At 38.5% G+C, this 57671-nt stretch carries 50 protein-coding genes, 3 tRNA genes and 2 pseudogenes (1 of these 55 cut by a window edge); 15 read left to right on the top strand and 40 right to left on the bottom strand.

The features are described from left to right. Positions 1-125 precede the first annotated feature (125 nt). From prfC to ABN080_RS13355, 5 genes and pseudogenes are all read right to left on the bottom strand, one after another. A complete protein-coding gene (prfC, locus tag ABN080_RS13335; protein WP_072069007.1) occupies positions 126-1715 on the bottom strand; it encodes a peptide chain release factor 3 in 1590 nt (529 codons plus the stop codon). A gap of 275 nt (positions 1716-1990) precedes the next feature. Then, positions 1991-2467, bottom strand: coding sequence for a nucleotidyl transferase AbiEii/AbiGii toxin family protein (locus tag ABN080_RS13340; RefSeq protein WP_349441347.1), 477 nt, complete (start codon positions 2465-2467; stop codon positions 1991-1993). A gap of 103 nt (positions 2468-2570) precedes the next feature. After that, positions 2571-2798: pseudogene (locus ABN080_RS18265) on the bottom strand (type IV toxin-antitoxin system AbiEi family antitoxin domain-containing protein); the annotation flags it as partial. Between the two features lie 654 nt (positions 2799-3452). Further along, positions 3453-3899 (bottom strand): ribosomal protein S18-alanine N-acetyltransferase, encoded by a 447-nt coding sequence (gene rimI, locus ABN080_RS13350; RefSeq protein ID WP_151436106.1) that lies wholly within the window; start codon positions 3897-3899, stop codon positions 3453-3455. After that, entirely contained in the window at positions 3868-4278 is a 411-nt protein-coding gene (locus ABN080_RS13355) for a DNA polymerase III subunit psi (RefSeq protein ID WP_072069009.1), read from the bottom strand. Before ABN080_RS13355 ends, rimI begins: the two co-directional genes overlap by 32 nt. Before the next feature lie 129 nt (positions 4279-4407). Here ABN080_RS13355 and rsmC point away from each other — a divergent pair, with 129 nt between their 5' ends. The 3 genes from rsmC to ABN080_RS13370 all read left to right on the top strand — a co-directional run bounded on the left by rsmC (position 4408) and on the right by ABN080_RS13370 (position 5807). Continuing rightward, the gene (rsmC, locus tag ABN080_RS13360; RefSeq protein WP_349441238.1) at positions 4408-5424 is read left to right on the top strand and encodes a 16S rRNA (guanine(1207)-N(2))-methyltransferase RsmC; all 1017 of its coding nucleotides are present in this window, start codon (positions 4408-4410) and stop codon (positions 5422-5424) included. A gap of 171 nt (positions 5425-5595) precedes the next feature. Continuing rightward, a tRNA-Leu gene (locus tag ABN080_RS13365) sits at positions 5596-5682 on the top strand. A 38-nt stretch (positions 5683-5720) separates the two neighbouring features. Then, positions 5721-5807, top strand: a tRNA-Leu gene (locus ABN080_RS13370). 64 nt (positions 5808-5871) lie between these two features. On the opposite strand, the gene ABN080_RS13375 is transcribed toward ABN080_RS13370, so the two are convergent. From ABN080_RS13375 to ABN080_RS13395, 5 genes are all read right to left on the bottom strand, one after another. Further along, complete coding sequence (locus ABN080_RS13375; protein ID WP_072069011.1) at positions 5872-6135, bottom strand: DUF1435 family protein; 264 nt, start codon at positions 6133-6135, stop codon at positions 5872-5874. A 193-nt stretch (positions 6136-6328) separates the two neighbouring features. Further along, entirely contained in the window at positions 6329-6877 is a 549-nt protein-coding gene (locus ABN080_RS13380) for a GNAT family N-acetyltransferase (protein WP_349441239.1), read from the bottom strand. Between the two features lie 2 nt (positions 6878-6879). Further along, complete coding sequence (locus tag ABN080_RS13385) at positions 6880-8511, bottom strand: Na/Pi cotransporter family protein (protein WP_349441240.1); 1632 nt, start codon at positions 8509-8511, stop codon at positions 6880-6882. A 411-nt stretch (positions 8512-8922) separates the two neighbouring features. After that, on the bottom strand, positions 8923-10362 hold the full coding sequence (gene phoA / locus ABN080_RS13390) for an alkaline phosphatase (protein ID WP_349441241.1): 1440 nt from the start codon (positions 10360-10362) through the stop codon (positions 8923-8925). A gap of 202 nt (positions 10363-10564) precedes the next feature. Continuing rightward, complete coding sequence (locus ABN080_RS13395; protein WP_349441242.1) at positions 10565-12094, bottom strand: alpha/beta hydrolase-fold protein; 1530 nt, start codon at positions 12092-12094, stop codon at positions 10565-10567. 261 nt (positions 12095-12355) lie between these two features. On the opposite strand from ABN080_RS13395, the gene ABN080_RS13400 reads away from it, so the two are divergent. Further along, complete coding sequence (locus ABN080_RS13400) at positions 12356-12625, top strand: hypothetical protein (RefSeq protein ID WP_072069015.1); 270 nt, start codon at positions 12356-12358, stop codon at positions 12623-12625. A gap of 14 nt (positions 12626-12639) precedes the next feature. Then, a complete protein-coding gene (locus ABN080_RS13405; protein WP_349441243.1) occupies positions 12640-12990 on the top strand; it encodes a type II toxin-antitoxin system RelE/ParE family toxin in 351 nt (116 codons plus the stop codon). 80 nt (positions 12991-13070) lie between these two features. Here ABN080_RS13405 and ABN080_RS13410 read toward each other — a convergent pair whose 3' ends face one another. The 4 genes from ABN080_RS13410 to serB all read right to left on the bottom strand — a co-directional run bounded on the left by ABN080_RS13410 (position 13071) and on the right by serB (position 18252). Next, the gene (locus ABN080_RS13410) at positions 13071-14210 is read right to left on the bottom strand and encodes an ElyC/SanA/YdcF family protein (RefSeq protein WP_349441244.1); all 1140 of its coding nucleotides are present in this window, start codon (positions 14208-14210) and stop codon (positions 13071-13073) included. Between the two features lie 379 nt (positions 14211-14589). Next, positions 14590-15834: a multifunctional transcriptional regulator/nicotinamide-nucleotide adenylyltransferase/ribosylnicotinamide kinase NadR gene (gene nadR / locus ABN080_RS13415; RefSeq protein ID WP_349441245.1), complete on the bottom strand. Its 1245-nt coding sequence runs from the start codon at positions 15832-15834 to the stop codon at positions 14590-14592. Positions 15835-15845: 11 nt separating this feature from the next. After that, a complete protein-coding gene (gene radA / locus ABN080_RS13420; protein WP_072069019.1) occupies positions 15846-17237 on the bottom strand; it encodes a DNA repair protein RadA in 1392 nt (463 codons plus the stop codon). A 37-nt stretch (positions 17238-17274) separates the two neighbouring features. Next, complete coding sequence (gene serB / locus ABN080_RS13425; RefSeq protein ID WP_196554861.1) at positions 17275-18252, bottom strand: phosphoserine phosphatase; 978 nt, start codon at positions 18250-18252, stop codon at positions 17275-17277. Between the two features lie 109 nt (positions 18253-18361). On the opposite strand from serB, the gene ABN080_RS13430 reads away from it, so the two are divergent. The 4 genes from ABN080_RS13430 (at position 18362) to ABN080_RS13445 (ending at position 24596) form a co-directional block, all read left to right on the top strand. Then, a complete protein-coding gene (locus ABN080_RS13430; RefSeq protein ID WP_349439475.1) occupies positions 18362-19096 on the top strand; it encodes a YtjB family periplasmic protein in 735 nt (244 codons plus the stop codon). Positions 19097-19334: 238 nt separating this feature from the next. Beyond that, positions 19335-20876 carry a YjjI family glycine radical enzyme gene (locus tag ABN080_RS13435; protein ID WP_349441246.1) on the top strand — a complete coding sequence of 514 codons (1542 nt, stop codon included), beginning with the start codon at positions 19335-19337 and terminating at the stop codon, positions 20874-20876. Further along, complete coding sequence (locus tag ABN080_RS13440) at positions 20848-21714, top strand: YjjW family glycine radical enzyme activase (protein ID WP_349441247.1); 867 nt, start codon at positions 20848-20850, stop codon at positions 21712-21714. Before ABN080_RS13435 ends, ABN080_RS13440 begins: the two co-directional genes overlap by 29 nt. A 515-nt stretch (positions 21715-22229) precedes the next feature. Further along, positions 22230-24596 (top strand): autotransporter domain-containing protein, encoded by a 2367-nt coding sequence (locus ABN080_RS13445; protein ID WP_349441248.1) that lies wholly within the window; start codon positions 22230-22232, stop codon positions 24594-24596. 89 nt (positions 24597-24685) lie between these two features. Here the strand turns inward: ABN080_RS13445 and ABN080_RS13450 are convergent, their stop codons facing one another. The 20 genes from ABN080_RS13450 to efp form a co-directional block, all read right to left on the bottom strand. Next, positions 24686-25321: an ATP-binding cassette domain-containing protein gene (locus tag ABN080_RS13450; protein ID WP_349441249.1), complete on the bottom strand. Its 636-nt coding sequence runs from the start codon at positions 25319-25321 to the stop codon at positions 24686-24688. A 60-nt stretch (positions 25322-25381) separates the two neighbouring features. Continuing rightward, positions 25382-26179, bottom strand: coding sequence for a nickel ABC transporter ATP-binding protein YntD (gene yntD / locus ABN080_RS13455; protein WP_349441250.1), 798 nt, complete (start codon positions 26177-26179; stop codon positions 25382-25384). Then, entirely contained in the window at positions 26173-26985 is an 813-nt protein-coding gene (gene yntC, locus ABN080_RS13460) for a nickel ABC transporter permease YntC (RefSeq protein ID WP_115350233.1), read from the bottom strand. The genes yntD and yntC overlap by 7 nt, the downstream gene beginning before the upstream one ends. Then, positions 26982-27965, bottom strand: coding sequence for a nickel ABC transporter permease YntB (yntB, locus tag ABN080_RS13465; RefSeq protein WP_371032919.1), 984 nt, complete (start codon positions 27963-27965; stop codon positions 26982-26984). The genes yntC and yntB overlap by 4 nt, the downstream gene beginning before the upstream one ends. Next, a complete protein-coding gene (locus tag ABN080_RS13470; protein WP_349441251.1) occupies positions 27950-29533 on the bottom strand; it encodes an ABC transporter substrate-binding protein in 1584 nt (527 codons plus the stop codon). Before ABN080_RS13470 ends, yntB begins: the two co-directional genes overlap by 16 nt. 402 nt (positions 29534-29935) lie before the next feature. Beyond that, entirely contained in the window at positions 29936-30925 is a 990-nt protein-coding gene (locus tag ABN080_RS13475; RefSeq protein ID WP_197269862.1) for a glycosyltransferase, read from the bottom strand. A gap of 440 nt (positions 30926-31365) precedes the next feature. Beyond that, entirely contained in the window at positions 31366-31866 is a 501-nt protein-coding gene (gene hycI / locus ABN080_RS13480) for a hydrogenase maturation peptidase HycI (RefSeq protein ID WP_072069030.1), read from the bottom strand. Next, on the bottom strand, positions 31863-32273 hold the full coding sequence (locus ABN080_RS13485) for a formate hydrogenlyase maturation HycH family protein (RefSeq protein WP_072069031.1): 411 nt from the start codon (positions 32271-32273) through the stop codon (positions 31863-31865). Before ABN080_RS13485 ends, hycI begins: the two co-directional genes overlap by 4 nt. Beyond that, entirely contained in the window at positions 32266-33048 is a 783-nt protein-coding gene (locus ABN080_RS13490) for an NADH-quinone oxidoreductase subunit B family protein (protein ID WP_072069032.1), read from the bottom strand. Before ABN080_RS13490 ends, ABN080_RS13485 begins: the two co-directional genes overlap by 8 nt. Then, on the bottom strand, positions 33045-33599 hold the full coding sequence (gene hyfH, locus ABN080_RS13495) for a hydrogenase 4 subunit H (protein WP_349441252.1): 555 nt from the start codon (positions 33597-33599) through the stop codon (positions 33045-33047). The genes ABN080_RS13490 and hyfH overlap by 4 nt, the downstream gene beginning before the upstream one ends. Positions 33600-33610: 11 nt before the next feature. Beyond that, complete coding sequence (locus ABN080_RS13500; protein WP_196554483.1) at positions 33611-35344, bottom strand: hydrogenase large subunit; 1734 nt, start codon at positions 35342-35344, stop codon at positions 33611-33613. Position 35345: 1 nt separating this feature from the next. Then, entirely contained in the window at positions 35346-36914 is a 1569-nt protein-coding gene (locus ABN080_RS13505; RefSeq protein WP_349439471.1) for a hydrogenase 4 subunit F, read from the bottom strand. 4 nt (positions 36915-36918) lie between these two features. Further along, positions 36919-37569: a hydrogenase 4 membrane subunit gene (hyfE, locus tag ABN080_RS13510; RefSeq protein ID WP_036934333.1), complete on the bottom strand. Its 651-nt coding sequence runs from the start codon at positions 37567-37569 to the stop codon at positions 36919-36921. A 12-nt stretch (positions 37570-37581) separates the two neighbouring features. After that, positions 37582-39033 (bottom strand): hydrogenase 4 subunit D, encoded by a 1452-nt coding sequence (locus ABN080_RS13515; protein ID WP_340893901.1) that lies wholly within the window; start codon positions 39031-39033, stop codon positions 37582-37584. A 6-nt stretch (positions 39034-39039) separates the two neighbouring features. After that, positions 39040-39990: a respiratory chain complex I subunit 1 family protein gene (locus tag ABN080_RS13520; RefSeq protein ID WP_036934336.1), complete on the bottom strand. Its 951-nt coding sequence runs from the start codon at positions 39988-39990 to the stop codon at positions 39040-39042. 12 nt (positions 39991-40002) lie between these two features. Beyond that, the gene (hyfB, locus tag ABN080_RS13525) at positions 40003-42018 is read right to left on the bottom strand and encodes a hydrogenase 4 subunit B (protein WP_349441253.1); all 2016 of its coding nucleotides are present in this window, start codon (positions 42016-42018) and stop codon (positions 40003-40005) included. 1 nt (position 42019) lies between these two features. After that, positions 42020-42640, bottom strand: a complete 621-nt coding sequence (locus ABN080_RS13530) for a 4Fe-4S dicluster domain-containing protein (RefSeq protein ID WP_072069038.1) — start codon at positions 42638-42640, stop codon at positions 42020-42022. Between the two features lie 321 nt (positions 42641-42961). Beyond that, positions 42962-43858: a pirin family protein gene (locus ABN080_RS13535; RefSeq protein ID WP_072069040.1), complete on the bottom strand. Its 897-nt coding sequence runs from the start codon at positions 43856-43858 to the stop codon at positions 42962-42964. A 159-nt stretch (positions 43859-44017) separates the two neighbouring features. After that, entirely contained in the window at positions 44018-44494 is a 477-nt protein-coding gene (locus ABN080_RS13540; RefSeq protein WP_072069044.1) for an RpiB/LacA/LacB family sugar-phosphate isomerase, read from the bottom strand. Between the two features lie 730 nt (positions 44495-45224). Further along, positions 45225-45791: an elongation factor P gene (efp, locus tag ABN080_RS13545; protein WP_006536168.1), complete on the bottom strand. Its 567-nt coding sequence runs from the start codon at positions 45789-45791 to the stop codon at positions 45225-45227. Between the two features lie 44 nt (positions 45792-45835). Between efp and epmB the strand changes: the two genes are divergently transcribed. After that, positions 45836-46864: an EF-P beta-lysylation protein EpmB gene (gene epmB, locus ABN080_RS13550; protein WP_164526762.1), complete on the top strand. Its 1029-nt coding sequence runs from the start codon at positions 45836-45838 to the stop codon at positions 46862-46864. 107 nt (positions 46865-46971) lie between these two features. On the opposite strand, the gene ABN080_RS13555 is transcribed toward epmB, so the two are convergent. From ABN080_RS13555 to ABN080_RS13575, 5 genes are all read right to left on the bottom strand, one after another. Continuing rightward, entirely contained in the window at positions 46972-47316 is a 345-nt protein-coding gene (locus ABN080_RS13555; protein WP_023582946.1) for a DUF4156 domain-containing protein, read from the bottom strand. A gap of 325 nt (positions 47317-47641) precedes the next feature. Continuing rightward, the gene (locus tag ABN080_RS13560; protein ID WP_196554487.1) at positions 47642-49273 is read right to left on the bottom strand and encodes a Na+/H+ antiporter; all 1632 of its coding nucleotides are present in this window, start codon (positions 49271-49273) and stop codon (positions 47642-47644) included. A 242-nt stretch (positions 49274-49515) separates the two neighbouring features. Next, entirely contained in the window at positions 49516-51162 is a 1647-nt protein-coding gene (gene groL / locus ABN080_RS13565) for a chaperonin GroEL (protein WP_196554488.1), read from the bottom strand. Between the two features lie 52 nt (positions 51163-51214). Next, positions 51215-51508 (bottom strand): co-chaperone GroES, encoded by a 294-nt coding sequence (locus ABN080_RS13570; RefSeq protein ID WP_036914050.1) that lies wholly within the window; start codon positions 51506-51508, stop codon positions 51215-51217. A 169-nt stretch (positions 51509-51677) separates the two neighbouring features. Then, positions 51678-52184, bottom strand: coding sequence for an FxsA family protein (locus tag ABN080_RS13575; protein ID WP_196554489.1), 507 nt, complete (start codon positions 52182-52184; stop codon positions 51678-51680). Positions 52185-52559: 375 nt separating this feature from the next. Here ABN080_RS13575 and aspA point away from each other — a divergent pair, with 375 nt between their 5' ends. The 4 genes from aspA to ABN080_RS13595 all read left to right on the top strand — a co-directional run bounded on the left by aspA (position 52560) and on the right by ABN080_RS13595 (position 56597). Further along, positions 52560-53984, top strand: a complete 1425-nt coding sequence (gene aspA / locus ABN080_RS13580) for an aspartate ammonia-lyase (RefSeq protein ID WP_196554490.1) — start codon at positions 52560-52562, stop codon at positions 53982-53984. Positions 53985-54142: 158 nt separating this feature from the next. Then, complete coding sequence (locus ABN080_RS13585) at positions 54143-55468, top strand: anaerobic C4-dicarboxylate transporter (RefSeq protein ID WP_072069058.1); 1326 nt, start codon at positions 54143-54145, stop codon at positions 55466-55468. Between the two features lie 184 nt (positions 55469-55652). Then, positions 55653-56225: a division control transcriptional repressor DicD gene (gene dicD, locus ABN080_RS13590; protein WP_196554491.1), complete on the top strand. Its 573-nt coding sequence runs from the start codon at positions 55653-55655 to the stop codon at positions 56223-56225. 296 nt (positions 56226-56521) lie between these two features. Then, a tRNA-Phe gene (locus ABN080_RS13595) sits at positions 56522-56597 on the top strand. Positions 56598-56857: 260 nt separating this feature from the next. Here the strand turns inward: ABN080_RS13595 and tssD are convergent. Next, positions 56858-57096, bottom strand: a pseudogene (gene tssD / locus ABN080_RS13600) (type VI secretion system tube protein TssD); the annotation flags it as partial. Between the two features lie 191 nt (positions 57097-57287). Here tssD and ABN080_RS13605 point away from each other — a divergent pair. Then, positions 57288-57671 carry the 5' portion of a CPBP family intramembrane glutamic endopeptidase gene (locus tag ABN080_RS13605; RefSeq protein WP_349441254.1) on the top strand. It continues 264 nt past the right edge of the window, so the window shows 384 of its 648 coding nt (coding positions 1-384); its start codon is at positions 57288-57290; its stop codon lies beyond the right edge, outside the window.

Genomic DNA, 57671 nt, shown 5'->3' on the forward strand with positions numbered 1-57671 from the left:
TACTCTAAATAATTCAAGCTACAACTAGGCGACAAGTGAATGAGTCGCTAGGAGCATACATAAGTATGTGACTAGCGCGAATGAACGTAGTCAACAACGTTGTAGCTTGAAGTATGACGAGTAAATTAGTGTTCGCGTGTTTGATGGAACTCCACATCAGGATAACGCTCACGCGTTAAGTTCAAGTTCACCATCGTTGGTGCGATATACGTTAAGTTATCGCCACCATCTAGCGCCAAGTTTTGTTCATTTTTACGTTTAAATTCTTCGAGTTTCTTCTCGTTATCACACTCAACCCAGCGTGCCGTTGAAACGTTAACGGATTCATAAATCGCTTCAACGTTATATTCACTCTTAAGTCTTGCAACAACCACATCAAACTGAAGCACACCGACTGCACCGACGATTAAATCGTTATTTGCCAATGGTCTAAAGACTTGTACAGCACCTTCTTCTGATAACTGTACCAATCCTTTAAGTAACTGCTTCTGTTTTAATGGATCACGTAAACGAATACGACGGAATAACTCTGGCGCAAAGTTTGGAATACCCGTGAATTTAAGAATTTCACCTTGAGTAAAAGTATCACCAATCTGAATAGTACCATGGTTATGAAGACCAATAATATCGCCAGGGTAAGCATGTTCAACGTGGGAACGATCGCCTGCCATAAAGGTTAATGCATCTGAAATCACCACATCTTTTTTGATCCGGACTTGATGTAATTTCATACCTTTATCATACATACCAGATACAACACGTAAAAATGCTACACGATCGCGGTGCTTAGGATCCATATTTGCTTGGATTTTAAAAACAAAGCCGGTGAACGTTTCTTCATTTGCTGTAACTTGGCGCATATCTGTTTGGCGAGGCATTGGTGCTGGTGCCCATTTTACAAGGCCATCAAGCATGTGGTTAACACCAAAGTTACCTAATGCTGTACCAAAGAACACGGGTGTTAATTCACCCGCTAAAAAGGCTTCATGATCAAATTCATGAGATGCACCTAGTACTAACTCTAATTCGTCACGTAATTGACTTGCTAAATCATCACCTATCGCTTCATCAAGCTCTGGGTTATCTAACCCTTTAATGACACGAGAATCTTGGATGGTGTGGCCTTGACCTGTTTGATAAAGATAAGTTTCATCTTTCAGAATGTGGTAAACCCCTTTAAAAAGTTTTCCACAACCGATAGGCCAAGTAACCGGACTGCAAGCAATTTTTAGCTCAGTTTCAACTTCGTCCATGACTTCCATTGGGTCACGAATATCACGGTCGAGTTTATTCATAAAAGTTAAAATTGGAGTGTCACGTAAACGTGTTACTTCCATTAACTTACGTGTACGATCTTCGACCCCTTTAGAAGAGTCAATCACCATTAAACAGCAGTCAACAGCCGTTAAAGTACGATAGGTATCTTCAGAGAAGTCTTCATGCCCTGGGGTATCAAGTAAGTTAACTAGACAATCAGCATAAGGGAATTGCATAACTGAGGTTGTAATAGAAATACCACGTTGTTTTTCCATTTCCATCCAGTCAGATTTTGCATGCTGATTTGAACCACGTCCTTTTACGGTTCCTGCACGTTGAATCGCTTGTCCGAATAACAACACTTTTTCAGTGATGGTTGTTTTACCCGCATCGGGGTGAGAAATAATGGCAAAAGTTCTACGACGAGCAACTTCTTGCTGAAAAATAGGATTAGACATCAATGGTGATCTTCTGGTTGATAGACGAGTGAATGTAAGGCACTGATATACTTATATAACTAATAATTAAAGTGACTATAAAGACATTCAACTCGCAAGTTAATCTTAATTGGCGCTTATTTTCGCCTATCTTGTCTGTATAAACAATCAATGGTTGTGTAATCGGTTACCATTTCTACAATTTAAACTACAACACTCGATCTTGTAACAGTTAATATTGTAACAGGAGACGGCATGGAAGTGTTCAGCACGGCATAAATGTCTATTTTTAGAAATCATATACCGAGAACATCTTTCAGCTTTTCTAGGGCTTGTGTATGTTTTTCATTCGGCATTTTTGCCAAATTGATTTGTTTCCATTTGATGGCAGGAAGCCCACTGACTCCATCCAAGCCGAGTAGAGACCAATCAGGCTCTCTATTTTTAAAGGATAGCAAAAAAGACTTTTCAATATCGGTCAGTTCTTGGTGAATGAGGTCTACTAGGCGCCCCCTTACGGCTTCCAGTTCCGCCAACGGGACATCCGTCTCTGCCATGTTGGTAAATTCACCTTTATAGGTGTCAGTAATATCCTTAAATTGCGGACTGAGCAATTCAGCTATTGGCCGATTATGGCTTGATAAATAGACGAGTAATGCTTTACGAATCTCATCCGTTAGCCCTTCATTCTCCAAAAGCCACTTAACATCAAATAAGTCTCTTGGATGCTGTCTATCCATACTAAACTGATCCTTTACTTGCCAATGCCATATGCTGAGGTACTGTTATTAGGTACTCTGTATCCAACTTCCCACCTTTAGCAACAACACGTTTACCTGAGCCTAAATCGTAATTTTCTACATTTAACTTATCAAACTAAGGATAAGCTTGGCGTTTTGCAAGCCAGAAGAACAAGCGTTTGGCCTTTACGCTTTTGCACGCATTTAAGAGTGTATCAAGCTTTCTTGAAGATAAATTCACTAATCCCTGCATTAGCTCATCGGCATGTTCAAATGACACACTATCAGGCAAATCTACCAACACCTCCAATATGGCTTTTTCTGGGCATGAAAAATACACAGGTGGCAATTGCTCTTCCCATTTATACTCTTTAACGAACGCTCTCTCTTTGAATAAGAAGTGATTTACCATTCTTTCCATTCACGGCGAAAATCGCCGTATAATAGCCAATTTTTAAACCCACACAACTAAAACCTAGAAGACTTACTTAGTTCAGTCCGCGAGTAACATCTGCAATACTTTGGTTGGTTTGTTTGTTTGTTTTGTAAGGAACAATCTAACTATCGCCTTATAGAGCAACATTGTTTCATTGATACTCACAATAAAACTATTTTACTAAAAATTTTATAAACTGACTTTATGAGCTACTAATAAAGTCAAGAATTAGCCTATTTATTTTCAGCTAAAAGCGGGATTGAATATAACATTTAAAACAAATGCACATTTATTTTAAATTTAATTCTGTATATTTAGAGATAAATCACTTTATTTAAAACAAAACCAAATACTCGATTTACTTATTTTATATATCATTCACTATTTTAACATCGTTATAATCACATTAATCTCACAATGAAAGCATGACAAAAGTGAAATTAACTTGATAAATTTCCATTAAGTGAAAATTAAGATAATTTTTAAATAAAATTAATAAAAAATAAATTTCAACCATTCTATATAAAATAAAAAAAACGCCCAATACAAGGCGCTTTAAATTTAACTTAAATAAATATTTACTTAGAAAGAAATAGGGTAAGCCATGATAATCGCATCTTCATTTCCCGTCTTTGTTGGGTAATAGTTTTTACGTTTTGAAACGAAATTAAATCCTATAGATTCATAGAGATTGAACGCTTTTTCATTAGATTCTCGCACTTCTAGCCATAAGGTAGTGATATTTTTTTTCTCAAGTGTTTCAATCAGTTCCAATAATAGTGCTTTACCGTAACCTTTCCCCTGATAATCAGGATGGATTGCGATATTAAAAAGTGTTGCCTCATCTAATATTAATTGCGTAATTGCAAAACCTACAATAATATTATCAATGCAAATTTTCAGATTAAAATAATGACTTCCTTGGTTACTATAAAATGTTTCTTCACTCCAAGGGAATGAATGACTTAATTTTTCTATTTGCCATGCTAAAGGTAAATCAGCAGGGTTTAAGGGTGAAATGGTCTTCATATTGATAGATTTGTTTCCAAAGATCGCGTTTTGCATCGGCATCAAAATATAATTGATGCAATGAAGGGCTTCTCAAAGAAGTATATTCAGAGGGAAGAATGAGATCAGTGCCTAATAACCAACAGGGAAGATCAAATGATTCTGTGAGCATGCTCACATCGTCTGTTGTAATACAATAGATTTCGTTTTTATCTATCCCCATGGCGCTAAAAATATCAGAGAAAAGCCCGTTATTTAGATCAACGGTATCATCAGTAATGATAAGTAAACGTGTTGTATCCGGAAATTGCACAGAATGCTCGCCTTTTAACACAGCAGGCTTACGAAGTACCCACTGACGAATTCCTAGTTGGGATAACATTCTGTCTTTACGGCTCATTATGCTTACCTATCAAGTGTAGAACAACGGTACATAGTATCAGAGGGCATAAACTACGCCAATAAATAGCGTCGGTTTCTTTATATCTGATATCATGCGTCTCATGTTTTTTAAGGAGTAATAATCATAATGTCCTCACTGTCCCCTGCTAGCGAAGTTATTCTTCGTCACCTAGATCATTTCGCAGACAGGCATGTACTTATTGCAGGTGATCTTCAAGATACTTTTGCGGCACAGATCCAGGCGAAAAGTGTCAGAGCATATACAAACCAATATCACCAATGGTTACCATTACTAAAATCAATGGGTGATAATGCACTCTTCGGTTTAGTTGCAGATCAATCCTTTGTGAAATATTGCAATACCTTGATCTATTTTTGGCCTAAAAATAAAAACGAAGCCACTTTCCAACTGCGTAGCCTTTGCTCTAACTTACAAGTGGGTACTGAAATCTTTATCGTTGGTGAAAACCGTAGCGGCGTTAAAAGTGCAACCGAATTAATGAACGGTATCGCTAAACTGAAAAAAATAGATTCAGCGCGCCGTTGTAGCTTATTTTTTGGTACACAAACATATCAAACACTGTTTGACCGTAATAACTGGTGGCAAACCTATCGTCATGACGATTTAACCGTAATGGCATTACCAGGTGTCTTTAGCCAAAATGCATTAGATGAAGGTAGCCGTTTATTACTTTCAACTTTTGATGATGCAATGGTGGGTGATTTACTAGATATGGCGTGCGGTTGTGGTGTTCTCGCTACAGTATTAGGCAAGAAAAATCCAATGCTGAAACTCACCTTGTGTGACGTAAATGCCGCTGCAATTTCTTCCAGTATTGCGACATTAAATGTGAATGAATTAGAAGGCCGAGTGATTGCGAGTAATGTCTATTCTGCCGTTGAAGAAACTTATGATTGGATAATCTCAAATCCGCCTTTCCATGATGGTTTAGGTACAAGCTATACCGCGGCTGAAGATATTATTCGTCTTGCACCAAATTACCTGAGAAAAGGCGGTAAATTACGCATTGTAGCGAATTCATTTATCCCTTATCCAGACATACTGGATCATGTATTTGGCTCTCATGAAGTGCTTGCATCAACAGGTAAATTTAAAGTTTACCAAGCCACTAAGAAAGATTAATCACAAGCCCTGTTATCTAAAACAGGGCTTTATTTTTTGGGGCCGATTTTGAATGATAATTCAAGGTGTTTTATTTTTCATCACCAAGATAATTTAATGATAAAAAATAATTGACGCTAAAAATAAAAGGCCTAAAATTCGCCTCCTATCTGCAAAGATAATGTTTAGATTGCGAGGATGGCGGAATTGGTAGACGCGCTAGCTTCAGGTGTTAGTGTCCTTACGGACGTGGGGGTTCAAGTCCCCCTTTTCGCACCAAACACATTTTTTGTAGAGCTAAATAATTGAGTAAGACTGCGAGGGTGGCGGAATTGGTAGACGCGCTAGCTTCAGGTGTTAGTGTTCTTACGGACGTGGGGGTTCAAGTCCCCCTCTTCGCACCACTCAATTAACCTTTCTTTTCCTTTGATAACAAACAGTCAACAATCCTTTATTGCTCCCTATTTATTATCCATAATATGTGGTTAACAATGTCATTAAGCTATAAGTCAACACAACACCAGCAGGGATCATCACCCACATCTGCAATTTCTTATGGAATAGCATCAATGTTGATAGCAGCATTGAAACAACTAAAACTAACGTAAACGCAGATGTTCCAGCAATAGAATGCATAATGACTGTGAATAAAGAAGAAACAGCTAACATTTCCCATAAACTGATACGAGATGTCCAAGAAGCGACTGGAGATAAGCGTGTTGATTTAGCCATAATAACTCACCATTAATGATAATGATTTTCATTATTATATATAACACCTGTACTAAATCAACTTATATAAAGAAAAAAACCTCTCTATATCCTTAATTTTTAAAGGGTTAAAGCGTTTTCTAAAACATGAAAAAACGCCTTTTTATTTCTCAATAAAAGGCGTTTTATTTTATTATGTTATCAATAAACGAAATTATGCATTATTTGGCTTTATAAAATAAAAGACCAAATGAATATCTTCTGGCTCTCTTTCATAAAGTTCAGGATCAGGAATATCAATTAAGTGACACCCTAAATGCTGATAAAAGTTCACACTATTTTCAGAAGGTGTTGATGAGATATATAATCCATCTGCACCATTTTCCTTCGCATATTTCACACAATAGTCAAAGAGTATTCGTGCTAAACCTTGCCCACGTTGCTGGTGGCTAACATGTAAAAAAGAGAGTTGAAGTAGACTATCATTTTTACCGCGCTTTTTCGGATCAACACTTACAGCAGCAACTAATCGATCATGTTCAAAAACGCCCCAAAAGGGTGCTCCACGATCAAAACTTTCAAGTAAAACAGGAGTGTAATGTTCTGCTTCACCTTCTGGCCAACCTTTCATATCAAAGCGCTGCTCTGATAAAATCAACTTTCCTTCTTTTAATACATATAGCTTTTCAATTAGCTCTGTTCTATCGATTTCCCAGACTTGTGGAATTTCATTTCGTGTTAATTGCCGAATAACATTTTTCATTATTAAAGATTAACCTGTTCTGATGTTGATTCACTTCGTTCTAGTGCGTGGTAAGCCACCGCACAGAATAAGGAATTCAACCGTTTCATATCACCAAGCAAACTGGTATGCAGAGAACTGGTTTCAATGCTTTGCATATTATGCAAATGAAGACGTTCTACATGTGCAAACGAGTAACGTTGGTTAAGTAAACGGAAACGATGTTTTGCTCGACGTAACTTACGAGCATGTTCCATGTTGCCGGAAACAAATACCGACATCGCCAGATTCAGATTACTTTGCAGACGCTCAAGGAGTGTCTGTAATTCACGACGCCCTTCCTCCGATAAAAATAAGTGATGATTTAAACCTTTACTCACCACTTCAACTGACATGCGCGCAATAATAGCGGATGATTGTTGTAAATTCATCGCTGTATCAATAATTTCCGCCCAGCGTCGAGAATCTTCAGTTCCCAGATCATGCTGCTGAATTTGCGCCATGTACAATTTAATGCTGCTATGGAGCAATTCAACCTCTTCTTCTAATTGACTGATTTCCCTTTTTTGCTGACGATCACCTTCCATTAATGCAGTAAAACGTTGCAACATTTGTTCCACAACATCACCTAATCGTAGTGATTCTCTAACCGCATTAGCGATAGCTAAAGATGGAGTATCAATAGCAGATTGATCCAAATAACGAGGTGCAACTTCAGATCCTGTGGCTGGTAATTCAGGAATAAGTCGCTGACATAATTTTGCCATTATGCCGACAAAAGGGATCATTAATACACAGCGTGCAAGATTATAAATAACATGAAAATAGATAACGACTTCTGCTGGAGAAAAACCGTATTGCTGAATTTTATTAGCAATCAAGATTATCCAAGGTAAAACCAGAAATGCACCAATCAATTTAAAAAATAGGCTTCCTAATACGACTTGTCGAGAAACAACATTTTGTCCTCGGCTACTCATTAATGCCAGCAAACCACTACCAATATTAGAACCAATCACAATGCATAAGCTGATATACAAAGGCATTAACCCTGTCGCACTTAATGTCGCCGTTAATAAAACAGCAGCAAGGCTTGAATAACTCACCATGGCAAACAAAGCGCCCACTAAGAGAGCTAAAACAGTGTCTCCACTTAATGATGTAAAGATAGCTTGTACAGCGCTCGCATGGGTAATTGGCTCTGCGGATGTCACGATCAGTTGCAAAGCGAGAATAATTAAACCAAGACCAATCCCTACACGCCCAAGTTGCCCTACACGCTCTTTTTTACGACTTAAAAAAGTAATTACCCCGATAAGAATAAGAAGTGGGGATAACCAAGAGAGATCAAACGTCAGCACTCGTGCCATAAGTGCCGTACCTACATCCGCACCTAACATAATAACAAGTGCAGGTGTAATCGAAATAAGTCCTTGTGTCACAAAAGAGATAACCAAAAGTGCCGTTGCATTACTGCTCTGAACTAATGCCGTTACCCCAACCCCCGCAAGGAAAGCGTTGGATTTTTTATTAATACTTTTACCTAAAATTCGGCGTAAATCAGAGCCAAAGACGCGCATGATACCTGTACGAACAATATGTGTTCCCCAAACAAGAAGTGCGACTGATGAGAGCAAATGAAGCAGTGTCAGCATAGAAATAATAACCTTATTTTTATCGTTGTTTGTTTGACTCTGTTTCTCCTTCAATCTCATAAAAAGAGAAAGACCATGAGCAGATAATACATCTGAGAAAAGATTTTTATGGATAATGCCTTAATAACACGTTGGGTTATTAGACAAAAAGATATTGCAATTTAAGTGCAATAATCAATGGAGAAGTTGAGAATATTACAGAAATTAATTTGTAAGTTCTGTTAATTATAACAGAAAATATGTCACTTTCAAAATCAAGCTGTAAATAACCTATTGATTTATTATCCTTTATTTTAATTAATACATAAAAAAACGCGACGAGAGGGTATCTCTCTGCGTCGCGTGAAAATACAACAAGTTAGTAAGGCAATTCGACTACAAATTCAGACAGGCTATGGTATTAACTTAAATTTATTTCAGCCCCATTGCATCACGCATTGTGAAGAACAAGTCTGTTTGATCTGTCAATCCAACCACATTAGCCGCATGAGGACCATAAGCCGCAATACGTAATTGCGAACCGGTATGCTCTTGTGAATCAGTCTCTGAGTTACCGTAGTTCACGACCATTACGGCACCATCTTTCGTGATCAATGCTTGTGTTAAGCCAGGAGATTTCACATCAGCTTCAATGATTTGGCTAGAGTGAGAGTGATCAGCGGTAACAATAATCAGCGTATCGCCATTTTGTTTCGCAAAATCTAAACCGATTTGCACAGCTTCATCTAACGCAACCGTTTCACCAATTTGTCCACAAGGGTTAGCATTATGATCTTGCTTATCAATAGAGGCACTTTCGACTTGTAAGAAGAAACCATTTTCATTAGTTTTCAGTAAATCGATCGCTTTTTTAGTCATTTGTGCCAATGTTGGCGCATTAGGATCGAGTTTAGAGTTAGGTTTGCACTCTAATGGTGGATTATTGATATTGCCATGATAAACCGCTTTAGGGCCTTCCCACGCAACAGCCATATTCCCTTCATGGAATAAGCCTAATACCGGTTTATCTTGATTTGCCAAGGTAATTGCGTCTAACGATTTTGCATCTTTGACGATTTGATAACCACGCTCAATGGCTTGTTGCTCTAACGTTTTACCTTTGTATTCTCCTGCTGTAGCAGTTTGAGCAAAACTTTTTGCACCGCCCCCTAATGTAACGTCTGCACGAGTCACTAATAATTGCTCAGAAATAGAACCTTTACCGCCATTCTCTAATGCATTAGTTGAGCATTTTTCTAAGGTTTCAACTGGACCATAGCATTTACGTCCAGAGACATGGGAAAATAGTGCAGCTGGTGTCGCATCTTGAATTTCAGATGTAGTCACGTTCCCCGTTGCCTTTCCATTGATTTTTGCTAATTCTAAAATGGTTTGGTGATCCTTACCAAAGACATCAATCCCTAATGCACCATTATACGTTTTCACACCAGAAGCCCATGCCGTTGCTGAGGCTGCCGAATCTGTTACATAGTTAGGTTTTTGTGTTTTTCTATCTAATGAATAGTGTGTGTATTGACCCGTCATTGGTAACGCATCAATGCCTTTAAAAAAACCGCCCGCACCTTCAGCGTAGTTACGTGCAACAGTGATTTCAGAATCCCCCATACCATCACCAATAAAGAGGATCACATTTTTTGCTTGGTTGTTATTTAAAGCTGCTTTTAATGCCTCAGTTTGATCTTGAGTCATACGGCGAGCACCGCCAAATTCCGTGATATTACCTTTTGCTGCGCGATCTTGTGCCAAAATTGCATCAGCAGCAACGGGAGCTGCAAAAGAAGAGAAACTCGCACCAGCCAATAGCGTTGTTACAATAACGGATAAAATAGAACGTTGGTAACGATGAGACATAGCTTTTTCCTTGCACTCTAAAGTAAAAAAACAGGGTTAATGTTTTAAGTCAGAAAAAGCTTACGGCAGTTAAATGACAAAGAAATGAAGAGTAAAAGCAATTTTGATGACAGCTTTATGACAAGTTGGTGACAAAAATAAAGCTTATACAACGTATTCTCGTGTATAAGCTTCTCTTGTATTGAGATAGGATCTTAAAATATTAATTTTCTTGTGTTAATGCTTTAGCCCCCAAATACAGGGTTTCACACCAAGAAATATAATCATGCCCACTGGCCATTTCGAGAGATTGAACAGGATAGCCTTTTTGTTCTAAAACCTGTTTGAGATGGCGATTATTATTTAAAATACCACCTTTATCACCACGACTTTCAAATAGCCCAGCCTCTAAGAAAAACTGTAATGGCTTTTTATCTGCTTGCTCAAATTGTCTAATAAGCCATTCAGGCTCTTCATTTTCAGGCGCCCACCAATAAGAGCCAGACATACTAAGCACTTTGCCAAAGCGATCAGGGCGGTTAAAAGCAACCCATGAAGAGGCTAATCCGCCATAGCTTGATCCTGAGACTATTGTCTCTTCGCCTGAAACTTGAATACCCTTCTCTTTTTCTAGCCAAACAAATAATTCATCTGCTAAAAAGCGGTAAAAATCAGGATTTGGTGGTAATTCAACACTACGGCGATCACTATCAATACTATCAACAAATAGGATCATCATAGGTGTTAATTTTCCTTCCTCGATCTGCTTATCAAAAAACTTATCAATACCATATTGGCGACGATACGTTTGACCATCGAATAACACGAGGACTCGTGGTTTTTCCATTTTTTGTGCTGGCAGATAAAGCGCTATTTCACGATCATTATTTAAGATTTCACTGTGAAAACGAACAATTTCTGTTTTGCCTTTCATTGTTCTATCAAGAATACCGGGTAATTGGCATTCACGTTTCTTGTCTAACGATAATAAAGAAAAGTGATTATAGATATCCTCAGATTGACTTGGAGAATTTTGGGAATTAAACGGATCGGCTTGAGCGGTGGTTAAAATCGCGCGACGTTGCTCAAAGGGTTCTGAATTTTCAATAACAGGCACATCGGGCGCTAATTTATATTGCATTAATGTGTCGTTAGGCACGATATAACTACGATACCAAATATCGCTATTGGCTAAATGTGTTAACGGATCATGATTACCCTCTGGCGATCCCAATAAATAGACATTCGACTTCGCTCCTCGCCATAAAAAGGTGACTAACTTTTTGTCATTATCATAAGGCTCAATCAGAGGAGCCCCTTCTTGGCGTATTTGTTGCCAAAACACCTGAATACTTTGTTGATTTAGTTGTTGAGCGAGTGTTTGTAAACGAGGGCTAACAGGTGCAATCCCCGCATCTTTATCTAAAGGCTGATAAGGTTGTGTTGTTAGCGTGAATTGCCACTGTTTTTTAGTTTCGCCCTGTGCAACTAATTGATAATTAGTAGTTTCAGGTAATAAAAAGCGCACTTTTTGCTGTCCATCAGCGGGAATATCTTTTAATAAACTACGAATATGAGTGCCATCTTGTTTCTCTAACCGCAGGTTTTGTATCCCTTTTACGTTTAATTCAACATAGCGTTGGCTTTCTAAATGAGCGGTAAAACACAACGTATTGTTGTTATCAAACTGACCTGTTATTTCTTTATTTTCAGTTACGTCTAAGCAATTAGCAAAACTGGAAAAAGAGGCCATCAATGCGCATATCATCAGAGGAATTCTCACTTTATTATTCTCGTTATAAACTATTGTGAGAAACAATAGTAATGATAATTGTTATCAATTCAATAAAAATTAAGCGTGTACAAATTTATAATAAATTTGACACCGCAGCGAAAAATAATAAAATAATCATTATCACTCCCTATGTGATAGCAAGATAAAGTCAATAATTATAGGAGTTCGCTATTTATGTCTATCTTGCATATGAATAGCAATTAAATGAAGGTAATTATTATGTCTATAACGATGTCGCAAAAACTAGCTCGAGAAGGACTTGGTAATCCAGAATTATTTCAAGGTGGTGTTTATATTACAAAAAATGGTCAAGCGGAGCTTTTTGTACAAACAGCTGAAGAAAGACAACTGGAGTTACAAGAAAGAGAAAAAGAGCGTCAATCAAATGCTCTATTGAAATTGGTAATGATAGCGAAAGAAGATATAGCAAATGAGCAAGTTATGTCTCCTGAAGATGTCAAAAGAAAACTACGTGGATCTCGAACTTAATATTAGAGGTGCTTTTGAAAAAAACTGTAAACATTAGAGTATCAGAGACAGCTCTATGGTCATTAAAAGATGCGGAATCATTTAAACTCAGTTGCATCAATAACAGTGAAACCGCTGCTGTATTTATAGATCAACTTTTTGACTCAGCTATTGATGCTATTTCTCAAGATCCTACCCGTTATCGTTATAATGCAATGTTGGCAGATAAAGGGATCGCTATTCGTGAACGTATTGATGTGAACAGTCAGTTTCGTTGTTTATATGAATTCAATGAAGAAAATAATACGGTCGATATATTACTTTTTATAAGTACAAAACAAGATATTGAAGGAATGCTTTATCGTTGTTTAATATTGAAAAAATGATGAAAATGATAAAAGTCTCCTCAATCATTTTTGTTATTGAGGAGATTTTTTCTAAGTTAATTAGCGTTAAAACGCGCCCATCAACGCTCTTCTAGCGGATAACTGCGGAAACTCCATAATCCCAACGCTTTTAAACCATCACGATAAATACCTTGTATATCTGATTTACTGGCTTTTTGTAATTCTGCCAATGGTTTATCAGGTGCAACAACCGTTAAGTAAGTAATATCACTGGGGCCACTTTGCCAGCTTGCAAGCGTGAAAATCGCATCGGCACGGCGGACATGGCTGCCAGAACTAATAATAACGGCCGTTTTAATACGATGTTTAGTTAATGCATAACGGCTAAATAATGCATTCTCGACTGTTGTACGGGCATAGTTTTCTTGGAAAATACGCTCTGGTGCAATACCGTTTTTCACCAACCAATCTGCCATTAATTTACCTTCCGTTTGATGCGCTTTTGGCACGCCACCCGTAACGACAATCATGGCTTCAGGTAATTGTTTAGCCACTTCCAAGGTTTTATTTAAGCGTTCAATTAAAATCTTATTCATTGTGCCATCGGGATTTAATGCATAACCCAATGTCACAATCGCGTTGTTTTCTTTGGTTTTATTTAATTTTGCCAAATCTGCTGGTGTTAATTTATCACTTAAAGACATTTTACTTACGCGATCAATCTCTGCAAAAAAGCGACTAATCTCTTCAGCTTTAGCTGGGTTTAATGATTTCAATTTATTGAAATACGCTTCACTTTCTTTGTCTTTACCTTCAAAACGTGTCCATGAAGTGACATAGATTAATGCATCAATATCATCAGGAGCTGCTTCTAAAATCTGTTTATAAATAGTAATCGCGCGAGGAACATCATTGTTATAGATATAAGCACTTGCGGTGCTAAATAATAAATCGAGACGGTAAGGTTCTAATTTATAAGCTTGTTGCAGTTTTTGCGCCACTATTTCCATATTTGATGGCAATTTTCCCGTAAACCCTGCATCTGACACTCGTGCCGGAGATTTAAAGGCATCTAACGCATCTTGGATCAAGCTATCAACTGTTTGACGCTGAGAAACATATTGCTGATAACTATTATCTGGCTGATGAACTTTTTGGTAAGCCAATGCAGTTGATGAGACGGTAAAACCTAAAGTAGCAATCGCTAACGAAATGACCGTTTTCTTAATACGATATGAAACACGGGAAGGTTGCGCCATTATCTTGTCCTTTTACGAAAAATAGTCTGCTTCTTCACCTGAGCGAATGAAGATAGAGAGTGTGACTCCTCACACCTAATGGCAAAAGAAATACACACCGATAAATCTATACCTGATATCTATCATAAAGATCCCTGAATTAATTTTCAGTAACCTTTTTCACCTTATTGAAAAAAATAGCATTATTACGTAGATAGCTTATTTGGTAGTTTTTTTTATGTATTTTTATCTTTTGGCAAGTGATTTTGTTCTGATAGATCATCAGTGGCAAAGAATAAAAGGAATTTATTCAGGAAGAAAAGTGTTGGGTTTTAAGGCAAGTGATTATTCTTATCCTTCCAATATAAAAACGCCATTAATGGCGTTTTTAATCATAATATTACTTAATATGTTTTGATTGCATCATCAATAATTCTCTGACTAATTCAACGCAGCTTAAGAAGCGTTCGTCATAATCAGGGGAATTCACTTTGATATATTCAATATTGTTTTTATCTAGCATTTCCATCAGTAAAGTTTGGAAGAGGCGACGATCTTTTTCACTGCCTAAGCTCCGTAAACCATCCGCTACCCATGGCGTATTATTTTCCAAAACAATAACTAAATCAAAACGATACTCATCAATAAGTGCTTGTACGAAAGGGTGCTCTTTACCTTCATAACGTAAACAAAATGCTTGAGTAGTGACAAAATCCGTATCAATAAAAGCCACTTTATTGGCATATTTAACAGCAAAATCAATATATTGAGCATGTCCCAATGCAATTTTATCATAGTCAGAATATTGCAATGCCATCTCATCACCGCCTAAATGTGAAAAGACATAATCACGACCATATTCCCATGCACTCGTGGTATTGAAAATATTGGCAAGCTTATTGACTAATGTTGATTTACCACTAGATTCACCGCCTAAAATAGCCACTGTGCGCACGAAAAAGGGTTTAACTTCTGTTGGAATATATTCCCAATATTTAAAAGGCGCTTGGCGAATTTGACTGCCACTGATATTCATAAATGAGCGTTCAGGATCAATCAGAACCGTTTCAATCCCCAAGAAAGCATTATATTGATCCGCATCTTCTCGCTCACTGGTATAGATAAAATCAGGTGTAATTTGTTTTTCACGTAAAAACGTTTTTATGCCTTCACTCCACATTTCCCAACCATGGGGCTGTGGCTCAATACCGTGTTCGTCAAACTCATGAATACGAATATTTTTTTGATATTTAAAAGTTTGTAATAACCAGCGTAATCTGTCACTGACAGTCGGTTGCTGTGACATCGCACTATTGATAAATAGATCCTTATCGCGAGGTTCGTCATGGCAGAGGATCACATGTAATTCATCAACTTGACTACAAGCACGTTGAATTAAATAAATATGCCCAGTATGAAGAGGATAAAACTTACCAAAAATGACACCAATTGTTTTCTTTTTGATGGGATATTCTAACCCCAAAAATTGGTGTAATGCCGACATTTTTTGCGCACTGGGGCTCTTGATTTTATTATTAATCAATTGGCTAAGATAGCCTTTTGTCATATCACTTTCATCAGCAACGTGTTGTAAGGTATACCCATTTTTTCTGATAGCCTGTTTGATATAATCAAAAGGTCCCATAATTAACTCCTTTAGAAGTCTTCTAAATCATCAAGAACAGATAAGGCGTCTGACAGTTTTTTCACACCATACACTTTCATATCCGGTGGATTTTTCTTTGGCATATTTGCACTCGGTACAATGGCTCGTTTAAAACCATGTTTTGCTGCTTCTGCTATTCGCTCTTGCCCACTAGGTACAGGTCGAATTTCTCCCGCAAGGCCAACTTCACCAAATATCACTAAATCGCGTGGTAAAGGACGATTACGAAAACTCGATACTAATGATAGTAACAAGGCTAAATCAGCACTGGTTTCTGTGACTTTAACCCCTCCCACCACATTGACAAAAACGTCTTGGTCAGACATTTGTAATCCGCCATGGCGGTGTAAAACGGCAAGTAGAATAGCAAGGCGATTTTGCTCTAACCCCACAGCCACACGGCGTGGATTTGATAGCATTGAGTGATCAACTAAGGCTTGGATCTCCACTAATAATGGTCGAGTACCTTCCCATACCACCATCACAGAACTTCCTGATGTAATTTCATCCCCTCGACTTAAAAAGATAGCCGAGGGATTACTCACTTCACGTAATCCCTGTTCTGTCATCGCAAAGACACCCAATTCATTAACGGCACCAAAACGGTTTTTATGACTGCGCAGAGTACGAAAACGAGAGTCTGTTTCACCATCTAGCATAACAGAGCAGTCAATACAGTGTTCTAGCACTTTAGGCCCCGCTAATGTGCCATCTTTTGTTACATGGCCCACCATAATAATGGCAACATCATTGGTTTTAGCAAAGCGAGTCAGATAAGCGGCCGTTTCACGCACTTGGGCAACACTGCCCGGTGAAGATTGAATGTCTGCCATATGCATTACTTGAATAGAGTCAATCACCATTAATTTAGGTTGTTCTTGTGAGGCAATTAAACAAATTTGTTCGATACTGGTTTCTGACAACATATTAAGTTCTGCTGTCGGTAAACCTAATCGATGTGCACGCATAGCAACCTGTTGAAGTGACTCTTCACCCGTCACATAAAGTGTTTTCATTTGTGTCGCTAAAAGACACATGGTTTGCAGTAATAAGGTACTTTTACCCGCACCTGGGTTACCCCCAATTAAGATGGCACTTCCAGGTACAACACCGCCCCCTAAAACACGGTCAAATTCTTTAAATCCTGTTGAAAATCGAGGTAATGCTTCAAGGCTAATTTCAGATAATTTTTGTACTCGGCTAACGCCTTTAGCATCACCAGCAAAGCCACTAAAGCGCTCATTACGGGAGGAAGGGGTGGCCGCAAGACGAATTTCTGTAATTGTATTCCATGCATGACAAGCCGAGCATTGCCCTTGCCAACGAGGATAATCTGCACCACATTCATTACATACAAAGGCTCTTTTTGCTGCTTTTGCCACACTTCTCTCCCTACGATAACAATTCTAAAAAACGCATTTAGCGCTCTTCGTGTTTTAAACCACCACTTAAAATACACATCACGCCCATTAAATCAGCATGACGGATAGCGACTTTTGCCTGAGCATACACTTTGGGTTTTGCATGATAGGCAATACCCAATCCTGCTTTTCTCAACATTTTAAGATCGTTTGCGCCATCACCGATGGCAATGGTTTGCTCCATTGGGATCTCTAAATCTTTAGCTAAACGCGCAAGCACTTGAGCTTTATATTTCGCATCAACAATGGTGCCTTTTACTTTGCCTGTCAGCTTGCCATCTTTAATTTCAAGGTGATTAGCAATCGCCGCCACTAAGCGTAATTTTTGTTTTAAATTATCTGCAAAATAAGTGAAACCGCCAGATGCGATAGCAATATGCCAATCCATTGCTTGAAGTTTACGTACCAGACTCGTTAATCCTGGCATAAGCGGTAAATCATCCATCACTTTTTGCAAAATAGAAGCATCGGCTCCTTTAAGTTCAGCAACACGGAGTTTTAAACTTTCACTAAAATCCATTTCACCTTGCATAGCGCGTTCTGTTATTGCCGCAACTTTATCACCCACTCCCGCAAGTTTGGCGATTTCATCAATGCACTCAATTTGAATAGCCGTTGAGTCCATATCCATCACTAAAAGCCCAGGAGAACGCAAGCGAGGAATTTCACCTAGTGGAACGACATCTAGGCCACATTCATCAGATAAACGGCGAATTCTACGGGTTAGGCTTCCTGCAATACGCACAACTTGGTAATCATCAATACGCCATGAAGAAACCACCACAATTGCCACGCCTAATTTATGCTGGAACTCACTTATTCTTTTCTTATCAAGTTCACGACCATAAAGTAACCATCCGCTATCGCCAGCACGATAATCCAGTGGCATCACCTCTTCACCACTAAGTGATAACGGCAGACCTGGCCATTTACGGATTTCATCCGGTAAATAGCAATAGGTCAGACTATTTGACATACTTATTCTCCTGTTTTCCCCTGTCTGAACAAAATAATCGTTATTCAGCCTATTCTATCTCTGGCTCATCTGGCAACATGCATATACTTGCTTACGCAAAAGGATGAACATGCTTAAAGACAAACTAAAATTCAAACTACAAAAAACGGCGATTATACTGATTTGTATCGCACTATTGGCATTTCTTATGCAAGGCGCGTCTTATTTTAGCCGTGCTAATCAGCATGCCCGTATTACCCAGTTTGAAGAGCTTGCAAAAACGCTGGCAGAACAAGTTGCGTTCTCTTTATCCACTTATCTGGATGACAGTAGCAAAGATAACGTAAATCCCCTCATTATGGCTAATTTAAATCATCTAACTCACAATAGTCGGGTGCTTGATGCCAGTCTTTATTTAGAAGATGGTACACAAATAGCGCATAGTGGTGAAAATGTCACTGTTAAAGAGCGATTAGCACTAGAAGGGCAAAAAAGTGGTGGTTCTTTTAATCACCAACTTGTTGTTCCCGTACCGGGCAAAGATAAACCGAAGGGTTTTTTAAGGCTAACATTAGATACTCACCAGTTGGTCACTGAATCAAGCCAAGTCGATAACACAACAAATTTATTACGTGTGATGCTGTTAGTTGCGCTCGCCATTGGCTTTTTACTTTCACATAACCTACTTCAGTTAACACCAGTGCATTGGCAACAATCGCCTTATTTATTAACGGCAAATTTACCGCCTCGTACTGAAAAAGAAGAAGATCAAGAAAGCGAAGATCAAAATAATGAAGGAAATGAATCAAAAGAGAGTGTCAGAGAAGAGAATAATGACACTGATAATAAAATAGATAAAACATAAATTCTTACTCTTTTAACAAACTACTCAGTGAGTTTAGTGGATCATTAACTGAACTCACTTTTTTTATATCTAATAAGCCATAACTCAAATTAGATATATCTAATTTATACGTATTTTCGTGCTATTTCCTTAATCTTTAAAGGGGTTTTGTTTAAAGTCACGGTAAATTCTGACTAAGTCATTAACCTGAAAAATAAGTTTTAAATCTTTTTCTGGCTCTTTGAGTGCTGAGGTGGTTATGACTGAACAATCCGTTATCGAACGCTGTCAACAAATCGTAGAAAATTCAACTCTTTCTCCTGAACAAAAACGTCATTTTCTCGCGTTAGAAGCTGAGAATATGCTGCCTTATCCATCACTTTCTATGGATGCCGCAAAAGCGCTTGATGAACGGGTTATTTGCGATATGTATGAAGGTCATGCCCCTTACAAACCGCGCTATGTCTTACCGGATTATGCGAAGTTTTTAGCACAAGGTTCCCATTATTTAGAATTAGAGCCGGCTCAAGATTTTGATGATGCGCTGAATATGCTCAGTATTCTTTATCATCATGTTCCGTCGGTTACCTCTATGCCAGTATATTTAGGTCGTATCGATAAAATTTTACTGCCTTATGTGGGTGAACTTACCGAAGAGCAGCTTTACCCTAAATTAAAACGCTTCTGGCGTTATCTTGATAGAACCCTGCCAGATGCGTTTATGCATGCCAATATTGGGCCTGAAGACTCAATTCTTACCCGATTAATTCTTAAAGTGGATGTTGAACTTCAACAAGTCGCCCCTAATCTCACATTTATTTATGATGCGAATTCAACACCAACAGATCTACTTCACCAAGCCATCACTAATATTTGCCACAGCAGTAAACCCCATATAGCTAATGGTACGTTGCAAGATGCAGTATTCGGTAAAGATGAATATGGAATTGTTAGTTGTTATAACTCTCTGCCTCAAAGTGGCGGTGGTAGCACCTTAGTGCGTATAAACCTCAAAGAGGTTGCACAGCGTAGCCAAAATAGCCTCGATTTTCTTAATAAGATATTGCCTTTTTATATGCAAAAACAAATTGAGATCATTGATGCTCGTTGTGAGTTTCTCTATGAAAAATCTCACTTTTTTAACCAAAGTTTTTTAGTGGAAGAAGGCTTGATTTCACCCGATCGTTTTGCCCCCATGTTTGGTATTTATGGCATGGCTGAAGCAGTTGCTCTGTTACTTGAAAAAGAAGGTCAACAAGCTGCTTATGGTGATAATGAGTCTGCTAATAAACTCAGTTACATCATCAGTGAAAAGTTAGCGCAATTTGTTGCAGATACACCGGTTAAATATGGTTGGAAACATCGGGCAATGCTACATGCACAATCCGGTATTAGTTCAGATATTGGTACTACGCCAGCAACTCGTATTCCTTATGGTAAAGAGCCTGATCCCGTGACACATTTAATGACTGTCGCACCTCACCATCAATTTTATACTTCAGGTATCAGTGATATTTTAACAGTGGATGAAACCATTAAACAAAATCCAGATGCCTTAATGCAGCTCTGCTTAGGTGCATTTGCTTCTGGGCTAAGGGAGTTTACCGCTAACGTAGGTGGTAATGATTTAGTGCGTGTCACGGGTTATATGGTGCGCCTATCCGACTTGAAAAAATACAAAGAAGAAGGCTCTCGCTTAAATACCACTTGGCTGGGTGATGAAGCGACGGCAAACTGTCATATTGCTGAACGTAAACCTCGAGTTATTAGCCATGAACAGCAGATGCGCTTCAATAAATAAGATCCTTCCTTTCTCTTGTGTAGATGGCCCAGGCAATCGCCTAGCCATCTTCTTACAAGGGTGTAATTTGCGTTGCAAGAGTTGTCACAATCCTTATACGATGGGGATCTGTGACAATTGTGGTGATTGCATTCCAACCTGTCCTCAACAAGCACTTTCATTACAAAAGGGTGTTATAAGTTGGAACAGTGCCAGTTGTGAACAATGCGACACCTGTATTCAGCAATGTCCACGGCAATCAAGCCCAATGACATTAACCTACACTGTTGATGAGCTTATTACGATCACACGTAAATATGCAGCATTTATTAATGGTGTTACAGTGAGTGGTGGTGAATCTACGTTACAACTCCCTTTTTTAATTGATTATTTTAAAGCAATAAAAGAAGCGCCTGATCTGAAGCATCTTACTTGTTTAATCGACAGTAATGGCACTCTTTCACTTAATGGCTGGCAAAAAATCGCCCCATATATGGATGGTGCTATGATTGATTTAAAAAGTTGGAGTGAAGAAACGCATCTTTATTTAACAGGAAGAGGTAATCAACGAATTAAAGAGTCAATCAAATGGTTAGCTAATAATAATTTACTTACAGAATTACGCCTTTTATATATTCCAGAAAAAACTGATTACTTAGAGAATATTGAATTACTTTCTCTGTTTATTAATTCACTGAAAGAATCTATTCCAGTGAGAATTAATGCTTTTCATAATCATGGTGTTTATGGTGAAGCAAGTAAATGGAGACCCGCTTATAGAGAAGAAATCATAACATTACAAAATGAATTAACACTTAGAAAAATAAATTTAATTAATAAACCCAATATTAACTTATAATAATAGTAAGTTTAAAACCATTATATATTATATTCATTTTATTTTATCCAATTGACTTTAATTAATACAGAAGTTAACCTCCTGTAAAAACTCGTCTATGGATACCCACAATGAAAATAAAATATAATTCAATATTATTGATACTATGCTCAACATATGCATTCCCTATTAATTCTTATGGTAACTATAATATAGAAAATATAGGATATTCAGTTTATAAACCTTTTAGCATTAATAATAGCGTACCTGAATATCATTACTTTAGTAATAAGAAAAAAGAATATATTAAATATCTCCACGGTGGTATTTTAGAAAAAAATAACAAGAACCAACAATTAATTATGCCATTTGGAAGTATATACATATATACAAAAATAAATGATCAGGTCCTTTCTACATATAATGATATAGCTGATAAATTTGAAGGTGCAGTAAGAAAAAACGTTCCTGATTATAACGTTAGAAACACACCTTATTTCAATACAAGTTTCCTACCAAATGAATTATTTATTAGTATGGATGGTGGCAAAACCCAAAAAAAAATAAATAAAGATAATAACCCAAAATTAGACACCCTTTATCTATCTCATATTTCAAAAAATGGTAAAACAGTTGTTGGGTATGCTACAGAATCTAAATCTATATTAGATGAGATGATTAAAAAAAATGCCATTACAGCAAAAACAAACAATTGTGATGAGAGTGGTGAGAGTGGTGAATGCTATATTTTTTCCTATAATATAAAAGATGATATCTTTTCTATTTTAAAAAGAAACATAACCATTAAATATTTAACTAAAGATGGTGATTTCATTTTATATAAATCCAATACTGAAAATATAAATAAAAAAAATACTAATTTATTTATTTATAATATAAATAAAAAAGAAGAATTCGAATTAACATTTGATAATGTTAATAAACATTTAGCTAATCATCCAGAAAAAGATATCTTACTTACATCAATCACTAAATACCCTTTTTTAAATGGAATAAAAGAAATAAGAGATATTGATATTCAGAAGGTTAGTGATAATGGAAAAGTTTTTATTGGTCAATTAAACCGAGACCTAACTAAGAAACAATTAAATGATAGTAATTATCCTAAAATTGCGTTTGTCACGACAAAAACAGGCCCTATACAAGAAATTAGTTTCTCTAAATTCGGTTCTTCAAAACTTACGGATATCTCAGCAGATGGAAACTATAGTGTTGGCTGGGGAGAAATTTGGCATGATGATTATACAATTACACTACCTCATAATAAAATAAAAACTTCTTCAGCACTTTTTAGCCAAGCACTGCGCTATGACTTATCCAATAAAACACTTATCAATATTGGTAACCTTTCTAAAGTAAATGGATCCGCATTTAGAAATGCCAGAGCGACTGATATTTCCGCTGATGGTCAATATATTATAGGGTGGTCTGAAACTGATGATTATAACCTAGAAACTATTCCAAAAACATTGGCAGGTACCGGTCATAAAGCCTTTATGATGTTTCATCGTCATGGCTTTATTCATTACAATGATTATATGTATGATTTAGGGACACTTAACAACGGTAAAGATTCAGAAGCACATGCCATTACGGATGACGGAAGAATTATTTATGGGCTGTCTACTGATAAACATAATAATTGGCGCCAAGTTATCTGGAGAAATGATCAACTCAGTGATAAATATCTCAATGACGAAAAACAAAAAATTGCAGATGAAAATAACAAACAAGCAGAACAAGATCGCTTAGATAAAGCACAAGCCGAGAAAGCCAAAGCCGAGCAAGATCGCTTAGACAAAGCGCAAGCAGAGAAAGCCAAAGCCGAGCAAGATCGCTTAGAAAAAGAGCAAGCCGAGAAAGCCAAAGCCGAGCAAGATCGCTTAGATAAAGAAAAAGCAAACACAAAGCCCGTTATCGCTATCAGCAATCCCATTGATATAGAAAATACATATCGCTCTATGCAAATGGCGGCTGAAAATGGTTACAAAGCGATAAACATGCAACAAGGACAACTACGTTACCTAGCCTCGGCAACTTGTAACGTTGGATTAGATAAAGCATGTATCAGTGGATTTACACACCACCAGCGTTTAAGTAATGCTAATGCTACACAAACAGGCTTAAGTGGTGCTTACCGTGTAGATATTCGCAATATGCCTGTCGTGTTAGGTCTAGCATTTGATACCGATATTTATTCTTCATTACCTAAAGGCTATCAATATCAAGGTTATCCACTACCTTTAATCGGATTTAGCATCGATTTAATTCCGTCTCTGAGTCTTAAACCAAATAATAATGCGCTACACCTTTCTTTAAAAGGTGCCTATTTAAACCGTAAAGTCTCAATAAAACGCCCGTTACTTGCTGATACTGAAGAAGGTAAAGGTGATGCGAAACTTAAAGGATATCACATTGATCTTCAAGGCTATTATCCTTACAGCCTAAAATCCACACTCACATTAACGCCTTTTGCAGGGATCACCTTTACTGAAATGTCGCGTTCAGCTTACAGCGAAACACAAGGCGCTCATTTTGCTGCACACTATGACAAACTCAATACAGACGCTATCTTTGCCAAGTTTGGATTAGGTTTAGAGTATTTATTAGGTTCATCAATGATACTTACTACCAAAGCGGGTATGTATTGGCATATCACACAACATCAGAGTAATTTTAATAGTCATATTGAATATTTAGGTACGCAATCTATTGATTATACTGAGAATAAAAAACCGTTAAAACAACGTCCATTTGCACACACAGGATTAACTTATCAATTTGATAATCGCTCGTCGCTTAATACTTCTGTAAATTGGGAAATGACAACTTATCGCTATCATGATGTACAATTAGGCATGAGCTATACCTATCGTTTTTAAGATTAATTAATCTACTCCCTATCTAATTTTTAGGTAGGGAGTGAAATCTATCGATGAAAAAACAATAAATAAGGAAGATAAATTGAATATTACTTTTGAAGATACGATGTTGTCGTAAATTGTTTATTGTCATCAACCCACCACACTTTTGTCGAAACCTTCTCAAGTAACGCTTTGTTGTGACTAAAGATTATCAAGCTTAAAGGACGTCTTTGGCTTTCTTCTATTAATACTCGCCAAATATCGGCTTGAATTTGTGCATCTAATTGTGCCGTTACTTCATCGGCAATCAAGATTTGAGTACGAGGATCAAGCGCCCTTAATAAGGCAATACGAGCCAATTCTCCACCTGATAATTCGTTAGGTCGGCGCGCTAACCACTCTTGTTTTATCCGTAATTTATCAAACCAACTTTCATCAGGCGTCCAAGCATCTTGGAGGCTATTTCCAATTGTTCGAAAAGGATTAAAGCATTTATCAGGATGTTGAGGAACTAATTGGATAGGGCAATAACCTTTAGTCGATAAAGGCTTTTGATTAAGTAGGATCTTACCGCTGGATGGTGCTTGCCACTGCGCTAGAACTCGACCTAATGTCGTTTTCCCTGTACCGCTTGGTGCTGAAATACCCAGCCTTTCTCCTGCTTCTAACGAAAAGGAGAGATCTTGCCATAACATCTTACCTGCTTGCTGAACAGATAATTGTTTTAACTCTAAAAGTGGCATAAAGATAACTCCAGAAATAACAGATAAAATGTATGAAAAATAAGGCTTAAAAATACAATATTATAATGGATTAAGTGATGTTTCTTTTGTATTAATAAATTGTTGTTCAGGTAATGCATTCCACAGTGTTTTTAACCATTCGCTACCTTCATGACGATTAAGCACCGTAGCAGGGATAACTTCATTGACCTCACCTTGATTAAGCACCGCTATCGTATCTGCGAAACGTGCAGCAAGAGCTAAATCATGTGTTACCCAAAGCACAGATTTACCCTGATTACATAACTCTCTTAAATGCCCAAGCAACAGACATGCGTGCTCATCATCAAGCCATGAGGTAATTTCATCAGCCAATATATATTGAGCATTAGATAATGTTGCATTACAGGCCAATACACGTTTTGCCATACCACCTGAAAGTTTGGCCGGATAGGTTTTAACTAACGAGCCGGATAGATGATAAAGCCCTAATTGCCGCACAATATCATCTGATGTAACTTCAGCACCACTCAAATGCGCTGAGCGGCTTAATTGTTCACCGATACAAATTAAAGGATTAAGTGCTGTCACGCCCTGAGGAATATAACAAAAAGTATTACCACGGTATGCAATCAACTCTCGCTCACTCAATGTATGCCCATTCAGTTTAATCGCACCACGTACTCGCATATTTGCAGGCAATAACCCCAGTGCGCTTTGTAGTAGTAAGCTTTTACCTTCACCGCTACCGCCAACTAGAGCAAGCATCTTTCCCGGTTTAATATCCAGAGAGATTGATTTTAGCAACGGTTGCCAATTTCGTTTTCCTAGCCAACGAAATTGTGCAATATCAATGGATAGTTGCTCAAAACTTAACATCCTGCTCCTCTTAACCACAATTGTTGCATTGCTTTAGCAAATTGATCGAAAATCAATACTAGACACATTAAAATCAATCCCGGAAACACCACCATCCACCAAGAACCTGTACTTAAATAGCGTAATGCATCAGCCAATAATAAACCAAGAGAAGGCTCATGAGCTGCTTGTCCAAATCCTAAAAAGCTTAATGCTGCGCTATGTAATACTGCATGAGGAAACATCAGTAACGTTCCCACAATCCACTGCGGTAATAACATGGGGATATAATGTTTTTTTACACATTCAAAAGGTGAATTGCCAATACGACGCGATAACATCACATAATCCGCTTCACGGATACGCTGAATTTCACCTCGTAAAATCAACGCAAGTTTAGGCCAATGAGTTAATGCCACTGCCCAAATCACCCCTTGCTGCCCTCCCCCTAATGTAAAACAGATCAAAATCAACAATAACAAATGTGGTAATGCCAAAAGTGCATCCACAACCCCTCGAACAAAAAAATCACAATAGCGATTGATCGAAGAGATACCGGCAAAAATCAGTGCAATTGCGCCACTGACAACGGCACTTGTCACACCGATATTGAGGCTACTTAACATCCCTTGAAAGCAACGTAACCACAAAGAACGGCCTAGATTATCTGTACCAAACCAATATTGCTCAGATGGCGCTTGGTTTCTTGCCAAAAAGTCCATTGCAATATCAGTATGAGAAACTGAAAAACCGTAAGCCACTAACCCTATCAGAGCGAGTGTAACTAATAACAATCTCAATAAAGGCTTGTTGGGATCGTAAATCATAAGTCTCGCAAAATTCCTTTATTAATACGTCTTAATAATGTGTTAGAAATACTATTACCAAAGAAAATCAAAATAGTGCTGAAAACAACAATCCCCATTAAGAGAGGAATATCTCCTCTTAATCCCGCATCAACCGTCGCTTGCCCTAAGCCTGGATAAGCAAATACTTTTTCAGCCAAAAGAGAGCCACCAAGTAATTCACCAATTGATGCAAACTGTAAGCAAAGTGCGGGCGTAATGGCATGACGTAGAACATGAAATAGCATCATAGCCCAACCTTTATCACCTTGAGCCTTAGCAAAATGGATAAATTCACTGCCCATCACTTCGGCAACTTTCGCACGAGTATGCAGCGCAATATTCCCTGTGCCTAATAATCCAAGCGCAATCATAGGTAAAATAAGATGAGAAAAACGTTGGCTTAACGTTGCTGTTTCGGCACTACTTCCCATTGGCCACGCACAACAAATTGGCGCCCAATGCAAGGTGACAGAAAACAGAGATAACAGCAGTAATCCTACCCAGAACGTTGGTAACGCGGCTAATAAATAAGATAAAGTAGAAATAATTCTATCTGGCCAACGATTAAGGTATCGACCCGCCACTAATCCCATCACAACACCAATAACACCTGAAAATACCCACGCTGAAAAAAGTAAAATAAAGGAAGGTCCCGCACGCTCACGAATAACATCAATAACAGGCATGTTATATAGCATGGAATAGCCAAAATCCCCTTGAATGATTTGGCTAAACCAGAGCCAAAATCGCATCCATAAAGGCTGATCAATTCCCCAACGTGCTGCGATTAAAGGGTATTGTTCAGGAGGAACATTCAGGAGATCACTGCCGATATAAGCCTTGATAGGATCAATCGGTGAAAAACTTAATAAAATAAAAACACCCGCTGTTGTCACCAACAGCAGGCAGAGTAATCGCAGGAAAAAACCTGCACTTTGACGTATTACTGACAAGTCCACTTCCAAGTATCTACACTATTTAATAATGACCATGAACCATGGATTTCAGGTGTTCCTGTACCCAGATCAACACAAGGATTAGTTAGGTAAGTGTGTTGCACATTCATCAGCCAAGCCCAAGCAGCATCACCTTTTACACCAACGCCATTTTTACCATCCCACTCAACGGCTTTCCAATGAGGAACGGCTTCTTGCCATGTATGAGCATCGAGTGCTGCTTGCAGATGTTTTTCCACTTCAGGATTTTTATAATAACCGGGGTTATAGTAACCAACACCAGCCGCATTTTCGCTGTAGTGATGATATAACTCCATAGGATCAAGACTTCCCCAACCGAATAAAGTTGGATTTGAGTGCATATAACGCTCTACAGTATCCCAGCTCCCTGATTTAAGATCCATTTGGATACCAAGAGGCTGTACTAATGCACGAACTGACTCTGCTAAATCGCGACGTGTCGCATCACCACTGGTATACCACAAGGTTAATTTAGCCTCTAAACCGTCTTTTTCACGAATACCATTTTTATTGAGTTTCCAACCTGCATCTTCAAGAATTTGTTTTGCCTTTTCAACATCACCATCTTTAAATGCTGCTTCAGTTTGATCCCAAGGTAGTCCTTTTACACCGGTATAAGCGGGAACCGCATAACCATCAAGAACTTGTTCTGACAGTAATTTACGGTCAAGAGCATAATTTATAGCTTTACGGATAGCGATATCAGCCGTGATATCATTACCTATATCATAGCCTTGTGCATTCTTTTCACCTGATTTTACCATTGGGAAAACAATACCGCGATTTTCAACACTTGGTCTTTCCCATAATTTTGTATTAGGTAAATTTTTAGCAATAGCCGCGGTTGCTGGTGGAATGCGAACGATGCCTAATTGCCCACTTTGAGCAGCGGCAAAGGCCGCATCTTCATCAAGAAAAACAAAAATGAGCTTTTCAAAATCGTTTTTCTGCCCTGCATAATAAGGGTTAGCCTCAACAATTAATTGTTGGCCCGGTTGGAAACTGACCATGCGATAAGGACCTGCACCAATTGGCTTTTGTGCATAAGTTTTTTCATCATACTTATCAGCAGAGACAATGCCTAACGAACCTAATACATTAACAAACGTACTCTGTGGTGCTTTTAAGGTAATAGTGACATGTAAATCATCATCTGCTTTTGCAGAAAGAAAATTCCCCATATCTACTTTACCGCCACTTGCAGCCGCATTGTTATAAGTAAACACAATATCTTTTGCCGTTAGTGGTAAGCCATCCGAAAATTTTAAATCGGGTTTTAATGCTAATTTCCATGTTTTGCCATCTTCACTTGGCTGGTAGTCGCTTAACATATTGCTATACCAAGAGAGATCCGCATTTTGCTTTAACAATGGGCTATGAAGAAGTAAATAGCTACCATGGCTCCACCCCAACATTGGGTCAAAACCTTCGGTTGGCTCTTCGCCAATAGCCAGTTTTAACGTTTGAGCAGATGTTGCAAAAGGGACGCTTAGTGCGGCTAAGCAAGCTAAAGTTACTAATGATTGCCGCCAACCAAACCGAATAGACATAAAACATTCTCCGATTTTTTAGATACGACTTATCTCCAGTCTCTAATCCCATTAGAAAAGAGGCTGAAATAAGATAAATAACAATGATAATTATGATGCTCTACAATTATTGCAGATAAAGAATAAATCAGTGACACCATAATAAAATTTTTCATTCAACTACTCGAATAATATTCGACAGTTTATTGATTTTACATAAACTTTTATTAAGCAGTATTATTCATTATGGCAAACTTCTAGCAAGTGCACAGTATTTTTCTAATAAATAAGTTATATATTTATCATTGAATTTATCAGTGAGCGCAAAACGAAATAAAGTGACTTTTTAACGAAATTAGATTATTTCATTTTATTTAATATGCATTAAAAATAAAGAAGGCACATTATTGTGCCTTCTTGTGATTATGAATTTAATATTTTCTTTAATTTAAAATAGCGCCGGCCTAAACGCCAACGTAATCTAAAATCTTTTGCATTCTGCCAGATAAGTGCCCAAATTCCTCTATCGAAAAGCTCTTTAACTATTTGTTTTTTAACTTCAATAGATTGAATAGCGCCGATTGAGTGAATAATTCCTAAACCTTCTTTTGCGATTTGCCAATAACATGCATTAATATTTTTAACGATATCCTTATGCTTTTGATTAATAGCATCAAGCATCTCTAATATTTTCATGTAATTATGAATAGTTCGAACATGAATAGTATCATTAGGCGTTGCATGAGAAACAGATTCAGAGTGAATAAAATAGTCGTAATAACGCTCATCAATATATTTAACACGTTTGGCAGTTAATAATGCCTCCGTTGTCCATGGAATATCTTGATGATGTAAGCCTGGCTCAAAATAATAACCATGTGCAAGTAGAAATTCGCGTCGATAAATATTCAACCAAGTTACATGTAAGAATTTTTTAGAGTTTAATGCTATTTTTAACCACTGTGGTCCCGTTAAAACATCCGTTGAATGTAATCGGTTAGATGGGAAAATAGGACGTGAAGGACGCCCATCAGCATAAACATAATTACCATTGCAAGTCGCAATATCTAAATCATCAGCAAGAGCGATTTCGAGTAAACGAGAATACATTCTGGCATCAATAACATCGTCTATATCCGGAAAAGCGACATATTTTCCACGGGCAACATGAAAACCAGTGTTACGAGCAACGGAAACGCCTTGGTTTTCTTGTGTCAAAATAGTGACATCAGGGAATTTATCTTTCCATTCATTAAGTATTTTTAGAGAACTATCTTTAGAACCATCATCAACAAGAATAAGCTCCCAACTTTCTAGTTTTTGTGTTTGTAAGTAGCTAAAAAACTGAGGTAAGAATTTTTCGCCATTGTAAACAGCAACAACAATACTTAATTGAGGCGCAAAAGAAGACATAACCAACCTTTTTTTATTCTTAGTAAGAGGAAAATTTAATTGCCATCATTTGACTTAAGGATAACAAACATCATTACCCACATATCAAGCTATTCATGCGATCCTATATTGAGATTTAAGACAAAAAGTGGCTTTTCTACTAATTCGAAGCAAAAATCATTATTAATAAGGAATTAGTATAGTTAACTTTAGAAATACCCGATGAAGAAAAGGTTAAGCAACGCTATTTTTTAAAAGAGATGGCTAAAGGAAAACTTAAGGTTAGAGAGGAGAATAGATGTTATTAGCAATAGAATAACTTAACAATGAGTAATATAAGTTACAAAAAACACTTTTTTTATAATTAATGATACTTATATTACTCATTAACGAAAAACATCCGCAAAGCGGATGTTTTAGTTTTTATCTATATGAATAATCTTTGGATACTTGTTCTACTTTTATTCTTCGATATCTTCTTCATCACAAACTTCAAGCTCCGGAAAGTAATCAACTCGCCAAGACTTGATACCTTGATAAATTTCATCAACGGCATTTTTTACTGCTTCGGTCATTGGATAATAAAAACCGACTAAATCAGGTTGGATACCTAGAAAAGTGATATCAGGAATATCATCTTTTAATTGATCAATAAGAAAATTCAGCGGCATATTATGGGTGCTCATAATAAACATTTCCGCTATATAATCAGGATCTATCACCCTGATCTCACCCGGATTTAAACCAATATCAGCAGCATCAACAATGACAACACATTGCGGTTGTAGCTCTCTTACTTGGTAAGAAACATTCTCAGGCGCACTTCCCCCATTGATAACAATCCATCCATCAATAGGGTTTGCTTCCATTAACTCGGCAAGCAGAGGGCCTGCACCATCATCCCCCATCATACTATTGCCTACCGTTAATACCACTTTAGGTGCTGTCATTGCTTCACTCATGGTTTTCTCTTCACTATCAAATAAATCGCAGGTTCTGCGTGGATCTCACCCAGTAATTTAATCAGCGTTTGACTCCACTCACTAAAAATAGGATCGTCACTTTTTGTAATAGGATCAAATGCTAACGCTAATAAGTGAGTATGCTCAGAATTAATATTGATTTCACCAAATGTCAGTAATCCATGCATTTTGCGCTTAGCTTCACCTTCAGGTAATAAATCAATCCACTCTTTATATTTTTCTAAAGGGCAGACTAACTCTGTTTTTAAACAGTCAATCATTCCCACATGGTGGCCAATTGCAAGCGAGTAATACATCACCTGTTGCGCTTGTTCAGGAATATCATCATCACTATCTACAAACTTTTGTCTTAATGACCAAAAGTAAACTTTAGCGTCATCAGGCATATATGCCTCCTTGACTTAAAGAGTAAACCAAGCGTTTTACAATCTCTGATAAACGAGGATCGTTAGCTTGTCGTAACCATTCATCAACACGACCACTCACTTCTTGAATTGTGGCACCTTCAAGTAACGTCAAGAAATGATCACTGATTTGTCTTCCTTGGTAATAACCTGCAAGACGACGCGCTTCACGCTCAATCATTACCCGAGCATCAAGAGGAATAGAAGGTAAAATAAGTGAAGCTTTTTCATTCTCAACTTCTATATGTGATTCGCCTTTTAATTTCTGATCAAGCAAACCTAAAGCAACAGCAAAACCATAAATAGTTGCTGCTGGCGTTGGAGGACATCCTGGGATCCATACATCAATAGGCACAATAGATTCGCTACCACCCCATACGCAATACAGATCGTGGAAAATACCGCCACCACAGCCACAAGCGCCATAAGAGATACAGATTTTTGGATCTGGCGCTGATTCATAGGCACGTAATGCAGGAACACGCATTTGGCGCGTTACGGCGCCAGTGAATAATAAAATATCAGCGTGACGAGGTGAGGCTACCACTTTGATACCAAAACGTTCAGCATCAAAAACGGGTGTAATTGCAGAGAAAATTTCAATCTCACAACCATTACAACCACCACAGTCAACACGATAAACATAAGCTGAACGCTGAATATCTTTCAACAATGTTTGCTTTAGCTTTTGTACCTGATCATCTAAGGTGATTGGTTGGCTAACATGATGATTAATGGGAATTTCTGGTAGACTCATTTTATTTTACTCCCGATCTCGCCCATACTAATATTTTCACGGCCATCAGATAATAAGTTATGTTTACGCTTACATTCAGGGCAAGTTTCAAATTGTGGTCGCATTGCTTCCACGGTATTTTCATCCCAACCCGATTGCACTAATAATGCCATCGCATATTCAACGGATTTTTTAGGGGTAAATGGCTGATGGCACTCACGGCAATTCAATAACTTAAACGTTCCTTTTATATAAAGGTCTGATTTTTTCGTCACTGCCGTTTCAAACATATCTGATAAAACAATCGCTCTTGTTGGGCAAACTTCTTCACAGCGACCACAGTAAATACAGCGACCAATAAACAGTTGCCAGTGACGCTCACCTGTTTCTAAATTGGTTTCCATTGTTAATGCATTGGCAGGGCAAGCCGCAGTACAAGCACCACAAACAATACACTGCTGTGGATCATATTCAGGCTTTCCTCTAAAACCATCCGGTAAATCCAGTGGTTTAAATGGATATTTTGTTGTTGCTTCGCCTGTTTTGATTATGGTTTTAAACAATTTTAACATCGTTCATTCCCTCACTTGAGCGGCGAATTTTTACGTTCGATGCTATAACGTTCAATTTCTTTATAAGAAACTGTTTTAGATTTACGTTTTTTCACATCGACGAGCGTTACCCTGTCAGTACAGGAATAGCAAGGGTCAAGGCTACCGATAATCAATGGTGCATCAGATACGGTATTGCCTTGCAACATATAACGTAATACAGGCCAGTTAGCATAAGTCGCAGCACGACAACGCCAGCGGAAGAGTTTTTGGTTATCACCCAACATACTCCAGTGAACATCTTCACCGCGTGGTGCTTCTGTAAAACCCAGTGCAAATTTATATGGCTGATAGGTAAAGCCTTCTGTTAATAACGGGCCTTCTGGCAGGTTATCTAAGGCATATTCAATCATTGAAAGTGAATCAAGGACTTCTTTAATACGAACCATAACGCGTGAGAATACATCGCCACCTTCATAACTAAAGAGTGTCAGAGGAAGATTGCCATAATCAGCAAATGGGTGGTCAAAACGCACATCACGTTTAAAACCACTTGCTCTGATCATTGGACCTACAGGGCTAAAATCACGAGCAACTTTTTTATCTAAAATACCCACACCCACAGTCCGTTGTTCCATGTTAGGTGCAGTGAGAAGAACATCGACAAGTTCAGTTACTTCACGACGCATTTCTCTTATTAATTGAATAGTTTTAAGGCGCTGATCTTTTAAGATATCGCGACGAATACCACCAATTAAGTTTAAGCCATAGGTTTTACGTGCACCGGTGAGCATTTCTGCAATCTGCATTGATTTTTCACGAATGCGGAAAAATTGCATAAAACCAGTATCAAAACCTGTAAAGTGGCTCGCTAAACCAATATTTAATAAATGACTATGAAGACGTTCAACTTCTAATAAGATTGAACGAATGGTATGCGCACGACGTGGCACTTCAATACCTAACGCATTTTCAACAGAAGTCACATAGGCCACGCTGTGAGTGAAACCACAGATACCACACACGCGGTCTGATAAGAATGTCACTTCGTTATAACCCATTCGGGTTTCAGCCAGCTTTTCCATACCACGGTGAACATAGAACATGCGGTAATCGGCATCGACAATATTTTCACCGTCTACAAATAAGCGGAAATGTCCAGGCTCATCCGAAGTAATGTGCATAGGGCCGATAGGTACAACACGCGCATCTTGCTTACCTTCATTCACAAAAGGGTAAGTTTCAACTTCGGTTGTTGGTGCCGGACGTTGACGATAATCCATTGCATCTTTACGCAATGGATACATATCTTCTGGCCAGTCATCAGGAAGCACTAAACGACGCTCATCAGGTAAACCTACAGGAATAAGGCCATACATATCACGGATTTCGCGTTCACCCCAAACAGCAGCTGGTACTCGCGGTGTTACAGACGGAAATTCTAGCGTAATTGGACTAACATGGGCTTTAACTACAATCCAACATTTTTCACCCTCTTCCATTGATAATGCGTAGTACACGGCATAATCCCCGTTTAAACTACGTTCGTCATTACCAAATAAGACGGGTAACCAACCACCTAAGCCGTAATACAAATACTCCACCACTTCAGGAAGTGATTCTGTTTTTACTGTTATCGTCAATTGATCAGCGGTTTGTCGCTCTTCATCAAGAACAGCTGATGGGAATTTTTCACGAACTTTGGCTACATAATCTCCACCTAGTTCTTTCCCCTCTTTTCTACTGACATAATTTTGGTAGCTCACGTTACATCTCCTGAACTGATGTGGATTGATTGCTGATTAACGTTGTTGGCCATGCATAATTTGGTGATTCATTTTTATCAATATTCATCACGATATTAGCGGCATTTTCTAACAGCTCGCTGACAGGTTTAGGAATGTGAGTTCCCATTAACAACATAAGAGCAATCAGAATGACCATTGGTAATGTGGTTAAGATCCCCAGTTCACCTTTAACAACAACATCAGGTTTTGGACCAAAGACGGTTTTCGCCACCATACGAACTAATCCACCTAATACTATGGTTAATAACAATAATAATAGGATAGTTAAGCCAATGTGCTGAGAAGCTAAACCTGCCACAACAATCATAAATTCACTGATAAAGACGTTGAAAGGAGGCATTCCCCCTAACGCTAACGCGCCACCAGCAAAAAGAGCTGCACTTAATGGCATCACTTTAAACATACCTTTTACGACATTTAAATCACGTGTGCCATATTTCAATAACACGTTACCAGAGCCACAGAATAACAGTGCTTTCGCTAAACTGTGGTTTAAGGTGTGGAATAAAGCAGCCAAAATCCCAATTGGCCCACCAATTCCTAATGCCACGGCAATTAACCCCATGTTCTCCACACTGGAATACGCTAAAAGGCGTTTCATATCACGCTGAATAAGAATAAAGAAAGCCGCGATAGCCACAGAGAGGAAACCAAAAATCAGCAGTAAATTACGTGTAAATTCAGTGCCAATAGCAGCATCAATAATGATGTAGTAACGAATGATGATTAACAGAGCACAATTTAGTAATACTGCCGATAACAAGGCACTGACTGGGCTTGGTGCTTCACTGTGCGCATCGGGTAACCAAGCATGCATTGGGAATAACCCCGTTTTGGTACCAAAACCGATTAAAATAAAGACAAAAGCTAAATGCATCAGAGTTGGGTCTAACTGGTCTGTATATTTCAACACTTCAGTCCAGAAAATGGCCTGATCTGGATCAGGCATAAAGCTTGCGGCATTGGCATAAACCAAAATAGTACCGAAAAGACCAAACGCGACACCGACACTACAGATGATGATGTACTTCCACGCTGCTTCTAAAGAAGAACGCTGACCATAAATTCCTACTAAGAATGCAGAGCTTAGGGTTGTTGCTTCAATGGCTGCCCACATTAGGATCAGGTTATTACTGGTGACCGCTAATAACATGGTGAATAAAAACAGATGGAAGAAACCATAGTAATTACACAAAGTGCGTACTGAGATTTCACCCTCATCCACTTCGTGACCCATATAGCCAATAGAATAAAGCCCCGTTAAAAAGCCAATAATGCCTAAGATAGCGAGGAATAATGCACCTAAGCTATCAACGTGAACCCAATTCGCAGCAGCCAATATTTCGCCATGAGACATGACATCTGCCACAGTTCCTAATGCTGCGACTAACAAAACGGTGATACCAATCGCATGAATGCCTGTCACAACAGAACGAGCACCTGCTTTTAATAACGGACTCAGAAACGCTAGTATTGAAAATACCAACGGCGCAAACATTAAAATTGTTAACATGGTTGTTTGGTTCATCTCCTCACCCCTTCAGCGCGGTCAGTTGATCCACGTTCAGTGTGTTGAGCGTGCGGTAAATCTTACGAGCCAATACTGCCATCACAATCACAGCAAAGATGGCGTCAGTGGCAATACCAATTTCGACCAGTTCTGGTGCTCTCCATGCCAATAATGCCAGTGTTAAATGAGAGCCGTTTTCCATTAAACAGTAACCAAAAGCTTGTTTTAGGATATTGCGTTGAGTCACGATGCAAAGTAGCCCCAACATAAAGTGTCCCAGAGAAACTGCGAGTGCAGGTTTCAAATCAACAACCATTGGTATTTGAATTGGCTCAACCACAAACCAACTTAGAATGACGATAACAGCTGCAAGCAACATCAATAGCGCAGGGCTAATAACACTGATATTCGCACTAGGATCAGATAACTTACGAAATGCAAATCCTAAAATAAGTGGAACAAGCAGAACTTTAGTAAAGAAGGCGGTAATCGCCCAAAGTGTCAGTTGGTGTGCATCTAACGTATTCGCCAAGGTGACAAAAATCATCACCAATACGAAAGATTGCAATGCATAGAACCAACAAGAAGCAATCGGCTTTTTCGCGCCAATTACTAGTAGCGAAGTTATCATCATTAACCCCGCCAAATTATTTACGATAAGTGCTCCAGTCATGATTTATCTCCCTTATCCTAGCCAAGTGACTGCGATAACACTGGATGCAAAGGACATAATAATCAGTATTCCAATGACAATTTGCATCGCCATAGGAACAGATTGTCCTTCCTCAACTTCTTTACTTGGCTTGCCCGGTACAACACGGCCAAACCAGTAGATAAACCAAGTGAAGCTAGCAACAGATTCAATCAGCACCAGCACCATAATTGGTGTCATCACCCAGAAAATACTCGACAACTCAAAACCTGCGGCAAAAATTGGGAATTTACTAAAGAAGCCATTAAGTGGTGGAACACCTGCAATTGCCAACGCGGCGACACAGAAACCCACACCCAATAATGGATATTTATTAATTAGCCCTTTTAAGCGAGGCAACATGCGAGTACCGCAGCTATAACTCAATGCACCAGCAACTAAGAAGAACAAACTTTTAGCGAAGGCATGGTTAAAGATATAAGCAATACCGCCTTCAAACGCTTCACGCGGTCCGAAGATAGAGATAGATAATGCGAGGAAGATATAAGAGAGCTGAGTAATGGTTGACCATGCTAACAGGCGTTTCATATCTTTTTGTGGCAAATACATCATAAAGCCATAAATCAACGTGATAACCGCCATGGTAATACCCACCCACCCAATAAGATGAGGGACATCACCACCTGCTGACATAATGGCACGAGCAAAGATATAGACACCGACTTTCACCATTGATGCTGCGTGTAAGTAAGCACTCACAGGAGTTGGTGCTTCCATCGCATCAGGTAACCAAGCTTGTAGCGGTAGTTGAGCTGATTTACCCCAAGCTGCAAAGAGGATACCGCCAAACACAATCAGTTTGGTTGGCTCATCTAAGGTTGCAATTGCGGTTAATTCAAATGTACCCGTACTCACAAATAAGGTTGCAGCCGCGAGATAAAGACCGATTGAAGCAACGTGAGTGATCAACAACGCTTTCATTGCTGAGCGGAGTGATTTTTCAGATTGGTAGTAACCGATTAATCCCCAAGAACATCCTCCTGTGATTTCGAAAAACAGGAGTTGACCTAAAATAGTCGATGAAAGGACTAAACCAGCCATTGCTCCAATGAAAATCAGCAAGAAGGCATAATAGCGACGAGTACCCTCATGTGGATGCTCACGGTTGCCGTTAGTCAGATAGCCAGTAGAGTAAAAACTCACTAACAACCCTAAGAACACAACAGCGAAAGCAATCAAGGTACTGACACGGTCAATGGTAAAACCAAAGAGCGCAACGTCACCATATTGTATTAGCGTAATTGTGGTATCGACTTTACCTTCAGCGAGGAACTGCCAACCTAAAACAACTGTTCCTAATGTGGCTAATAAAGCGAAAAGTGTACATAACCACTTCGCCATCCGATTTGGCATTAAGGACGTAATCAACGCCCCCGCAAATGGGATGAGTAAGGTCGCAAGAGCTATATTTTCCATTGTAATCATCGCTCCTTATAGACCGGTTAAATAGAAAACAAGAGCCAGTGCCGCAACACCGAATCCTAACCATGTCACATGGTGAGTCAGCAGGAAGCGACCACGCGCTAAACTGTTTTCAACCAATGACGCTAATACAAACACCACTAACAATTTCACTGCCATTAAAACTAACGCGATGATCAGTGCAATAAAGGTGAATTCTGTTGCTTTACCGAAAGGAATAAATATGGCTAAGAACAGTTCAGCCACTACAACTTGTTTTAAACCAAGACCCAGTTTCACCATGGCAAAACCAGAGCCTGAATACTCAGTTAATGGTCCTTCTTGTAACTCTTGTTCAGCTTCAGCAACGTCAAATGGCATTTTGCCCATTTCGATAAATGCCGCAAAAGCACAAGCTAATAAGGCTAACAGTGTTGCTGTGGGTGATACCCAACCTTGAGCCAGAGTTGCACTGATGGTGCCAACGTTGGTTGAACCCACAATTAAAGCCACCACAATCAGTGATAACACTAAAATTGGCTCGACTAACACACCCAGTGTTAATTCACGGCTAGCACCAATACCCGCAAATGGGCTTCCTGAATCCAGACCTGATAAAGAGAAGAAGAAACGATAAAGTGCAAACAAATAAATCAGTGCGATAAGATCGGCCGCGCCCGCAAACAGTGACGTTGCAGTAAAGACAGGCAGTGCCATGGCAACCACTAACATACTTCCAAGTAACACATACGGCATCACTTGGAAGATCACACCAGATTGCTCAGGTGCTACTGATTGGCGTTTAAACAACTTAAAGATATCTCGATAATCTTGCAAAATTCCAGGGCCTCGACGCGAATGCATCTTGGCGCGAATTGTGCGCGAAATACCTGTACATAACGGGGTTATCGCCAGCAAAAAGAGTGCTTGAATTAGTGCGAATATTCCCATCATTAACGTAGGTGCTTCTTGGAAAGTCATAAGTCCCTCTCCTTACGCTGCGATGACTAAAAGCAAGATGACCAGCGCTGCAACAACGTATAGACAGTAAAGCCTAAAATCCCCGCCTTGTAGGCATTGGATACGTTTTGCAAATCGTTGGATCCCACGAACCAGAGGATAAATAATGCGTTCATCCCAGAATGGTTCGACCTTTTCAGCACCGAGCTGTGTTTTATTAAAACCACGAGACAGCAATGGAGATGGATCAAGCTGTTTACGCATACGATAAAGTGGTGCAAACATGCTACGTAGTGCTTGAGTAAAGCCACCTGCTGACACTGCCATGTCTTTTTCCCATACATAACCACACGCCCAAGGATTACCTTTACGACGAAACGCAGGTTGATTGCCTTTTAGGCCGAGGTAGATCAGGAATGGGATAAGCGGTAGAGCAATTAATAAAACAAATGTTAATGCTGGAGAGAACATTGCTTGTGATGCGGTATCAGGAACAAGCATTGCGCCTTGAGTCACAGTTAATGCACTGGTTTCGCTAAGTGACATTGCAATGTTTGCAATAATTGGTGCAACAAAAGCCGCCCCAACACCTAACACAACACAGAAAAGTGCTAATAAACCCATTGCAATCGTCATTGGTAAAGGCACTTCTTTCGCTTTTGTTGCTTGATCACTACGCGGACCACCACAGAAGCTAACACCATAGACTTTAACGAAACACATTGCCGCTAATGCACCCGTAATTGCCAGCATAATAATGGCGATAGGACCACTTAAGCGCATCACAAAATTACCTTCGTAACTCATCGAAAATAGCGATTGGTAGGTATACCATTCACTCACAAACCCGTTTAGTGGCGGTAAAGCTGAAATGGACATACAACCAATTAAGAAGGCTGTTGCGGTATAAGGCATTAATTTTGCCAATCCGCCCATCTTATCCATATCGCGTGTGTGAATTTGGTTAATGATGGCGCCTGCACCTAAGAATAATAATCCTTTAAACACTGCATGGTTTAATAAGTGGTATAACGCCCCTAATAGACCCAGTGCGGCAATAACAGGATGATTTGTTGCCATACCAACCATGCCAACACCCACACCCATTAAAATGATGCCGATATTTTCAACGGTATGCCATGCGAGTAAGCGTTTTAAATCGTGCTCTGCTAAGGCGTACATAACACCTAATACAGAAGAAACGGCACCAAACCCAAGAACAACAATGCCCCACCACATTTCTGTAGCGCCTAATAAATCGATACCGACTTTGATTATCCCAAAGATACCAATTTTAACCATTACACCTGACATTAATGCCGATGCGTGTGAAGGCGCTGCGGGGTGAGCTTTTGGTAACCAACTGTGTAATGGCAACATACCGGCTTTGGCACCAAAACCAAAGAAACCCAGTAAGAACACCACAGAAGCCATTGCAGGAGAAAGAGAGAGCTGGCGGAATGAATCAAAATCAAGGCTACCACTTTCACGCCACATCAAGAAGAAGGCAATCATGATTAACACGGAGCCTGCGTGAGCGATAAAGAAGTAAAGTAAACCTGCGTGAATAGATTCGTCATCTTGGTCAGCAATAACTAAGAACCAAGAAGCCAGTGACATCATTTCAAATAGGATAATAAAGTAAAACGCATTATCCATCACCACTAAGCCAACCATAGAAGCAATAAACAGATTCATAAAGAATCCCATGCTCCAAGCGCCACGTCCTTTATATTCTTGCACATAAGCAAGAGAATAAAGCGCACACACACTGACCAATAATGAAATGACAAACACCATAAAGGCGCCTAACATATCCATGCGTACCACGAAGGCTGCAAATTCAAATGGGCCTGCCACGGTAAAAGTGGCGATTTCACCACCCAAAATAACCGGTAATGCACTTAAAATACCTAATACACCGCCGATGATTGCGCTGATCCCTGAAATAAGGATTGCCAACCCTTCCTGTTTCTTTAAAAACAGTGCAATAACGCCACCAACAACATACAGGATGACTGACCACAGCAGTAACTGAAGAGGTTCCATATTACTTCCGCTCCTGTGTCAAAGTAGATAAATCGTCAAGACTCGTAATAGGTTCCATCACAGAATCTAAGCGACGCGTTTTCATCTGCTCTTCAAGTTTGTCTTCTTCAACTAAATGCAATGCATCTGTCGGACACACCTTGACACAAGCAGGACCTTCATCAGAGAAAGCACACAAATCACATTTCACTGCAATTGCACGAATACCCACATTCCACGCAAGAAATGGGTTGGTTGTTGGAAGACTTGCTGGCACATCGGCCAACATTTCTTCAGGAACAAAATGTTCAAAGACAGCTGGTAAGTTAACGGGTTTGCTACCTGATGGTGTAATTGCCCCAAAGGGACAAACCAGACCACATAACTTACAGCCAATACACAGGCTCTCATTAAGAAAGATCATATTATCTTCATGAGTAATGGCATTGACTGGGCACACGCGAGCACAAGGAGCATCCTCACAGTGCCGACAAAGCATCGGGGCTGTCTGATCCTCCACTTTTACCACTGTAAGACGCGGGTGCGCCTGTAATCCCACAGCTTGATGAACTTCCGAACAAGCTGCCATACAGGTATTACACCCTATGCATCGTTGTGGCTCTGCAATTACAAAGCGATTCATTCGCCACATCCTCCGAGAAAAACGTTTAACAGCATGACTGTCGTCAATTTTTCTTTAGATGAAGCATATTTCGTGCCAAGAGAGGATTTATTTTATTTACATTTAAAATCAATGAATTAAAAAATAAAATGAAAATAAAAAATGACGTGTCGACAATTATGACGTTGACAGTAAGTGGTGAGTTCTAAACAACAATTTCGTCGTCACTATGATTAGGTATCAAAAATGGCGAAGCACAAAGAAAAAAATAGCTGAATTATCTTTAGATAACTCAGCTAACTTTAAACACGTAATATTAATGTTTTCTTTTATAACATAAGATTAAGGCATTAAAGGAGATACCAGAGGTGTTCTTTCATCATTAACCACTTTACCAAAACGCTCACTGCCTGCATTCCAATCGGTGATTGCTTGTTGAATTTCTTCTTTGCTACGACCAATAAAATTCCACCACATCAAAATTTTTTCATTTAAAGGTTCACCACCTAAGAAAAGAATTTGTGCATTGTCACTTAGTTCAATTGTTAATGACTCAGCGTTTTGTATCCCAATATAAGCAAGTTCATTCGCAGCAAAGCGTTCCCCTTCTATTGTCATTTCTCCCGTTAAAACAAAAAGCCCATATTCGTATTTAGGATTTAATGATAAAGGAATGCGAGTAGCATGTTTTGACATAATATCCATGCCAACCATGGGTAATAAACATAATACGGGAGAGCTGTGGTTTTGATAATCACCGATGAGTAACGTGAAGTCAGCGCCATCGGCTTGCCATTTAGGCAGATCAGGATAGTGATCAAAGCGCGGTGGCATATTTCTTTTATCGTTTGGTAGTACTATCCATAATTGTGCCAGATGAACTTCTTTTTTATCACCGTGACTATCTTCTGAATGGCTAATACCGTGACCGGCTGTCATTAAATTCACTTGTTGAGGTCGAATAACTTGCTGAAAACCTAAGCTATCACGATGTAAAATTTCGCCTTCTAACATCCAAGTAAAAGTTTGCAAGCCAATATGGGGATGTGGCGAAATAGCTAATTTATCGACAGTATCATTAAAAACGGTGGGGCCTAAATGGTCGAGAAAACACCAAGGTCCAATTAAGCGTTGTTTTTTATCAGGTAAAGCACGATAAGTTTCAATCCCTCCAACATCACGGGTTTTAGAGGTAATACGTAATGGGGCATTTACTGCGTCAGAGTGTTGATGTTCCATTGTTCACCTACTTTTTAATTTATTGTTAAGTCATAAAATACTTTATTTATTATCTAGTATAGATACTAAACCTTTATCTATTTAATAAGCAAAATATATCACTTAAATAAAAAATAAGCCTGATAATTCAGGCTTATAAAAGTGAATAATAAGAATGACTTAAATCTTATAAATTTTCTTTTCTATTTGTCTCATTGAATTTAAGCCAGATTGTAAATCTTCAGGTGTTGCTTCAGAAAAACCTTCTGTAAAGGTTGCTGATAAATAGGCATCAACCATCATTTTAGCTTTAAAAGGTGTTATTAATAAGCCACCCATTGCCATCATATTACAGTTATTAATTACCTTACAAAAACGAGCTGTCGTAATACTTTCACACACACCACAATAAACATTTTTATGTTTATTTGCACTAATACTCACACCCATTCCTGTACCACAGAAAACAAAGCCAATATATTCAGGATGTTCAGAAACAATCGAACCAACTTTATCGCCCACATCACAATAGCCAATAGGGCCTGATTCTGTGAGATCTTTTATTGTGTAATTTTTTTCTGACAAATAAGATTTAATCGTATTTTTAAGCTCAAATCCTGAAGGATCTGCTCCCATAATAATCGTTCTATTTTCCATATAGCCTCCTAAATTAACTCAAGTACTAATGGTAAATATAACTCATTGATAACATTTAAATTTAAAATAAACTCAAAGGCTATTATTTATATTTAACCTAAATAAAGTATAGATTAAAATTCTACTATTTGTGTTTAAGTGTGGGGATTTTACAAAAAAAGAAGAAATAAAGAATGGAAATTAATTCTATAAAGAAGTCAATTAACCTATAAAATAAGTTAATTTTATTACGTCATAAATTGAATTAATAAAAAATAAAAGAGATATATCAAAGTAAATGTCTATATTGAAAGGGTTTCCCTAGTACAACTAAAATATAAAATAAAGATCAATAATATTACAGGATTAATGTTTTTATCTATACTCTTCAATATCTCTTAAAGGAAAGTCAAAAAACTTAAAGTAAATATTGCTGTGGATTATCTTTACCAAAACAACCTACACACTCATTCTAAGAAAATGGTTATTTTTTACCAATTCCAATATTGAATAGAGCATTCATTTTTGGCATTCTAAATATAATAAAGGGATAAATAAATTATGAACAAAATAATAACATAAAAAATTAAATAATGCAGTAATACAAATTAATCAATTTTTTAGAAAGAAAATAGCATAGTTTATTCAATTATTATAAATTAAAAATAAAAAAATACCGCAGATAGTTAACATTATCTGCGGTAATTAATTATTGTACTTAACGTTACTCTCAGTAAAATAATCTACACGATTATTTTACGCGTGATACGTATTCGCCTGAACGAGTATCAACTTTGATGACTTCACCAATTTGTACAAACAGTGGTACTTTAACGACTGCACCTGTACTTAATGTTGCTGGTTTACCACCTGTACCTGCGGTGTCACCTTTCAGGCCTGGATCAGTATCAACGATTTCTAATTCAACAAAGTTTGGTGGAATAACAGCGATAGGACGATTATCCCACAGAGTTACGATACACTCAGCTTGGTCGATCAACCATTTAGCATTATCACCAACAGCTTTTTCGTCTGCAGCTAATTGCTCAAAAGTTTCGTTGTTCATGAAATGCCAAAACTCACCGTCGTTGTACAGGTAAGTTAAGTTGATATCCATGACATCAGCACCTTCTGCTGAATCAGTAGATTTAAATGTTTTTTCTAGTAATTTGTTAGAGATCAGTTTACGCAGACGTACACGAGCAAATGCCTGACCTTTACCTGGTTTAACAAATTCACATTCAGTAATGACGGCTGGCTCGCCATCTAACATGATTTTAAGACCTGAACGAAAATCGTTGGTATTATAAGAAGCCATGAATATCCTCTAACTTTTTTAATTTAAAATGGCATAGCCAAAAAATGGCACACATTGTAACTCATAATCACCCCACCAGAGAAGTCTGGTTAACACAACTCGCGCAGGCAATCAGTGATCCTGTTGAATTACTCCAACTTTTAGCATTGGAACATCACGCTGATCTCCAAAAAGGGGCTCAGGCGCGACGGCTTTTTCCGCTACGGGTTCCCCGTGAATTCGTTGCACGCATGAAAAAAGGCGATCCTAACGATCCATTACTTTTACAAGTATTAACTGCAAATGCTGAATTTACCATAACACCGGGATTTTCTACGGACCCGTTAGATGAGCAACAAAATGCGGTGCCAGGTTTATTACATAAATATCAGAATCGTGCATTGCTTCTGGTCAAAGGTGGTTGCGCTGTCAATTGCCGCTACTGTTTTCGTCGTCATTTTCCCTATGAAGATAACAAAGGAAACAAGGCAAATTGGCACAAGGCAATAGAGTATATCAAAAATAACCCAAAACTCGATGAAATCATCTTCTCTGGGGGCGATCCTCTTATGGCAAAAGATGATGAACTTGATTGGTTAATAACACAACTAGAAGCAATCCCTCATCTTAAGCGTTTACGCATCCACTCTCGCCTACCTGTGGTTATTCCTGCTCGCGTCACTGATGCGCTATGTCAGCGCTTACAACAATCACGTTTGCAAAATATCATGGTACTGCATATCAATCACGCTAATGAAATTGATGATACATTGAGAGAAGCGTGTTTAAAGTTAAAAAAAGCCAATGTGACTTTATTAAATCAAGGTGTGTTATTGCGGGGGGTTAATGACAGCGCTGAAGTTCTCGCCGAGCTAAGTCGCGCCTTATTTGATGCTGGTGTTATGCCTTATTACTTGCATGTTCTAGATAAAGTACAAGGCGCGGCCCACTTTATGGTGCCAGACAGAGAAGCTAGAGAAATTATGAAAGGACTTATGAGTTTAGTATCAGGTTATATGGTACCTAAACTCACGCGTGAAATTGGTGGCGAACCAAGTAAAACGTTGTTAGATCTTGGGTTACGCCAGCAATAATCAATATGACAGAAACAAAAAAGCTGTAGCTCAATTCAAATAGATGAAGTGACTACAGCTTTTTTATCTATTAGCAGACTAATAAATAGTGAATAAATTAAATGCCCTTATTGGCATTTATAAACTTGTCCACTCATTTTGCTATCTAATGGTGCAAAGCTATCAACAAAGCTACCTGCGCCAGTACCAACATTAAAAATAACGTTACCACCCATTGCAGCTGCTTTATTACGTAAGTCGTTAGCAGCACCTCGCAGTGATTGGCTTTCAGTACGGGAACCTGATAACCAGTTATTTTGAACACCTGTCACTGTTCCTAATAATTGGCATTCACTGCCTGGTTGCGTATCAGTGATTTGTACCTGTGAGCCAGCAGTGCTTAATGTGTTTGTTGCAGAACAGCCTGCTAATAACAACGCTGCAGCAGCTCCCAATAACAATTTAATTCGCATGATCCCCTCATTTATTTGAGTGTCCGTTTAGTCAAGACAACAATATACCTTGTCATCCCTCTTATGCGCAAAAATAAATCATTATTACTATCTCACATTAGCCAATAGCCTTAAGATATTATTTTCGCTTTAAACTTATTTTAACGTACAAATTCGGCTTTGAGATAGACAAAGCAACAATGCCTCTATTCTACACCGCTTTTATGCTTTTAAAATGATCTGTCCTATTTTCAGCCTACACAGTGCGAGAATGAACACACTATTTGTTCATTTTTTAAAAATCGTCAGACAATCAATAATCACCTGACGATAATATTGGCCTAAATTAACTCAAATGATGATTCAGCGCTTCTTCTTTTAAATCTAATTCATGGCGTAAACGATGAAAAATATGCTCGCTAATATGACGTGATTTACGCAGTTGTTGTAATGCATCACGTTCAACCTTTAATGCACTACGAGATAATTTACGTTCCATACTAAACAAGCGCTTAAGATCAAGTGCACCTTCTTGCACACTATCTTCACTATCAAGACGACGGCTATAAATTTCTAATAAATGTGAACCTGCCTCATTGCGTAGTGACATTTCATCTAAGTCTTCACAAGGTTGATTCATTAATTCATTGATATGTGCAATTGCTGCTTCATTTAAAGCTAAGCGTGTACGAATTTCATCATTTTCATAAGGTAAATCTTCTGATAGCCCTTTAGTTAAAATCGGCAATGCAATTGTTGCGATTAATAATGAGCAAAGAATAACGCCCATAGCAATAAAGATAGCCAGATCGCGTGTTGGAAAAGGTGAGCCGTCAGTCATTAATAAAGGGAGTGTTAAAATACCAGCTAATGTAATTGCACCTCTCACCCCAGCAGTTGCCATAATTGCCATCAAACGTAAATCATGACGCGATAAATGCTTATTCGGTGAGCGGAATACCGTTAACCACATTGAGATCCATACCCATGCAAAACGTAGCACAGCAAGGGCTATTGTAATAACAATAATATAACCTAACACAGCCCAAGGATTAGTAGCCCCAGCGGATTGCGTTACTTCAGGTAAAATTTTCCACATTGCCGGAAGTTGTTCACCTAATAAAATAAAGATCATCCCATTAAGCGCAACTTGAACCGTATCCCACACAGCCTTACTTTGCATACGTGTTGCGGCTTGCATACGACCCACAATTTTCTCGTAGTGCATTGCAATACCGGCAACAACAGCAGCAAGAATACCTGACACATGAACATGCTCCGCCAATAAATAAGCAAAAAATGGCATCAGTAAGCTAATCAAGATTTGGATAGCCGGATCTTCACCTGTGCGTCTCACCAAAAACTGATTTAACCGCCCAATAATACCCGCAACAATTAGACCAATTGCCGCCCCGCCTAAAGCCACAACTAAAAACTGTCCTGTGGCTGAAACAATAGAAAAAGATCCCGTTAATGCCGCAACAACCGCAAAGCTAAAACAAACTAAACCAGTTGCGTCATTAAGTAACGATTCCCCTTCTAAAATATGCGTCATACGAGAAGGAAGTGGCGAATTTACAGTCATAGCTGAGACTGAAACAGGATCGGTCGGTGACAAAATTGCCGCTAGAGCAAATGCAATCGCAAGTGAAACAGAAGGAATAAGCCAGTGAATAAAAAAGCCCATGCCAATTACGGTGACAACCACTAAACCGATCGCTAACGACATAATCGGTTTAATCTCTTGGAACAACGCTTCTTTGGGAATACGCCAACCATCTAAAAACAGCAATGGAGGAATAAAGAGGAACAAGAAAAGATGTGGATCAAACGCCACTTCAAAGCCAAAGATCGACAAACAAGCTCCTACAGCTATTTGGATCAACGGCAGAGGAATTTTTTCTGACAGTAATCGTGAGATAAACACACTCACAATCACGGCAAAAAGAAAGATGAGTACAATTGCGACGACAGACATGGTGAACACCCCAATTTATTTAATATTTTTTAAGCGGTGCAGTAAAAACGATCTGTTGTCTAGTTGTAAAGAAATAAGTTGTTTCTAATTATATAAAAAATGAATTATCTGATAATTCCTAAATCAGAGATGTTAAGCAAAATAACCTAACCATTAACCATATCGTTGATTTTTATTTATCGCTGACATAAAAAAACCCGAGCCTAAGCTCGGGTTTTCTTGTAAAACGGTAAGCTGATGAATTACATCATGCCGCCCATTCCACCCATGCCGCCCATACCACCAGCGCCACCTAAATCCATTTTGTCGTCTTTAGGTGAATCGGTGATCATCGCTTCTGTTGTGATCATCAGACCTGCGATAGATGCAGCAAATTGTAATGCAGAACGAGTCACTTTAGTTGGATCTAAGATACCCATATCAATCATATCGCCGTAAGCATCAGTTGCAGCGTTATAACCGTAGTTACCTTCACCCGCTTTCACGTTGTTTACAACAACAGATGGTTCTTCACCTGCGTTAGCAACGATTTGACGCATTGGAGATTCCATTGCACGTAATGCAACGCGGATACCTACTGTTTGTTCTTCGTTATCACCAACCATCTCACGCAGAGCGTTAGCAACACGAACCAGTGCAGTACCACCACCAGCAACAACGCCTTCTTCAACTGCTGCGCGAGTTGCATGCAGAGCATCGTCAACACGAGCACGTTTTTCTTTCATTTCAACTTCAGTTGCTGCACCGACTTTAATTACTGCAACACCGCCAGCTAATTTAGCAACGCGTTCTTGTAATTTTTCACGGTCATAATCTGAAGTTGCATCTTCGATTTGTTGACGGATTTGAGCTACACGACCGCTGATTGCGTCTTGGTCACCTAAACCATCAATGATTGTAGTAGTGTCTTTGTTGATAACAACACGTTTTGCTTGACCTAAGTCTTCTAACGTTGCTTTTTCTAACTCCATGCCGATTTCTTCAGAAATAACAGCACCGTTAGTTAACGTTGCGATATCTTGTAGCATTGCTTTACGGCGATCACCAAAACCAGGTGCTTTAACCGCAGCAACTTTAACGATACCACGCATGTTGTTCACAACTAAGGTTGCCAGTGCTTCGCCTTCAACATCTTCTGCAATGATAAGCAGAGGTTTGTTAGCTTTAGCAACACCTTCTAAAACAGGTAGTAATTCACGGATATTTGATACTTTTTTATCAACTAACAGAATGAATGGGTTTTCTAATTCTGCAGTACCTGTTTCAGGTTTGTTGATGAAGTAAGGAGACAGGTAACCGCGGTCAAACTGCATACCTTCAACAACATCTAGCTCGTCTTCTAAGCCAGTACCTTCTTCAACAGTGATAACGCCTTCTTTACCGACTTTGTCCATCGCCTGCGCGATCAAAGTACCAACGGTTTCATCAGAGTTCGCTGAAATGGTACCAACTTGAGCAATTGCTTTAGTATCTGAACATGGAACAGACAGTTTTTTCAGTTCTTCGACAGCAGCAATAACTGCTTTGTCGATACCACGTTTCAGATCCATTGGGTTCATGCCTGCGGCAACTGCTTTTAAGCCTTCGGCAATGATTGATTGTGCTAATACTGTTGCAGTTGTAGTACCATCACCTGCTGCATCATTGGCTTTAGAAGCAACTTCTTTCACCATCTGCGCACCCATGTTCTCGAATTTATCTTCGAGTTCAATTTCGCGTGCTACAGATACACCATCTTTAGTAATAACAGGTGCACCGAAAGATTTATCTAAAACAACGTTACGACCTTTAGGGCCTAAAGTTACTTTAACTGCATCTGCAAGAACATTAACACCACGTAACATTTTATTACGAGCATCTACACCGAATTTGACGTCTTTAGCTGCCATCGTATATTTCCTTTGAATTCGTTCAGTTTAAGAAGATCTTAAAAGAGAAAAATTATTCTTCTACAATTGCTAAAATGTCGCTTTCAGACATGATAAGCACGTCTTCGTTATCAATTTTTTCTGTTTTAACGCCATAACCGTCGTTAAAAATTACGATATCGCCAACTTTAACATCCAGTGGTTTAACGTCGCCGTTTTCCATAATACGGCCTTGACCTACGGCTAAAATTTCGCCACGAGTAGATTTACCCGCCGCGGTGCCAGTAAGGACGATACCGCCTGCTGATTTAGCTTCGACTTCTTTACGTTTAACAATAACACGGTCATGTAATGGACGAATCTTCATTAATAGTGCTCCTATAAAAAAGTCCATATCAGGATTAAGGTTGATACCAGTGCCTAAGATGAACCAGTACCATGACGATACAGGTGGGGGCATCCGGTAAAACTTCAAGGGGAGAAGTGTGTTTTTTTTTCAAATTTTCCCCTTTTTAGTCGATTATGCTTTGGGCTAATTATTTTTTATCAGAAAAATGGTCGTTATCCTGATCTTCACCCTTATTATTCAGTTGGTTACTCGGTGAATCTTCTTTGCGCTGATACTCACCTTCAAAGGTGGCGCCATTTTGACCAGAAGAAAATCCACTTTGTCCATGATTGCCTGAATAAACACGAATACGAGAAATTAATTTTGTCACTAACAGTGCTTGTAATGGTGGCAGTAACAACAGTAAACCTAAGAAGTCCGTAAAGAAACCGGGGATCAACAATAAAATACCCGCCAGTATTAACGAAACGCTTTTCACCATTTCAGCAGCAGGCACTTCACCCACTGCAAGTTTTTGCTGCATTGAAGCAATATTTTTTACGCCCTGATTTTTTACCAATGAGACACCAACACAAGAAGTCAGCACCACAAGGAATAGTGTTGTAAGTACGCCAATCGAAGATGCTACATTGACGAAAATCACAGCTTCTATATAGATAAGAAGACAAATAACAATTAATGGGAGCCAACGCACTTGGTTCTCCTTTTTATAAAAAAAAGATTCATATTATTAATAGAAAGGAGTGTGAACTACATCTAAGGTGATGGTTTACGAACTCGCTTTTTCTTAGTTTATCTACATAATAATGGGGAGCCTAACACTCCTTTTCAAGGGGCGTTAAAAAGAGAAGTAGAACTGTAAAATCCATGAGATAGATCACAAAAAGAAAATATTTAGACGTTATTTACGTATAAAGTGATCCAGCTTAAAGGTATTTGTTCACAACCCGAATATGATCGTGTCAGTACCAAGCAAAACGGTAAGTTATATTACATTATTAACCGTTAACGATATATTTTATTAACAAGCGCATAACTAGACAGTTAAAATTTTAATAAGAAGGTTCTCATGTCAAATAAAACTCGTATCGAAGAAGACCTGTTAGGTAAAAGAGAAGTTCCTGCTGATGCTTATTATGGCGTCCACACTTTACGTGCAATTGAAAACTTCTACATCAGTGATCGTACCATCAATGATGTTCCAGAATTCATCCGCGGTATGGTAATGGTGAAAAAAGCTGCTGCATTAGCAAACAAAGAACTTCACACTATTCCTCGTGAAATCGCTGATACGATTATCAAAGCCTGTGACGTAGTATTAGAAACAGGTAAACACATGGATCAATTCCCAGTTGATGTATTCCAAGGCGGTGCTGGTACTTCATTAAATATGAATACCAATGAAGTTATCGCAAACATCGGTCTGGAATTAATGGGCCACCAAAAAGGTGAATACCAATACCTGAACCCGAATGACCACGTCAATAAGAGCCAATCAACAAACGACGCTTATCCTTGTGGTTTCCGTGTAGCGGTTTATAACTCTGTTATCAAATTAACCGAATCTATCGAACTGCTGAAAGCTGGTTTTGATAGAAAAGCAGTTGAGTTCAAAGACATCCTGAAAATGGGTCGTACTCAATTACAAGATGCTGTACCAATGACTTTAGGTCAAGAATTCCATGCTTTCTCTGTACTGATGAAAGAAGAAATCAAAAACCTGAAACGCACTGCTGAGTTACTGTTAGAAATGAACTTAGGTGCAACTGCTATCGGTACTGGTCTGAACACAGCTCCTGGTTACCAAAAACTGTCTGTTGAAAAACTAGCAGAAGTCACTGGTTTAGCTTGTGTTCCAGCAGAAGACTTAATTGAAGCAACTTCTGACTGTGGTGCTTATGTAATGGTTCACGGCGCATTAAAACGCTTAGCTGTGAAAATGTCTAAAATCTGTAATGACTTACGTTTACTGTCTTCTGGTCCTCGTGCTGGTCTGAAAGAAATCAATCTTCCAGAACTACAAGCAGGTTCTTCAATTATGCCAGCTAAAGTAAACCCAGTTATTCCAGAAGTTGTTAACCAAGCTTGCTTTAAAGTTATCGGTAATGACACTTGTGTAACTATGGCTGCTGAAGCAGGTCAATTACAATTAAACGTAATGGAACCAGCTATCGGCCAAGCAATGTTCGAATCAATCGCTCTGTTAAGCAACGCTTGCCGTAACTTAGTAGAAAAATGTGTTGATGGTATCACTGCGAATAAAGAAATCTGTGAACACTTCGTATTTAGCTCAATCGGTATCGTTACTTATCTGAACCCATTCATTGGTCACCATAACGGCGACATCGTTGGTAAGATTTGTGCAGAAACTGGTAAGAGCGTACGTGAAGTTGTTCTAGAACGCGGTTTATTAACCGAAGAACAACTGGATGATATCTTCTCTATCGAGAACTTAAAAAACCCGGCTTACAAAGCAAAACGCTTCGATGATTAATAATTGTGTTTTATAACATGACACTGTTAAACATAAGAATGAGCTCTTAAAAATACAAGGCACGAACTCTTTAAGAGGCGTGCCTTTTTACTTGATTGTAAAAACAAAAATTTAACTTATCTTTCTCATTTTTTTAATTATCTCAAGGAGTAAACGCTATGTTAGCCGTAGAATTGATTATCGTTCTGCTGGCCATTTTCCTCGGTGCGAGACTTGGGGGAATTGGTATCGGGTTTGCCGGTGGTTTAGGGGTTTTAGTTTTAGCTGCTATCGGTGTTAAACCTGGTTCAATCCCTTTTGATGTTATCTCCATCATTATGGCTGTTATTGCCGCAATCTCTGCGATGCAGGTTGCTGGTGGTTTGGATTACCTTGTTGGGCAAACTGAAAAACTGTTAAGACGTAATCCAAAATACATCACAATTCTTGCGCCAATTGTGACTTATTTCTTAACTCTATTTGCAGGTACAGGGAACATCTCTTTAGCAACACTGCCAGTTATTGCAGAAGTTGCAAAAGAACAAGGCATTAAGCCTTGCCGTCCTTTATCAACAGGTGTTGTTGCAGCTCAAATCGGTATTACTGCATCTCCTATCTCTGCTGCAGTTGTGTACATGGCATCAGTCATGGAAAACCCAGCAATGGTCGGTGAAGGTAATACAGTAAGCTATATCACACTGTTATCTATCTTATTACCAGCAACCTTCCTAGCAATCATCCTGATGTCATTCATCGTATCTTGGGTATTTAACTCAAAACTATCTGATGATGCTGTCTATCGTGAGCGTTTAGAACAAGGTCTGGTTGAGTTACGTGGTAGCCAAGAACGCAGAGAAACATTACCAGGTGCTAAATCATCTGTAATGCTGTTCTTACTGGGTGTTGTCTGTGTTGTTACTTATGCAATCATCAACAGCCCAAGCTTAGGTATCGTGAAAGAACCGTTAATGAACACCACTAACGCTATTCTTATCATCATGCTGAGTGTTGCAACGCTTATCACTGTTTTCTGTAAAGTTAAAACTGATACCATCCTCAACTCAAGTACTTTTAAAGCAGGTATGAGTGCATGTATCTGTATTCTGGGTGTTGCATGGTTAGGTGATACTTTCGTTTCAAGTAACATTGATTGGATCAAACTGACTGCGGGTGATTTGATCACTGGCCATCCTTGGTTATTAGCCGTTATCTTCTTCTTCTGTTCTGCACTGTTATATTCACAAGCAGCAACAGCAAAAGCATTAATGCCAATGGCTTTAGCGCTAGGTGTATCTCCATTAACTGCAATTGCATCTTTCTCTGCGGTTTCTGGTCTGTTCATCCTGCCAACTTACCCAACACTGGTTGCGGCAGTCCAGATGGATGACACAGGTACAACCCGTATCGGTAAATTAGTCTTCAACCACCCATTCTTTATCCCTGGTACAATTGGTGTGGTATTAGCTGTCGGATTTGGTTTCCTCTTCGGCGGTATGATCCTGTAGTTTGAAGTAAAAAATTAAAACATTGCAAAAAAGCGCCTAGCGCTTACAAGAAATAAAAAAACAAAAAAATACCCTATCGCAAGATGGGGTATTTTCATTTTACCCGGTCACCTCTTACTTTCATTTTTAGTTAAAGTCTGCTAATTATGATGTTTTCGCGACAACGTGATTTAAGGAGATTTCCGTGCAACGTGAAGCGTTATTAGACCACGTACTTATCCAGCTAGAGCAATATGGCTTAGCGGCGACTTTACCAGAGCTTCTTCAAGACTCGGGTATTAATGAATCTCAACTTCACCCATTTTGGCCTGATAGAGATGCCTTAATTTTTGATTGTCTTCGCCATCACGGGCAACAAATTGATATTTGGCAACGCCAAGTTATGCTAGATGAAGAACTGACGATCGAACAAAAGTTACTGGCTCGTTATGATCAGCTCACTATACGTTTAGAGAAAAACCGTTTTCCTGGTTGTTTATTCGTTGCAGCATGTAGTGCATACCCTGATGAACACTCTCAAATCCACCAATTAAGCCAACGTCAAAAACAGAGCTCATTTGATTACTCTAGAACGCTACTACGCGAGCTTGATATCGAAGACAGTGAGTTAGTTGCTAAACAAATGGAACTCATCTTAGAAGGCTGTTTAAGCCGTTTAATGGTCAATCATCATGCTGATGATATTATTACAGCAAAATTATTGGCAGAGGATATTCTTAAGATTGCTCAATGCCGAAAAAATGGTGCATTAAGTTAGTTATAAATGCAGGAAAACAAGAAAAACGGTCTATTTTTTCGTTTGTACTCAATTTTTCTCTGCTGAGTAGCAAAAAACAAATTTAATCATCAAAAAAAGAGAAAGTTTTCTCTTCGATATACAAAAAAGTGAATATCTTTACTGATTGTTATTTAAGCATTTTTTACTAAAAAATCGCTTATGATGAAAATTTAAACTCAAATAGAATAAAAAGAAAGCAAACAAACTTATTTTTGTATTTTTTATTAAAAAGACGTTGACGCATCCCGCTGAATACGGTTTAATGCGCCTCGTTAGCCCGAATAGCTCAGTCGGTAGAGCAGGGGATTGAAAATCCCCGTGTCCTTGGTTCGATTCCGAGTTCGGGCACCATCTTTAGAAAAACCAGCCTTAGGGCTGGTTTTTTGCTTTTATAGACTAAGCTAGTTGTTGTGATTAAGAAATACACTTCATCACCTTTTCCCTTTTCTACCTACCTCATTCCTATCTATTAGAAAGTAGATCAAAATAAATACAACACTATTAATAATATGCTAGTCCAGATATATTTGCCTCATATGAGAATAAGGAAGGTAGATTATGAAAAATGGAATTGAAGGCTTAATGTTAAAAAATGGGTTCACACCAAAATCTTCATTATTAGAAATAGCCATTCCTAATAATGGTGTTGATTTATCTAAAGGTTTTTTTATCATTATAGGGAAATGACTGGCATTTTGAGCTCTTGAAAGTGAATGATTTAATTCATAAATATATATTTTATCTTCCTTCCCATTTTGACAAAGGTTACCAATAGATTCTTGTGTTGAACACCCTGATGAAATTAACCCTTGTTTTTAATTTTTATTGTCAAATAAATAATGTTTGCCATTTTCAACCCTTTTATCAAGAATTTAATCTAAGTATATTTATACTTGCATAGTATATTTCCTCTAATCGTTCATTAATCAAAATAATAAGATCACTTTGTATATTTAAATTGATTAATGATTTAATCATTTGAACATTGTAATCAATATTCTGTAAAATTAAATGATGCCTCCCATACAAGGACAAACAAAAATGGAATTTCCCAAAGATCGAGTTTACCATTCAGTCATCTGTGTATTTGCCTTTATAGGCTACTTTTTTTCCTCTTTTAGTCTATTGCTAACACCTTCACCAATTGCACTGTTTCAATCGCCTTATATCATCTCATTAATCAGTTTTTTTGTTTACCTCCCTTACTGCCTAATCATTTGGTTTGCTTATCAAAAAAAGATTAAATTAATGCCATTAGGCCACCTTCAATGGAACTCACTGAAAGCCCCCTTTTTAGCCTTATTGGGATTATATTTTATTAGTTTATTTTTAGGCTCTGAAGATGATTCATGGATTACAGAAATCGAATCTATTACAGGTTTTGCCTTCTTCTTATTTGCACTCTCAGTTATCTTTATTGCCCCA

It is taken from the genome of Proteus sp. fly-1089, assembly GCF_040138965.1.
GTDB classification, from domain to species: Bacteria; Pseudomonadota; Gammaproteobacteria; order Enterobacterales; family Enterobacteriaceae; genus Proteus; species Proteus vulgaris_B.

What these genes read in the sequence shown, in the direction of transcription:
- prfC (WP_072069007.1), bottom strand. Translation starts at nt 1,715, where the DNA reads ATGTCTAATCCTATTTTTCAGCAAGAAGTTGCTCGTCGTAGAACTTTT.
- rimI (WP_151436106.1), bottom strand. Translation starts at nt 3,899, where the DNA reads ATGAAGACCATTTCACCCTTAAACCCTGCTGATTTACCTTTAGCATGG.
- ABN080_RS13355 (WP_072069009.1), bottom strand. Translation starts at nt 4,278, where the DNA reads ATGAGCCGTAAAGACAGAATGTTATCCCAACTAGGAATTCGTCAGTGG.
- rsmC (WP_349441238.1), top strand. Translation starts at nt 4,408, where the DNA reads ATGTCCTCACTGTCCCCTGCTAGCGAAGTTATTCTTCGTCACCTAGAT.
- ABN080_RS13375 (WP_072069011.1), bottom strand. Translation starts at nt 6,135, where the DNA reads ATGGCTAAATCAACACGCTTATCTCCAGTCGCTTCTTGGACATCTCGT.
- ABN080_RS13380 (WP_349441239.1), bottom strand. Translation starts at nt 6,877, where the DNA reads ATGAAAAATGTTATTCGGCAATTAACACGAAATGAAATTCCACAAGTC.
- ABN080_RS13385 (WP_349441240.1), bottom strand. Translation starts at nt 8,511, where the DNA reads ATGCTGACACTGCTTCATTTGCTCTCATCAGTCGCACTTCTTGTTTGG.
- phoA (WP_349441241.1), bottom strand. Translation starts at nt 10,362, where the DNA reads ATGTCTCATCGTTACCAACGTTCTATTTTATCCGTTATTGTAACAACG.
- ABN080_RS13395 (WP_349441242.1), bottom strand. Translation starts at nt 12,094, where the DNA reads ATGGCCTCTTTTTCCAGTTTTGCTAATTGCTTAGACGTAACTGAAAAT.
- ABN080_RS13400 (WP_072069015.1), top strand. Translation starts at nt 12,356, where the DNA reads ATGTCTATAACGATGTCGCAAAAACTAGCTCGAGAAGGACTTGGTAAT.
- ABN080_RS13410 (WP_349441244.1), bottom strand. Translation starts at nt 14,210, where the DNA reads ATGGCGCAACCTTCCCGTGTTTCATATCGTATTAAGAAAACGGTCATT.
- nadR (WP_349441245.1), bottom strand. Translation starts at nt 15,834, where the DNA reads ATGGGACCTTTTGATTATATCAAACAGGCTATCAGAAAAAATGGGTAT.
- serB (WP_196554861.1), bottom strand. Translation starts at nt 18,252, where the DNA reads ATGTCAAATAGTCTGACCTATTGCTATTTACCGGATGAAATCCGTAAA.
- ABN080_RS13430 (WP_349439475.1), top strand. Translation starts at nt 18,362, where the DNA reads ATGCTTAAAGACAAACTAAAATTCAAACTACAAAAAACGGCGATTATA.
- ABN080_RS13435 (WP_349441246.1), top strand. Translation starts at nt 19,335, where the DNA reads ATGACTGAACAATCCGTTATCGAACGCTGTCAACAAATCGTAGAAAAT.
- ABN080_RS13440 (WP_349441247.1), top strand. Translation starts at nt 20,848, where the DNA reads ATGAACAGCAGATGCGCTTCAATAAATAAGATCCTTCCTTTCTCTTGT.
- ABN080_RS13445 (WP_349441248.1), top strand. Translation starts at nt 22,230, where the DNA reads ATGGATGGTGGCAAAACCCAAAAAAAAATAAATAAAGATAATAACCCA.
- ABN080_RS13450 (WP_349441249.1), bottom strand. Translation starts at nt 25,321, where the DNA reads ATGCCACTTTTAGAGTTAAAACAATTATCTGTTCAGCAAGCAGGTAAG.
- yntD (WP_349441250.1), bottom strand. Translation starts at nt 26,179, where the DNA reads ATGTTAAGTTTTGAGCAACTATCCATTGATATTGCACAATTTCGTTGG.
- yntC (WP_115350233.1), bottom strand. Translation starts at nt 26,985, where the DNA reads ATGATTTACGATCCCAACAAGCCTTTATTGAGATTGTTATTAGTTACA.
- ABN080_RS13470 (WP_349441251.1), bottom strand. Translation starts at nt 29,533, where the DNA reads ATGTCTATTCGGTTTGGTTGGCGGCAATCATTAGTAACTTTAGCTTGC.
- ABN080_RS13475 (WP_197269862.1), bottom strand. Translation starts at nt 30,925, where the DNA reads ATGTCTTCTTTTGCGCCTCAATTAAGTATTGTTGTTGCTGTTTACAAT.
- hycI (WP_072069030.1), bottom strand. Translation starts at nt 31,866, where the DNA reads ATGAGTGAAGCAATGACAGCACCTAAAGTGGTATTAACGGTAGGCAAT.
- ABN080_RS13485 (WP_072069031.1), bottom strand. Translation starts at nt 32,273, where the DNA reads ATGCCTGATGACGCTAAAGTTTACTTTTGGTCATTAAGACAAAAGTTT.
- ABN080_RS13490 (WP_072069032.1), bottom strand. Translation starts at nt 33,048, where the DNA reads ATGAGTCTACCAGAAATTCCCATTAATCATCATGTTAGCCAACCAATC.
- hyfH (WP_349441252.1), bottom strand. Translation starts at nt 33,599, where the DNA reads ATGTTAAAATTGTTTAAAACCATAATCAAAACAGGCGAAGCAACAACA.
- ABN080_RS13505 (WP_349439471.1), bottom strand. Translation starts at nt 36,914, where the DNA reads ATGAACCAAACAACCATGTTAACAATTTTAATGTTTGCGCCGTTGGTA.
- hyfE (WP_036934333.1), bottom strand. Translation starts at nt 37,569, where the DNA reads ATGACTGGAGCACTTATCGTAAATAATTTGGCGGGGTTAATGATGATA.
- ABN080_RS13515 (WP_340893901.1), bottom strand. Translation starts at nt 39,033, where the DNA reads ATGATTACAATGGAAAATATAGCTCTTGCGACCTTACTCATCCCATTT.
- ABN080_RS13520 (WP_036934336.1), bottom strand. Translation starts at nt 39,990, where the DNA reads ATGACTTTCCAAGAAGCACCTACGTTAATGATGGGAATATTCGCACTA.
- hyfB (WP_349441253.1), bottom strand. Translation starts at nt 42,018, where the DNA reads ATGGAACCTCTTCAGTTACTGCTGTGGTCAGTCATCCTGTATGTTGTT.
- ABN080_RS13530 (WP_072069038.1), bottom strand. Translation starts at nt 42,640, where the DNA reads ATGAATCGCTTTGTAATTGCAGAGCCACAACGATGCATAGGGTGTAAT.
- ABN080_RS13535 (WP_072069040.1), bottom strand. Translation starts at nt 43,858, where the DNA reads ATGGAACATCAACACTCTGACGCAGTAAATGCCCCATTACGTATTACC.
- ABN080_RS13540 (WP_072069044.1), bottom strand. Translation starts at nt 44,494, where the DNA reads ATGGAAAATAGAACGATTATTATGGGAGCAGATCCTTCAGGATTTGAG.
- efp (WP_006536168.1), bottom strand. Translation starts at nt 45,791, where the DNA reads ATGGCTTCTTATAATACCAACGATTTTCGTTCAGGTCTTAAAATCATG.
- epmB (WP_164526762.1), top strand. Translation starts at nt 45,836, where the DNA reads ATGGCACACATTGTAACTCATAATCACCCCACCAGAGAAGTCTGGTTA.
- ABN080_RS13555 (WP_023582946.1), bottom strand. Translation starts at nt 47,316, where the DNA reads ATGCGAATTAAATTGTTATTGGGAGCTGCTGCAGCGTTGTTATTAGCA.
- ABN080_RS13560 (WP_196554487.1), bottom strand. Translation starts at nt 49,273, where the DNA reads ATGTCTGTCGTCGCAATTGTACTCATCTTTCTTTTTGCCGTGATTGTG.
- groL (WP_196554488.1), bottom strand. Translation starts at nt 51,162, where the DNA reads ATGGCAGCTAAAGACGTCAAATTCGGTGTAGATGCTCGTAATAAAATG.
- ABN080_RS13570 (WP_036914050.1), bottom strand. Translation starts at nt 51,508, where the DNA reads ATGAAGATTCGTCCATTACATGACCGTGTTATTGTTAAACGTAAAGAA.
- aspA (WP_196554490.1), top strand. Translation starts at nt 52,560, where the DNA reads ATGTCAAATAAAACTCGTATCGAAGAAGACCTGTTAGGTAAAAGAGAA.
- ABN080_RS13585 (WP_072069058.1), top strand. Translation starts at nt 54,143, where the DNA reads ATGTTAGCCGTAGAATTGATTATCGTTCTGCTGGCCATTTTCCTCGGT.